Raw genomic sequence first — 50,939 nt, 5'->3', positions numbered from 1 at the left:
GGCCTGTTCCGTCGGGTGACCGGCCTGCTGCGGGAGGAGGAGCAGCCGCAGCCCGAGGCGCATCACGAGCCGACGCTGCGCCAGGAGCCGGCGCCGCGCGCCGCTGCCGAGCCGGCGCGGGCCCCGGAGGCGCCGCGCCCGGTGGCGCAGCAGCGCCTGGCGATCGATGCCGGCCGCGCGCCGCTGCCGCGCAGCGACGAGGACGCGCTCGACATCCCGGCCTTCCTCCGCCGCCAGGCGAACTGAGGCCGGACCTGCCGCTTCCGCCACCGGCCGCACGCTCCCCTCGCGGCCGGTGGGAATTTTCATGTGCCTCGGCCGCCCGCTCACTGCGGGCGGCTTTTTCTATGCTGTGGTCGCGGTCAGAGCGCCGGCACGCAGCAGTCCGTTACGGGACAGTCACCTCTGGAGTGGACCCCATTGGCGAGACATGGAAATAGGGACAGTTCTCTGAGAAGGAGAACCGATGTCCAAGCGGGAGAGCCAGACCTTCAGCCGGGACTTTCGAGCGAGGCCCGCTGCTTCTTGTCCCGTGTCTTGTTGGGATCTTCGATCGCCTCAACCGACTGGATGTATTGGGCAATATACTCCGGCGGCAGACCATGTTCATTGCCGCCTGCAAGGACAAAGTCCTTGTACCAGCCATAGGGTCTGAGGCTGTCGTCGATGTAGTCGGGGGCGGCGAGATATGTAAGGACCTTCCTCCGGCGACCTTTGTCATTGATGACCGTGACCATCACGTGCTCGTAGCCACTGCCAACGCCTTCGGCCTCATCTAGCTTGGCACGCTCGGCAGGATCGAAGCTGAACAGGACTCCGATCACGGTATTGTCGTTGCCACTGGCAAAAGCGTTGCACTTCCCGGACTTGTCCATGCCGCGCTTATGGAAGCGAAGCGCATAACCGGGCAAAGTAGCAATGCCGAGCGGCTTGCAACTCGGCATGCGCTTGCGCAGCCGGACGGTCGACATGTTGGACCCGTAGGCAAAATAGACGACGGGCTCTGGTGGCCCGGTCTCTATTTTCTTCAGGGGCTCGATCGGCGGATCGCCCGGCTTAAGGATCCTGCGCAGCGGTACTGTCATGATGCCGTGCTCGTCGGATTCCTCGCCTTCGCGCGTGATGATGGGCTGGCCATTCTCGATGTCGAGGACTGGAACGGGCCTGCCGGTCCATCCGCAGTCGGCGCAGCACGGTCGTTCCCAAAGTACGCTGGGTGCCGCGGTATTTTCGCCCTGTTCGGGTTCGAGATGCGGTGAGCCGCAGTTTGGGCATTCCTCGGGCACGCCGCGCAACTCGCGAAGGATCAGTGAGGACGCCATGCCGCTGGCGTGCTGGGTCAACGAGTGCGCCATATCGGCATCAATCCAGGTGGCCGACTTTGAGTGCGTCAGCCAGTTGGAAAACGTCCATGCGGACTCAAGCGCGCCCTTGAGAGCGCCGCGACGCTCCTTGTTGGTATCGCCCGGCAGAAGATTGTTGCAGATGACTTCCGTCCACGCGCGGAAGTTCGCACGTTGTGGCGGTGTCTCGGTCCACATTGCCGCGTCCTGCACGACGCTGATCAACTCGAGTAGCACCTCACGGCAGCGGACGCCGACGGCCTGATAGTCCGTGAGGTTATGTGACTGTGTCACGGCGATGCCGGCTTCTTCCATCTTATCGAAGACGGGACCGAACGGGAGGATGCGTAGATCGTCTTGCTGTTGTTCTTCTGTGCGCGGGATACGGAGGATCAGGCCAATATGGAAGGTTAGAGCAAGGTCCATATTTGGGAATTGCTCCTGAGAGTAGAGATTTGTGCCACCCGTGATCACCCACCAGCGATCCTTGTTGGTGTGGATATCCCATACATCGTGGCCGGTGTTCAGGATGGCCTCCGAGTAGACCTTTTGCATGAAGGTTACTTCGAGATCGGGTGCCTGCCATTCAAAGTATTCCCGGACTTTCTCGATTTCCTCTTCGGTAGCTTTCAACATGATCGGCTCCCGCGATGGGCTCATCGCACCGCGCTGAAGGGGCTTGTGAAAGCCTGAACAATAGACCGATGTCGCTGAGCTTCCAAAATCCGGTACGGCAACGCGAGATGTTCGCTTTTGGGGACAAACCGGCCGCGCCGTCCAGCCAAAGCCGCGTACACCCGTGCACTGCCCCGCCATCGCTGGCGCCCCCCGTCACACCCACTTCATCGAGCTGTCATAGCTGCCCCGCCGCAGCCCCTCGACGGCATAGCGCAGGGCGTCGACCACGTGGTTGTCGCGGTCCTCGACCTCCGACCGGGTCGCGCCGGTCTTCGGGTCGGTGCGATAGCTGTAGACGGCCAGCTCTTCGATCAGGTGCCGGCAGCGCGGGTGCACCAGGATGTCGTGCGCCTTCAGGAACTCGATTCCGTCCTCCACCGACCCCGCCCCCTTGGTCGACCCCTTGATGCCGCCGAAGCCGTGGCGCTGCATGTAGCTGATCGTCTCCGGCCGGGCGCTGTCGGCGATGATCTGGCCCTGCCGCGACCCCGGCACGGTGTCGAACAGCGCCGGCGTGCGGTCGATCTCGCAGCCCACGGCATGGGCTGCGTGGTCGACGAACAGCGTCCGATCCTGCACGAAGCAGCGCACCAGCACCGTCGGGTCCTGGGCGAAGCCCCAATCGGCGCCGAACAGGAACTGGGCGCCGGCCGGCGTCTCGAACGCCTCCACCTTCCAGTTCCTGAACACCCGGGCCTCGCTGTGGGTGCGATAGCCGCCGAGCCAGACATGCTGGTGCTTGTCGGCGTCGCGCTGCCGGTCCCACTCCATCTCCGCCCGCAGCACCGCCGGGAAATGCGGGTTGTCGGAATGTTTCACCGCCACCAGCACGGTGTCGGGCGGCGGCGGCCCGCCGCGGAACAGCGCGTCGACCGGGTCGGTCGCCCGGGTCGGATTCCATGAGAACCACAGCTCCGACCCCGGCTTGCGGAGGGTGGGGCGCAGCAGGTCGAGGCTGCGGATCGACAGCGCCTGCGCCTCCTCCACCCAGGCGACGTCGTAGCCCTCCAGCGACTTGATCGACTCCGCCGTATGGTTCTGCATGCCCTGGAAGATGATCCGCCCGCCGCCGGGCGCCAGGATGCGATCGGCCTGCACCCGGAAGTGGCTGCCCACGCCCAGCGCCTGGATCTTGTCCTCGAGCAGCCGCTTGACCGACTGGTCGAGCGAGCGCTGCACCTCGCGGATGCACACCGCCCGCACCGGCGCCGCCTCGATGCAGCGCCGCACCAGCAGCTCGGCGAAGACATGCGACTTGCCGGAGCCGCGGCCGCCATAGGCGCCCTTGTAGCGCGACCGCTCCAGCAGCGGCCGGAACGCGGGCGCCAGGTCGGGCCGGGGCAGGGTGGCCGCCGATTCGTCCAGGTTGCGGAACTCCCGATATGCCTGTTCCAGCTGTAGCAGGGCGGCTGCGGCGCGGCCGGTGGCGGCGCCCGGGGACAGCCGGGCCTCGGTCGCGCCGGTCAGCCGGCGCATCGGCTCCGGCAGGGGCTCTCCCCGTCGCCGCCGCCTGGCCGTTGTCTCGAAGCACAGGATCAGGGTTTCGGGCCGCTTCGGCATCTCGTGGGCCCGTCTCCTGCCGTTGCCGTGATCGAAGCGGGCGAAGAGGACCGCCGCCCCGGCGTCGCTGTGAAGCTGCCCGGCGATATCGCTCCAGCCCAGTCTGCTCCCCGTCACATTCCTCCGCATCCCGGCCTCGCATGAAAATGCCCGCCGCGGCGGGGCCGGGCGGGCATGACTCTTCGACACTGCCGGAATTGTGCGGCGTGACGCGGCATCGCGTCAAGAACAAAGAGGGAACATTGAATCGGACGATCCGGCCGGCGGCGCCGCCTCTCCCGGCATCGGGTGGAGCCTGTTAACACATCGTGGCCTTGTATTAATCTGCGATCTTGTTCATGCTATGTTCCATGGACAAGGCGGAGACCGATTCGAGTTCGGAGGCCCCATCCGCTCCGGCGGAAGCGGGGGCGTCGGATCTGCACGTGCTGGCGGAACTGGTCGAGATCCAGATGTCGATCGCCCGGGCGACGCAGCAGGAGGCGCTGCAGGCGCCGCAGCCCGGGGTCGACTATTGCTGGCGCATCGCCACCGTCGCGCGCTCGGTGCGGCTGACCCTGCTGATCAAGGACAAGCTGTCGCAACAAGTCGTCGAGCGTCGCAAGGCTGCGGCGAAGCGCGAGGCGGCGCAGGAGGACTTTCACGATCTGCGGGTGAAGCTGGCGATGCTGGCGGCCGCTTCCGAGGTGTCGAAGGACAATGAGGAGATCGCTCGCCGCGTCGCCGAGATGCGCGAGCGGCTGGAGCGGCCGGAGGTGGTGGAGCTGATCGAAGCCAGCCGGGCCCCGGTCGCGGTGGCGGCCTTGTGCCGGCGGTGGGGCTTCCCGGTGCGGGTGGAGCGCTGGCTCGAAATGGCCGACGAGGCCATGGAGCAACTGGGCTTCCTGCCGGACGAGGATGACGAGGACGATCCGCCTGCGCCCCGCTCGGCCACCGGCCGCAAACCGCCGGCCCCGGACACGGGGTAAGGGCGCGGTTCTTCGGTGAGGTGCCTTTGATTAAGAGAACCGAGTGTTTTGCCTCTCCCGTTTACGGGAGAGGTCGGAGGCGCTTGCGCCTCCGGGTGAGGGGGTTTTGTCGAGGCCTGAGCCCGCCCTCACCCGGTCTCGCTGCGCGAGCCCGACCTCTCCCGCCAGGCGGGAGAGGCAATCGGACATCGCCCGTGTGAATGCCGTAGCACGAGGCTGGAGGCGCTTGCTCCGTCCGGTCGCAATTCGAACACCGGCACGTAACAGTCCGAAACAAAGTGTGATTTTTTCTGGCGTGCCTGCCGGTCTAGGGTGCCTTCGTCCCGAAAGGGGCGCTCGATCAGCACTTTGCGCTGCGAAGTGCATGTTAAGCGAAGCGAAGGATACCCCCCATCGTGGCTCACCTCTCGGCGGAATCGGGTGCGGCAACGCAGAAGACGCTGAAGACCGCGATCAAGTGCACCGGCGTCGGCCTGCATGGTGGCCAGGACGTGACCATGGTGCTGCGCCCCGGTGAGATCAACACCGGCATCGTCTTCGTGCGCACCGACGCCCCCCAGGGCCGGCGCAGCATCACCGCGCGCTGGGACAAGGTCACGGACACGCGTCTGTGCACCGTCATCAGCAACGCCCAGGGCGTCGCGGTCGGCACCATCGAGCATCTGATGGCTGCGCTGCGCGGCTGCGGCGTCGACAACGCCGTGGTCGAGCTGAACGGCCCGGAAGTGCCGATCATGGACGGCAGCGCCGCCCCCTTCGTGTTCCTGATCGAATGCGCCGGGCTGGTCAGCCAGCCGGCGCTGCGCCGCAGCATCCGCGTGCTGCGCCCGGTCGAGGTCACGGCCGAGGACCGCTGGGCCCGGCTGACGCCGTCGGCCAGCACCACCTTCAGCTTCGAGATCGACTTCGCGAGCCGCGCCATCGCGCATCAGGAAGGCCTGATCCGGCTGGCGAACGGCAACTTCAAGACCGAGATCGCCCGCGCCCGCACCTTCGGCTTCGCCCAGGAGGTGGAGGCGCTGCGCCGCCACGGCCTCGCGCGCGGCGGGTCGCTGGAGAACGCGATCGTGGTCAATGGCGACCGGGTGATGAACGCCGAGGGCCTGCGCTACGAGGACGAGTTCGTGCGCCACAAGATCCTCGACTCGATCGGCGACCTGTACCTCGCCGGCGCCCCGATCCTCGGTCATTTCCATGGCTACAAGGCCGGCCACGCGCTGAACAACCAGCTGCTGCGGGCCCTGTTCGCCGACGACACCGCCTGGTGCTACGACACCAGCTTCGGCGCCGAGACCGCGGCTGAGCCCTGGGCCCGGCCCGCGGCCGCTGCCGCTTCGCTGCCCACCGCCAACGCGGCCTGATCCCGTTCCGCTTGCCGCCGCCGCCCTTCCCCGATTCTCGCGGAAGGGCGGCGTGCGTCCGTCTGCGGGAAGGCGTCTCGCCATTCGCGTTCGGGGTGGGTATATAGGGGCCCGGACAGAACCGAAGGCGATGATCGAGTGAACAAGCGTCTGCAGTTTCGCCACCTGGCGCGGGTCGGGCTCGTCCTGCCGGCCGTTCTTCTCGCCGCCTGCGGCGGTTCCTCCTCCGACAAGGACAAGCCCGCAGCGGACCAGCCGCCGGAGGCGCTCTATTCCCAGGCGCAGCAGGCGTTCGACGACAACGACTTCAAGACCGCCTCGTCCCGGTTCGACGAGGTCGAGCGGCAGCACCCCTATTCGAGCTGGGCGACCAAGGCCCAGCTGATGTCGGCCTATGCCAGCTACAAGCGCGGCGACTATGACGGCGCGACCGTGGCGCTGGACCGCTTCATCAGCCTGCATCCGGGCAGCGAGGAGCTGGCCTACGCCTATTACCTCAAGGCGCTCTGCTATTACGACCGGATCTCGGACGTCGAGCGCGACCAGCGCATCACCCAGCTGGCGACCAACGCGCTGAACGACGTCATCACCCGCTTCCCGAACAGCGACTACGCCCGCGACGCCAAGCTGAAGCTGGACCTGACCTACGACCAGCTCGCCGGCAAGGACATGTCGATCGGCCGTTTCTACCTGAAGCGGGGCGAGTACAACGCCGCGATCAACCGGTTCCGCAGCGTGATCAAGAACTGGCAGACCACCAGCCAGGTGCCGGAGGCGCTGGAGCGCCTGGTCGAGGCCTATGTCGCGCTCGGCCTGAAGGAGGAGGCGCGGCACGTGGCGGCTGTGCTGGGCCACAACTATCCGGGTGACCCCTGGTACCAGGACGCCTATGTGACGCTGACCGGGGCCGGCATCCGGCCGCCCGATGACGAGAAGGGCTTCTTCGACCGCACCCTCGAGTCGCTCTTCTGATCCCATGCTGGCCGGACTTTCGATCAGGAATGTCGTTCTGATCGAACAGCTCTCGCTCGGCTTTGCCGAAGGCCTGTCGGCGCTGACCGGTGAGACCGGCGCCGGCAAGTCGATCCTGCTCGACGCGCTCGGCCTCGCCCTCGGCGGCCGCAGCGAGTCCGGGCTGGTGCGGCATGGGGCGGACGCCGCGACCGTCAGCGCCGAGTTCCTGCTGCCCGACGATCATCCGGTGAAGCGGCTTCTCGCCGACCAGGATCTGCCGGTCGACGACGCGCTGGTGCTGCGCCGCAGCGTCGGCGCCGACGGCCGCAGCCGCGCCTTCGTCAACGACCAGCCGGTGTCGATCGGCCTGCTGCGCCAGATCGGCGCCGGGCTGGTCGAGGTGCATGGCCAGTTCGACACCCAGGGGCTGCTCGATCCCCGCACCCATCGCGAGGTGCTGGATGCCTATGCCGGCGCCGGGGCGCTCGCCGCCGCCAGCGCCAAGGCCTGGGAGGCCTGGCGCGGCGCCTTGCGGCGGCAGGAGGACGCCCTGGCCGAGGCCGAGCGGGCCCAGGCCGAGGAAGGCTTCCTGCGCCATTCGGTCGAGGAGATGGAGGCGCTGGCGCCGGAGTCGGGCGAGGAGGCGCAGCTGGCCGAGCGCCGGGCCCTGCTGCAGCACCGCGAGAAGGTGATGGAGGGCGTCACCGCCGCGCTCTCGGAGCTGTCCGGCGACCGCGGCGCCGAGCGGTCGCTGGTGGCGGCGCAGCGCGCGCTGCAGCGCATCGCCGACCGCGCCGCCGGCCGCCTGGACCCGGTGCTGGAGCAGCTGGGCCGCGCTCTGGACGAGGCGGCGGAGGCCGCGGCCGCGATCGAGCGCTTCTCCACCGACATCGATCTCGACGCCGGCGAGCTGGAACGGCTCGAGGACCGGCTCTACGCGCTGCGCTCCCTGGCCCGCAAGCACGGGGTGGAGACCGAGGCGCTGCCCGATCTGCGCCGCCAGTTCGCCGAGCGGCTGGCCCTGGTCGAGGACCGGGCGGCCGTCCTGGCGCACCTGGCCGCGGCCGCGGCCGAGAGCCGCGCCGCCTATGTCCAGGCCGGCGAGGCGCTGTCCAAGGCCCGGCGGAAGGCCGCGTCGAAGCTGGATGCGGGGGTGAAGGCCGAGCTGCCGCCCCTGAAGATGGAGCGGGCCCGCTTCGTCACCGAGGTCGAGCGGCTGGCGGAGGCGGAGTGGGGTCCGGCCGGGCTCGACCGCGTCACCTTCCTGGTCGCGGCCAATCCCGGCAGCCCGCCCGGTCCGATCGGCAAGATCGCCTCGGGCGGCGAGCTGGCCCGCTTCATGCTGGCGATCAAGGTGGTGCTGGTGCATCAGCGCGGCACGCCTGGCACCCTGCCGTCGATGATCTTCGACGAGGTCGATGCCGGCATCGGCGGCGCCGTGGCCGATGCGGTGGGCGAGCGGCTGAAGCGTCTCGGCCACCAGGTGCAGGTGCTGGTGGTGACCCACAGCCCGCAGGTGGCGGCCCGCGCCGACCACCACTGGCAGGTGCGCAAATCCGATCGCGCCGGCGGCGTCGTCACCCAGGTGGCGCCTCTGACGGCCGAGGAGCGGCGCGAGGAGATCGCCCGGATGCTGTCCGGCGCGAAGATCACGGCGGAGGCGCGCGCCGCGGCCGACAGCCTGCTGGCCGCCCGTTCGTAACCCGGTCGAACGGATCTCGCGTGACCGGGGCTGCAGCCATTAGGATTTCCGGATGAGTCGGCGGGCGGGAACGGCGCTGCGGCGCGCCCGGGCCGTGTGAGGGAGGCGGTGATGAGCGACCAGGATCTGCGCGGCCGGCCGGTGGACGCGCTGACGCCCGAGGAGGCGGCGACGGAGCTGGAGGCGCTGGCGAAGGAGATCGCCGGCCACGACATCGCCTATCATCAGCACGACGCGCCGACGGTTTCGGACGCGGAATACGACGCGCTGCGCCGGCGCAATGCCGAGCTGGAAACGCTGTACCCCGAGCTGATCCGGCCGGACAGCCCTTCGGCCAAGGTCGGCGCGGCGCCGGCAGGGGGCTTCAGGAAGATCCGCCACGCCATCCCGATGCTGTCGCTCGGCAACGCCTTCACGCCGGAGGATGTGCACGACTTCCTCAGCTCGGTCCGGTCCTTCATCAAGGAACTGCGCGACGATCCGGAGCGGCCGGTGGCGATCATGGCCGAGCCGAAGATCGACGGCCTGTCCTGCTCGCTGCGCTACGAGAAGGGCCGCTTCGTCCAGGCCGCGACCCGCGGCGACGGCAGCGAGGGCGAGGACGTCACCGCCAACGTCAAGACCATCAAGGACGTGCCGCAGCGCCTCAACGGCGACGCGCCGGATATCCTGGAGATCCGCGGCGAGGTCTATATGGACCGCAGCGATTTCGCGGCGCTGAATGCCCGCCGGGCCGAGGCGGGGGAGCCGATCTTCGCCAATCCGCGCAACTCCGCTGCCGGCAGCCTGCGCCAGCTCGACCCGTCGATCACCGCGTCGCGGCCGTTGCGCTTCTTCGGCTACACCTGGGGCGAGGTGTCGGAGCCGCTGGGCAAGACCATCGTCGACATCCGCAAGCGCTTTTCCGGCTGGGGTTTCCGGCTGAACGAGCCGTCGCGGCTGTGCCACAGCGCCGAGGAGCTGCTGGCCTATTACGACGAGATCGGAGCGATGCGGTCCAGCCTGCCCTTCGACATCGACGGCGTGGTCTACAAGGTCGACCGGCTGGACTGGCAGGAGCGGCTGGGCTTCGTCAGCCGGGCGCCGCGCTGGGCCACGGCGCACAAGTTCAAGGCCGAGCAGGCGCAGACGGTGCTGAAGGCGATCGACATCCAGGTCGGCCGCACCGGGTCGCTGACCCCGGTGGCGCGGCTGGAGCCGATCACCGTCGGCGGCGTCGTCGTCTCCAACGCCACGCTGCACAATGAGGACGAGATCAAGCGCAAGGACGTGCGGATCGGCGACACCGTGGTGGTGCAGCGCGCCGGCGACGTCATCCCGCAGATCGTCCAGGTGATCCTGGAGCGCCGCCCGGAAGGGACGGTCGAATACGTCTTCCCCGACCATTGCCCGGAATGCGGCAGCCTGGCGGTGCGGGAGGAGGGCGGGGCGATCCGCCGCTGCACCGGCGGCCTGATCTGCCCGGCCCAGGCGGTGGAGCGGCTGCGCCACTTCGTGTCGCGCAACGCCTTCGATATCGAGGGGCTGGGCGACAAGCACATCCGCGCCTTCCACGCCGATGGGCTGATCCGGACCCCCGGCGACATCTTCCGGCTGGAGGAGAAGGACAAGGCCAGCCTCACCCCGCTGCGCAACCGCGAGGGCTGGGGGCCGAAAAGCGCGCAGAAGCTGTTCGAGGCGATCGAGACCCGCCGGACCATCCCGCTGGACCGTGCCATCTACGCTCTCGGCATCCGCCAGGTGGGCGAGGCGACGGCCAAGCTGCTGGCCCGGCACTATGGCAGCTTCGCCGCCTGGCGGGCGGGCATGGAGGCGGCGCAGGACCGAGACAGCGAGGCCTGGCGCGACCTGACGGCGATCGACCAGATCGGCCCGTCGGTGGCCGACGACCTGCTGGCCTTCTTCGCCGAGGAGCACAACCGCACGGTGCTGGACGACCTGGCGGCGCAGCTGACGGTGCAGGATTTCGTGCGGTCGCGCGCCACCTCCAGCGCCGTGGCCGGCAAGACCGTGGTGTTCACCGGCACGCTGGAGACGATGACCCGGCCGGAGGCGAAGGCGCGGGCGGAAGCGCTCGGCGCCAAGGTCGCCGGCTCGGTCTCCGGCAAGACCGACTATCTGGTGGTCGGCGCCGATGCCGGATCCAAGGCCGCCAAGGCGCGTGAGCTCGGCGTCACCACCCTGACCGAGCCGGAATGGATCGAGCTGATCGGCGGGGCGGGGGCCTGACCGGCCCGGCACCCGGCGCGGCCGCGGGGAACGGAAAAGGGCCCGGAGGATGATCCCCGGGCCCTGCGAGTTTCCGATGTCCCCTAGGCTTCGTGTTTGAGCCGGCTCACAGCACGAAATCGGCGGCTACCAGGGCGATCGTGCCGGTGAGCTGGATGTGGAAGTCCGACACCTTGTCGCCGTTGACGTCGCCGGCCACGATGGTGACGCCGCCGCTCGAGCTGTAGCGCAGCTGGCCGGCGACGCCGGTGTAGAGGCCGGTACCGATGAAGGTGAAGGCCTGGTTGCCGGCGACGCTGGTGCTGGCGTCGATCGCGCTCAGGTCGATGCGGTCGGCCTGGGCGTGCCTGAAGTCGGTGATCAGGTCGGCATTCGCCCCGACCACGCTGTCGCTCAGGGCCATATAGTAGAAGCGGTCGGTCCCGGAGCCGCCGGTCAGGGTATCCTTGCCGCCGCCGCCCACGAGGCTATCGTTGCCGTTCCAGCCCTGCAGGGTGTTGGCGCCGGCATTCCCGGCCAGCCCGTCATTGCCCTGGCCGCCGGAGAGGTTCTCGATCGCGGTCAGGGTGTCGCCGGCGGCGTCGCCGCCGCTGCCCGTGCCGGTGAGGAGGCTGACCGAGATCGCGGCGGTGCTGTCGCCATAGTTGGCGGTATCGACACCGTTGCCGCCATTGAGGATGTCGGCCCCGGCCCCACCGCGCAGCACGTCGTCGCCGTTCCAGCCCTGCAGCGTATTGGCGCCGGAATTCCCGACCAGGGTGTCGTTGCCCTGGCTGCCCGAGAGGTTCTCGATCCCGATCAGCGTGTCGCCCTGGGCGTCGCCGCCGGTACCGGTGCCGGTCGCGAGGTTGACCGAGATGCCGGTCGAGCTCTCGTAGTAGCTGGCGGTGTCGATGCCGGCACCGCCGTTGAGAATGTCGGCCCCTGCGCCACCGCGCAGGACGTCGTTGCCGGCCTCACCCAGCAGGCTGTCATTGCCGCCCAACCCCCATGCGGTGTCGTTTCCGGCACCGAGGGTCAGGACGTTGTTCTCTCCGGAGCCGGTGACGGTGTCGTTCTCATCGGTGGCGATGGCATTCTCGACGCTCGACAGCCAGATCTCGTAGCCCGGGAAATTGCTGTCGGTGAAGATGCCATCCTGCAGGTTGATGGTGGCGGAGAAGCCGACGAAGATCACGGTCGACGCATCGAAGGTGTCGATGCCGGCACCGCCGAAGAAGGCCTCGCCGATGCCGGCATTCCACCCGGCCTCGATGTAGAAGCGGTCGTTGCCGTCATTGCCGTAGACTTGGTCCTTGCCGCCGCCGCCCGTCAGAACGTCGTCGCCGGCGCCGCCCTGAATCAGGTCGTCGCCGTTGCCGCCGCTGATGAAATCGGCTCCGGCGCCGCCCTGGATGCTGTCGTTGCCGCCATTGCCGTAGAGTGCATTGTTGGCGCCGTCGCCGACAATCGTGTCGACCAGCTGCGTGCCGTTGACGTTCTCGACCCCGGTGATGGTGTAGGGGCCGCCGAAGGTGGCCACGAAGTCGTAGGTCCCCGAGGCGAGGTTCACGGTCGACCCGCGCGACGAGTAGTTGCTGAGATCGAGCGTGTCGACCCCGGCACCGCCGGTGGTGTTGTCGCCGAACTCGCCGTCGCGGACATAGAAGGTGTCGTTGCCGTCGCCGCCATTGACGGTGTCGGTGGAGAAGCCGCCTTCGATCCAGTCGTTGCCGGCGCCGCCATTGACCACGTCGATGCCCAGGCCGCCGGTCAGGACGTCGTTCCCATCGCCGCCGTTGACGGTGTCGTTGCCGCTGTTGCCGTTGATGGTGTCGGCGCCGGCATTGCCGTTCAGCACGTTGTCGACGGCATTGCCCTGGATGGTGTCGTTGCCGCTGCCGCCATTGGCATTCTCGATGTAGGACCGGGAATCGCCGTTGAACAGCAGCGCGTTGAAGATGTTGCCGCGGGCATAGCCGCCGTTCGGGCCGCCGCCGAGATAGGCCAGCTGGGCCGAGGAGAAGACGGAATAGCCGCCGGGATTCAGGTCCAGGCTCAGATTGGTGGTGTAGTTCGACAGGTCATAGGTGTCGACGCCGCCGCCGTCCCAGATCGTCGCGAAGATGCGGTTGCCGCCCGGATCGATGGCGAGGGAGCCGTTGACGAAGGTGTCACCGCCGGTCGGGCTCCAGGTGTAGGTCGTGTTGCCGGAATTGGTGGTGAAGTCCGCGCCGTACATGTATTGCAGCGCGGCGATGTCCAGCATCATGAAGGTCTGGGGTGCCCCCCAGGTCTCGTAATTGTAGCCGCTGGTGTCGTCGCCGATGAAGGTACGGTACGTCATCACCGAGAATTCGAGCGAGTCGTGGTCGGCCGGCAGGGCGCCATAGACGCCGGTCTCCTGGCCGTGCTTGAGGCCCAGCGCGTGGCCGAGCTCATGGATCACGGTGTGCCAGTCGTAGTTGCCGGCGGTCGGCAGGTCGCCGCTGGGCCCGAAGAAAGCATCGCCGCCATAGACGGCCGTGTTCGGGTAGTAGGCGTAGGCCGTGCCCGGGTCGGTGGTGTTGACCACCCGGATCGTGCCGGCCCCCGAACCGCTGCCGGCATAGTCGATGCCGAGATTGGTGAAGCCTTCGACGCCGAAGCCGCTGGCCCCGATAGGCTGCGTGAAGATCGCGGAGTTGAGCGCGAAATGGACGGCGATCATCTGCTGCGCCGTCATCTGATGGAAGCCGGTGAAGGCCTCCGGATGGCCGGCCTGGTAGTCGGACACGGAGTCCGGGTCGCTGTAGGTGATGAAGCCGTCCGACCAGCGGATACCGGCCAGGATGCCGTCGATCAACTGGTTGCCGGACGCGGCCACGGCCACGGTGGGGTCGCCCGAGCCTTGCTCCTCCGGCTTCGGCGCGCCGGTCCCGGTGCTGGTGGTGGGGGCGGGGACGACGAACCCGTCGGACCGATCGCCAATCGCCGCGCGGATGGCATCGGCCATGGGGCCGCCGCCGGCGAGGATCGCGTCCAGCCGGGACGCGTCGAACATCGTGTTGTGGATCGTCAGGTCGTCCGACAGCTTCCAAAGCGGCGACCCGTTCAGGGGCGTATGGAAAAGATCGTCGTTCGATGTCAGCAGGTTTGAGTCAGAAAATGGCAAAGACGTCATATCGGGTCTCCCCTAACGTGGTGAAGATCCGCAACCCTTCAGTGATATCCGCAACATTTTTGATTGATCTATGATCGTTCGAGCTCCGAGCCGTTCCGCGATCGCAGATGCTCGGGCCCACATTCCTTGTGGCACGGAACCTTGTCGCGAAGATGTCGTGACTTTGTCCAGTTTCGGAAAAGGACGAGTCTCGATCCTACCTCATTGCAAGATGTCCCAATGGAAACGATCTTTTCCTATCTTTACTATTGTAGATAAAATTCTTTCCGATGTCAAGAAGTGGCAAGGGAATGGAATTGTATGATCAAATCAACAATTTGGGATGTGACTGATATTGACTGATTTCCTAAGGGTTTTCTCTGAAATGGGCTCATGGATTCGCCATATTCCAAGTCTAGCCTTCAGGGGCTTGCCTTTCGCATGCAGTCGAATTGACGGCGAGGCGCAGGATGCGTGCGGCCAGATCGACGGGAACAATGAGAGTCCTGGGCAGATTCACGATGCCGCCGGCATTGCTGACATTGTTCATATCCTTGTCCTGCCGGGCGGACAGCGGCGATGGCCGGAGTGATGGCGCTGTTCCGGTTCGCGAAGGCGGATGGGTGTCGGCGCAATCCGTCATGGCGCCCCCGCCGGATGAGGCGCTGGTGATCGCGCAGGAATTCCAAGGCGCCGTCGACGAGGGCTCGAATGCGGCGCTGATCCGCTTCATCGCCCGCCATCCCGACCGCGCCCTGGCGGATGAGGCGCGCCGGCGCCTGGCGCTGCGGACGGCGCCGGACCAGCGACCTCTCGCCGGCGATCCGGACGCGGCGGTCTATGCCGCCTTCGATGCCGCCCGCCGAGCCGGCACGGCCCAGGCCTATCGGGATTTCGCCCGGGCCTATGCCGGCCATCCGCTGGCGGCGGAGGCGGAGCGGCAGGCCGGCGACCTGCCATGACGGATCGGGCCTGGCTTCGCCGCGGTCAGAAGCATGCTGGGCCTTGCATTCCGTCCCAAACGGCGCACCATTGTCCCATGTGGCCAAGGAGGAGGCTGCTTTGGGAAACGCTCATCTGGAGAAGTGGCGGTCCCTGGTCGACGAGTTCAGGGACAGGGCCCGGCAACTCGAGCGGGACGAGCGGAATGCGTGCCCGGCCTGCACCGCGGAAGAACGCGCCAGGGTGTCCGAGGCACAGCATTTCATGGAGAGCAGCGGCATCGGCGACGCGCTGTCCGCCCTGGTATGGGATGTCCGCCGGTTCGTCGCCTGGTCCTGTCATGCCAAGGACCGCTCGGTGCCGCCCGAATACACCGATCTCGAGATGGTCGCCGACAACATGAAGGACTTCGCCGCGCGCTTCGCCTATCGGGGCCGTCGCTACGGTGTCACCTTCAAGGAGTTCACCTCGTCCCATCCGGATCCGCATGCCGACAGCCGTGGCGAGGCCTATCTGTTGGCGGACGGCGAGGTTGTGTTCGGGATGGCCATGGCCAGCCGGCCGGGTGCCGCCTATGACGACTGGCGGCCGACCACGATCGAGGCCTTCCGGCCCGGCAGTTGGATTCCCGATCTGCTGGAGATGCACCGGGAACACCAACGGGCCCTGCAGGCGTGCGAGGCGAAGGCGCGGGATGAGATCACCAGCCGGCGGGCCGCGATGATCTCGCTGGAGTGAGGCGGGAGGCGCTTCCAGGAGTGCCCGCCAAAGCGTCCGTTCGAACCGGTTCGGGGTGCCGTCCTACGGCCGGGTGATCCGCAGATGGGCGAACCGCGCCTCGTAGCCCGCGGCCTTGGGGCTGCAGGCGTACAGGCCGGCCAGCACCGGGCCGGCGCCGTCATCGGCGTGCAGCCGGGCGATGCGCAGCTGCACCCAGCGGTCATCGCCTTCCGGCGCGGCCTCGACGATGTAGTCGGCCCCCGTGCGGCGGATACGGAAGCCGATCGCACCGCCCGGCCGGGTCGGCACGTCCTGGGTCGACCAGTCGGACCAGCCGGCATTGGTGACCACGGCGCCGAGGCGGCTGTGCGCCGCCGTCTCGAACTCGACCGAGGTCTTGATCCAGCTCTCCGGCGACAGGCGGATGATCAGCCCGGCCTGGTCGTACTGGTGCAGGGGGCTGCCGCGCAGCACCGTCTCCATCACGAAGTCGCCGTCGACCGGCAGCGCCAGCACATGGCCGTTGTCGACCCGGAAGCCGTAATGCGTGCCCTGCCAGAAATCGGTTCCGGCCGCGGTGCGCAGCCGCAAGCCCTCCGGCCCGATCGACCAGTCGGGCGGCGGGTTGGTCCAGGCCAGGCGCGGGTCGAGGGCAGGGGACAGGAAGCTCTCGTTCAGGATGTCCACCGCGCCGCTCCCTCGCTCGTTGCCGCGCCATCAGACGCGAGGCCTGTCGGCGGGGCAAGAGGCATGATCTAGCGACGGAAGGGCCCTGAAATCCCCTGGATTGATGCTCGTGGCGCATCGATCGATGCCGTCTTGGACATGGAGTCGGATCGATGACCTCCGTACCGTCCGCATAAGCCCGCTTCAAGACGAGCGATCCAGACGATTCATCAGGGGGAGGACCAACCATGATCACCAGACGCAGCGCGCTCGCGCTCGCCGCCGGCTTCGCGATGCTCGGGGCCGCCGGGCAGGCATCCGCACAGAATTTCGAACGCACCGTCCGCATCATCGTCCCCTACGCGCCGGGCGGGACTTCCGACACGCTGGCGCGGATCATCGCGCCGAAGCTCTCCGAGGCGATCGGCCAGACCGTGGTGGTCGAGAACAAGCCGGGCGCCGCCGGCAATATCGGCGCCGACGCCGTGGCCAAGGCCGACCCGGACGCGCACACGCTGCTCCTGGCGGATGTCGGCTCGATCGCCACCGCGCCGGGCCTGTTCAAGGACCTGTCCTACGATCCGCTGAAGGATCTGGCGCCGGTCGGCATGATCATGTTCGTGCCCTATGTGCTGGCGGTGAACAAGGACCTGCCGGTGACCAATGCAGCCGAGCTGGTCGACTATGCCAAGGCCAATCCCGGCAAGCTGGCGGTGGCCAATTCCGGCATCGGCGGGGTCAACCACATCACCGCCGTCGCCATGGCCAAGGATCTCGGCATCCAGTGGAAGACCGTGCCCTATCGCGGCGGCTCCGCGGCCACCCAGGCCGTGGTGTCGGGCGAGAGCAAGGTGATCATCAACGGCGCCACCGCGACCCTGCCCTTCGTCGCCAACGGCCAGCTGCGCGGCATCGCGGTGACCGGCCAGGACCGGATCGCCAGCGCGCCGGACCTCCCGACCTTCGCCGAGGCCAAGCTGCCCTCCGCCGATGTCGGGTCCTGGCAGGGCCTGCTGACCACCGCCGGCTCGCCGCCGGCCCTGGTCGACAAGCTGAACCAGGCCCTCGGCGAGATCCTGAAGCAGCCGGAGGTGGCGGAGCGGGTTGCCCAGCAGGGCGGTCGGGTCGTCGCCGGCCCGCCGGCGGATCTCGGCTCCTGGCTCGCCACCAACACCGCGGCCTGGGGCAAGGTGATCGCCGACGCCGGCATCAAGGGCGAGTGACGGGGTGACGCGCATCAACTGGCCGGACCTGCTGTTCGGCCTCTTCCTTTGCGTCGTGGCGGCCGTCGTCCTGGTCGCCACCCGCAAGCTCAGCTTCGGCAGCCCGGCCGATATGGGGCCGGGCTTCATGCCGCGGGTGCTGTCGATCGGCGCCGCCGGCTTCGGCCTGGTCTTCGCCCTGCGCAGCCTGGCGATCGGCGGGGAGGGGATCGAGGCGCCGAAGCTGCGGCCGATCCTCGGCGTCCTCGCCGCCGTCGCAATCTTCGCCCTGCTCGCCGCCAAGGCCGGGCTGGCGGTCGCCGCTTTCGCCACGGTCGTTGTCGCCGGCCTCGCCAGCCGAGAGACGCGGCTGCGCGAGACCGCCGTCTTCGCCGTCGGGCTCAGCGCCGCCGCCGTCATCCTGTTCGTGCTGCTGCTGGACCTGCCGGTGCCGGTCTGGCCGCGCTTCTAGGCCGTATTCCAGGGACGCCATGGACCTGTTCGACAACCTGCTCCTCGGCCTGACCACGGCGCTGCAATTGCAGAACCTGCTGTACTGCCTGTTCGGCGTGCTGATCGGCACGGCGATCGGCGTGCTGCCCGGCATCGGGCCGATCCCGACCGTGGCGCTGCTGCTGCCCTTCACCTTCGGGCTGGATCCCTCCTCGGCCTTCATCATGCTCGCCGGCATCTTCTATGGCGCGCAGTACGGCGGCTCGACCACGGCGATCCTGGTCAATGTGCCGGGAGAGACCTCATCGGTCGTCACCTGCCTCGACGGCCACCAGATGGCACGCCAGGGCAAGGCCGGGCTGGCTCTCGCCATCGCCGCCATCTCCTCCTTCTTCGCCGGCACGGTGGCGACGGTGGTGATCGCGCTGCTGGCCCTGCCGCTCGCCGCCCTGGCGCTGCAGTTCACCGCGGTCGAGTATTTCAGCCTGCTGGTGCTGGGCCTGATCGCGGCGGTGATCCTGGCGCATGGCTCGGTGGCCAAGGCGCTGGCCATGGTGGTGCTGGGCCTGCTGCTCGGCATCGTCGGCATCGACGTCTCCTCCGGCGCCTCGCGCCTGACCTTCGGCATTCCGGAGCTGGGCGACGGGCTCGACTTCGTGCCGATCGCCATGGGCCTGTTCGGCCTCGGCGAGATCATGGCCAATCTCGACCGGCCGCAGCCGCGCCAGCTGGTCAGCAGCCGGGTGCGCGACCTGATGCCCCGCTGGGCCGAGCTGCGCCAGGCCTTCCCGGCGATGGTCCGCGGCACCGCCATCGGCTCCTTCCTCGGCGTGCTGCCGGGGGGCGGCGCCGCGCTGCCGCCCTTCACCGCCTATGCCATGGAGAAGAAGCTGGCGCGCGACCCCGGCCGCTTCGGCAAGGGCGCGATCGAGGGCGTGGCCGGGCCGGAGGCCGCGAACAATGCCGGGGCGCAGACCAGCTTCATCCCGCTGCTGACGCTGGGCATCCCGTCCAACGCCCTGATGGCGCTGATGATCGGGGCGCTGATGATGCACGGCATCCAGCCCGGGCCGCAGATCATGACCGAGCAGCCGCAGCTGGTCTGGGGCGTGGTCGCCAGCATGTGGGTCGGCAACCTGATGCTGCTGGTGATCAACCTGCCGCTGATCGGGATCTGGATCTCGATGCTGAAGATCCCCTATCGGCTGATGTTCCCGGCGATCGTGCTGTTCTGCTGCATCGGCACCTACGGCATCGCCAACAGCATGTTCAATGTCTGGCTGATGCTGGGCTTCGCATTGGTCGGCTATTTCTTCGTCAAGGTGAAGGCCGAGCCGGCGCCGCTGTTGCTCGGCCTGGTGCTGGGGCCGCAGCTGGAGGAGAATTTCCGCCGCGCCATGCTGCTGTCGGACGGCGACTTCACCGTGTTCCTGACCCACCCGATCAGCGCGGTGCTGCTGGCGGTCGTGGCGATCCTGTTGCTGGCGATGCTGGTGCCGGCGATCACGCGCAAGCGCGAGCAGGCGCTGGCGGAGTAAGCTTCCCATCGGTGCGGCGGGGCGGCATCGTGGCCCTCCCGCCCTCCGCCGCAGGTCCCGCATGCGCTTCGCCGTCCTCGCCGATATCCACGGCAACCTCCCGGCCCTCGAGGCCGTGCTGGCCGATCTCGGCCGCCGCGGCGCCGACGCCATCGTCAATCTCGGCGACTGCGTCTCCGGCCCGCTCTGGCCGCGCGAGACGCTGGACCTGCTGATGGCCAAGGGCTGGCCGACCGTGCGCGGCAACCATGACCGCTGGGTGTGGGAGGACGGAGACGACTCGCCGCGGAGCTCCGACGGCTACGCCCGCAGCGAGGTGGGCGCCGCCGGCCGGGCGTGGCTCGGCGCCCTGCCGGCGCGGCTGGAGCTGCCGGGCGGCATCACCGCCTTCCATGCCCGGCCGGGGGACGACAACGCCTATCTGCTGGAGGATGTCGAGGCCGGCCGGCTGGTCCACGCCCCGACCGACGCCATCGCCGCGCGGCTGGCCGGTGTCTCTGCCCGGGTGGTGCTGTGCGGCCACAGCCACCTGCCGTGGCTGCTGCGCCTGCCAGATGGCCGCTGGATCCTCAATCCCGGCAGCATCGGGGCCCCGGCCTATGACGACCCGACGCCGCCGGCCCATGTCTCCGAATCGGGGTCGCCCGCCGCCCGCTACGCGATGCTGGAGCTGGACGGGGACCGGGTGGCGGCGGAGCTGATCGCCATCCCCTACGACCACGAGCGCGCGGCCCGAAGGGCAGCGGAGAACGGCCGTCCCGAATGGGCGCACCAGCTGGCGACCGGCTTCTCCCATCCGCCCGGATCCTGACTCGTTTCGCTTCCGGCTGGACCGCCGCAGGGTCGGTCGTGCTATCCCGGCGGTAACGATGTCCTGATCAAGGTTGTGGAGCCGGGTGCCCATGTCGCGTGCAAATGTCGTGTCGTTCCGTCGTGCGGCGCCGTGGTGGACCGCGTCGGCGGCCGGACGGCTGGAGATCGACGGCGGCGTGCCCCTCAGGGGCGAGATCGCTGTCGCCGGCGCCAAGAACGCGGCGCTGCCGCTGATGGTCTGCGCCGCCCTGACCGACGAGCGGCTGACGCTGCGCAACCTGCCGCGGATCCTCGACGTCGCCATCCTGGCCGGCATCCTGGCCGAGCTCGGCGCCGAGGTGTCCTGGGACGAGAGCGGCCCGGCCCTGACCGGCACCCTGGGCGGCGCCGGCTTCGGCAGCGGCCGGGTCGATTCGGCCCTGGTGTCCCGCATGCGCGCCTCCTTCCTGATCGCCGGCGCGGCGCTGGCCCGGCTGGGCCGGATCGCCCTGCCGCTGCCGGGCGGCGACGCCATCGGCCTCAGGCCGGTCGACTTCCACCTCGCCGGCTTCCGCCAGATGGGCGCGACCGCCGAGATCGAGGGCGGCGAGGTGGTGCTGAGCGCGCCGGGCGGGCTGCGCGGCGCCGCCATCGTGCTGCCCTTCCCCTCGGTCGGCGCCACCCAGAACCTGATGCTGGCGGCGACGCTGGCCAAGGGCGAGACCAGCATCACCAACGCCGCGCGCGAGCCGGAGGTGACGGACCTGGCCCGCTGCCTGTCGGCGATGGGCGCCCGCATCGACGGCATCGGCACCGACACGCTGCACATCAGCGGCGTCGACCGGCTGCACGGCGCCACCTATGACGTGCTGCCGGACCGGATCGAGCTGGGCACGCTGATCTGCGCCGCCGCGGCCACGGGGGGGGAGCTGCGCCTGGCCGGCGCCTCGACCGAGCTGCTGAGCGCTGCGCTGCCGGTGTTCCAGGATGCGGGGATCGAGATCGCGGCGGCCGGTGGCGCGGTCACCGCCCGGCGCGGCGCCGGCGGGCTGGTCGGGGTCGACATCATGACCCAGCCCTATCCCGGCTTCGCCACCGACCTGCAGCCCCAGGCCATGGCCCTTTTGTCCTGCGCCGAGGGCGCGGCGATGATCACCGAGACGCTGTTCGAGAACCGCTTCCGCCATGTGCCGGAGCTGCAGCGCATGGGCGCCAACATCCGGGTGGTGCGCAACCACGCCGTGATCCGCGGCGTCCCGGCGCTGCACGGGGCGGAGGTGACGGCGACCGACATCCGCGCCGGCGCCGCCCTGCTGATCGCGGCGCTGGGCGCCGAGGGCACCAGCACGCTGCACGGGGTCGAGCATGTCGACCGCGGCTATGACAGCCTGGTCGACCGGCTGCGCCGCTGCGGTGCCCGGATCCGGCGGGTCGACGCCGCCGGCTGACGGCCGAGCGGAGGGCGCATGCATCAGGAATGCATGCTGTCCTCCCGGATATGGCTTTCGACGGTCTCGGGATCGTAGGGCTTCTGGATCACGGACCGGGCGCCCAGCGTCCGGGCTGCAGGCTCCGACGCTCCAAGGTCCGCCGAGGTGACGATCACCGTGATCCCCGGCCGCTCATCCCGCACCCAGCGGGCGAGGTCGAGGCCATTCAGGACGCCCGGCATCCTCGCATCCGTGAAGATGACATCGACCGGTGTCCCGGTCATCAGGATCCGGATCGCGTCCGAGGCACAGCCCGCCGCCGAGACCACGAAGCCGCGTTGTTCGAGAAAGGACGCGATCGAGGATCGCAGGAAGGCATCATCCTCGACCACCAGCACGGCGGTCGATGGGGCGGCGTGGTCCGTGTCCGGCCGTGCGTCCATCCGGCAGCTCCCTCCAGCGGTTCACTGACGATCGGCGGCCCGCCTAGCGGGTGACCGTGGCGGCGTCGGCCTTGTCGTTGGTCGCCTGCTGCTCCTTTGCCGGCAGCTTCGCGTCGCCGAGCTTCTTGACGCAGAGCGAGATCGCCTCGGTCGTCGGCTTGCCATCGGCACCGATCTTCGCCCAGCCGCCATCCTTGATGAAATCGTTGCGGCGCCAGCTGCTCGTGTCCTTGAACGAGGCCAGCTGCTTCTGGGCATCCGGGGCATCCAGGAAATTTGCGACGCAGACATCGGCCACCAGCTCCGCCCGCGCCTGCCGGGCCATGTCCTGGGCCGAGCCGCCCGTCACCCATCCGCCCCAGGTGAACCCGATCAGCATCGTCAGGGCGCTGACCGCGACCCATGACCAGAAAGCCGTCGCTTTCGACGGTCGATAGTTGCGCCAGCGGTCTCCCAACTTCGTCGTGTCCGCCATCTCCGAACCTCCTGTGCCGATGCGCGCATATTGGCTGCGCGGCGTTTGGGAACCATCGATTGCGCGCAGATGCCGCTATGACAAGCGAAATTGATTGACTGATGACTGCAATGTTTTTGCTATACGGACATGGATATCCGGCTCGCGCAGACCTTCCTCGAAATCGTGAATGCCGGCAGCTTTGTCCGCGCGGCGGAGCGGCTGAACGTGGCGCAGACGACCGTGGGGGCGCGCATCCGGCTGCTGGAAAGCCAGCTGGGACGGGCGCTGTTCGTGCGCAGCAAGTCCGGCGCGGCCCTGACTCCGGCGGGAGAGCAGTTCCTGCGCCACGCGCCCTCGCTGGTGCAGATGTGGCGGCATGCCTGCGAGCAGATGGCCCTGCTCGAAACGGGTCGGACGCTCCTGGCCTTCGGCGGCGAATTCAGCCTGTGGAATCCGCTGCTGCTGAACTGGCTGCTGGAGATGCGGCGCAGTGCGCCTCAGGTCGCGATCCGGACCGAGATCAGCATCGCCGGTGAGCTGATGCGGCAGATCGCGGAGGGGCTGCTGCACATCGCGGTCATGCATCAGCCCCAGCAGCTGCCCGGCCTGCGTATCGAGGAACTGCTGACGGAGAAGCTGATCTGCGTGACCACGCACCAGGAGACCGACCTGGACAATTCGGGCTATGTCTATGTCGATTGGGGGCCGCGCTTCTCCGCCAGCCACAACATGAACTTCCCGGACCTGGTGAATCCCGGCCTTCTGGTCGATCTCGGCCCGCTGGGGCTGAGCTTCATCCTCAGATGCGGTGGATCGGGATATTTCCGGGCCCGGGCGGCGCAGCCCTATCTGAAAGCCGGGCGGCTCCGCCTGGTGCCGCGGGCGCCCGAATTCTCCTACCCCGTCCATGTGGTCTACCAGGAAAGCGCCGACCGCACGGTGCTGGAGCCGGCTCTGGAGGCGCTGCGGACCGTGGCCGCCGAGGCGGAGGAATGGCCGATCCGATGGGGTGAAGACGGCACGGGCGACTGACGGCGAAGCACGCTGACGCATGGCCCGGGAGGAATGATCGATGACGAGGCCGCGGAGCTTCGGCGCGCTTTCGCCCGGCTGCTCGGCCGCGCGTGACGCGCCCTGCGGCAGCGTGCGGATATCAGGGCGGCCGGATTGTCCTGCAACTATCTGGGGAATATTAAGGCTTTACGAGATCATTTTCATATACTAGTCCAGCTTGGCTGCATCGCAGCGGGACCTGAAACATTCAAACAGATTGGATCATGTCGAAGCTTCGAAACGCATTCGCGCTCGCCGCCATTGTCACCGCATCCGCCGTCTGGGGGGCGGCGACCCCGCTGTCGGCTCGGGATGTCCGCTATATTGCCACGCACGGGGACTGGTCTTCCTTCCAGGCCGCCGATGCCGGCGGGACCGTGTGCTACGCCGCCAGCCGGCCGACGGAGCTGCGGCCGACCAATGTGCGGCACGGCGACATCTATCTTCTGGTCACCGACCGGCCGGCCGAGAACAGCAGCGACGTCGTCAGCCTGGTGGCCGGATACGCCTACAAGACCGGCAGCGAGGTCACGGCGATCATCGGCGATCAGCGCTTCCGGATGTTCACCAAGGGCGACACGGCCTGGTCGATCAGCACCCGGATGGATCACGCCCTGGTCGCGGCGATGAAGGCGGGCGCGACCATGCTGGTGAAGGCGGTCTCGGCCCGGGGCACCAAGACGGCCTACACCTTCTCCCTGGCGGGGGTGACCGCGGCGCTGAGGGACGTCGACACCGCCTGCGACGCCTGAGCCGTCCGTCCCGGCCGGAACGCATCGCTTCGGCGGCCCGTTGCCCTGAGGAGTGCGATGGGAGCGACGGATGAACGTCAAGCAGCTGCATGCGGCCGACGGCCAGCGGGTCTTCGCCGTCATCCTCGAGACCGGGGAGGCGGTGATGGAGAGCCTGCAGCGCTTCGCCGAGGCGGAGCGGCTGACCGCTGCCCAGATCACCGGCATCGGCGCCTTCAGCGAGGCCGGGCTGCGCTATTTCGACTGGGATCGGAAGGAATACCTTCCGATCCCGGTGCAGGAGCAGGTCGAGGTGGCGTCGCTGATCGGCGACGTCGCGGTGTCGCCCGACGGCAAGCCGGCGCTGCATGTGCATCTGGTGCTGGGCCGCCGCGACGGCACCGCCCTGGCCGGCCATCTGGCCGAGGCCCGGGTGCGGCCGACGCTGGAGCTGATCGTCACCGAATCCCCGGCGCATCTGCGGAAGGCGTTCGATCCGGAAAGCGGGCTCGCTTTGATTCGGGCCTGACACCTCGAGACAGGAGATCGCGATGAACTGGGACCAGATTTCCGGCCAGTGGAAGCAGATGAAGGGCAAGGCCAAGGTGCAGTGGGGCAAGCTGACCGACGACGACCTCGACGTGCTCGACGGCCGGCGCGACCAGCTGGTCGGCCGCGTCCAGGAGCGTTACGGCATCGCCAGGGAAGAGGCCGAGCGCCAGGTCGACGACTGGTCCCGCAACATGAACTGACCCTCGGGATGCGCTATCGCAGGACGGGCCGGCTCTTCCCGGCCCGTTTCTGTCTGTTGGATCACGTCAGCGCGCCCGGCCGAAGAACGGCGGGATGTCCCGCATCTTGGCGTGGCCTCTCCCGCAAGCGAGACCCTTTCCCAACACCATCATTGCGAGCGCAGCGAAGCAATCCAGGAGCCGGTGCGCACCGTCCCCTGGATTGCTTCGTCGGCTTCGCCTCCTCGCAATGACGGCAAGGGGAAGCGTTATGAAAAAGTCTCGCTTGCGGGAGAGGCAACGCCAATGTGGCCCTCCACATGATCTGCTCGTCATCACCCGCTCTACGCGATCGGCTTCGCCCGCTCCGGCCGTGCGGCGTTGATCCGCCGCAGCACCAGGTCGCGCTCCTCGCGCACCTGGATCTCGCGGCCACGGGCCAGCAGCACCGTGCGCGCCCTCGGGTGGTGCCAGCTCTGCGGCGCCCGCACGCCCTCGACCCGGGCCGCGACGATGTGCACCGGCGTGCCCGACGGCGTGGTCAGCCGGGCGACCACCACGCCGTTGCCCAGCTTCTTCAGCACCGTCGTCAGCGAATCGACCAGATAGGCCTCCTGCTCCGTCGCGGCGGTGCCGAAATCGATCTTGGTGCGGCCGGGGATCTCGCCCGACCGGTAGGATTCGCGGATGAAGACGATGTCGCCCTTCGGGATCGACACGGCACCGCCCTGGTCATCCGTCCCGGTCAACACGGCCTTGACCATGGGTCCCTCCCGGCTTGCGGTCGGTTCCTGGCGGAACCTGTTGCCGGCAAGGATGGGATGAAGCCGCGGCGGGATGCAAGCCCTTGTGGGTCCAGGCAAAACCGCGCGGCGGCCGGGACCGGCCCCGGTCAGCCCCGGAAACCGGCGAGGGCGGAGAGGTCGGCGGCCCCGAAGGCGTCCCGGCACCAGCCCCGCGCGGCCTCGGCCCGGTCGTCGTCCCAGCCGCCATAGCGCAGGTTGTCCAGGGCCTTGGCCTCCAGCTCCGCATCGCTCAATGGCTCGCGGGCGCCGCCGCGCAGATGCGGCTGCCGGATCTCCACCACCCGTCCGTCGGCCAGCGTGGCGGCGAGTTGGCCGGTGAAGTTCTTCGGGTATTCGTCCGCCGGGTCGATGCGGTAGCGGATCTTCGCGGCCAGGGCCAGCACCTGCGGGTCGCGGATCCGCGCCTCGGTGAACTGGCCGAAGCCGGCGCGCCCGTCGAAGAAGCCGACCGCCATGCAGAAGGGGGTGCTGAACTTGGCGGCATAGGGCGTGGGCGGCCGGTGTTTCACCGCCAGGTCCTCCCACAGCCGGTGCACCGTGCCCTCGCCGACATTGCAGGTGATCGCGACGATCTCCTCGGCCCGCACGCCCTGCCGCGCCAGCCGGATGGCGCAGTCGATGAAGGGCTGGGTCATGGTCCCGCAGGCATAGGGCTTGAAGGCGATGCCGGCCATCACCCAGTCGCGGCCCAGCCCGTCCAGCAGCGGCGCGAAGTCCGGCTGCCGCGACGGCGCGAAGGCCTTGTAGAAGCCGTGCACCCCCTCCAGCACCGTGCGCGGGCCGGCGAAGCTGCCGCGCGCCATCAGCGCCGCGCGCAGGCCGGACTGGGCGGCCCAGCCGGCATGCATGCGCTTGGTCGAGGTGCCCTCGGCCAGGTATTCGATGATGCCGGCGGCCATGCTGCCGGCGATGCCCAGCGCCGACGCCGCCTGGTCGGCCGGCAGCTCCAGGCTGGCCGCGACACCGCCGGCGGCGGCCAGGGCGCCCAGCACGGCGGTCGGGTGGAAGCCGGCGGTGTGGATCGCCTTCGGCGCCACCAGCGCCATCCGGCACATCAGCTCCGCCCCCACCGCGATGCCGCGCAGCAGCGCCTCGCCGCCGAGCCGCTCGCGCTCGCAGGCGGCCAGCACCGCCGGCACGATCACCGCGCCGGAATGGACCGGGCCGCCCTCGAAGGTGTCGTCGTAATCCTCGCCATGCGCCGCGGTGCCGTTGACCAGCGCCGCGTCGAAGGCGGTCAGCGGCCGGGCATGGCCCAGCGCGGTGCAGCCGCCGGTGCCGTCCGCCGCCTGCAGCGTGGCGGCGATGTAGTCCTCGCGCCGGCCGGCGACGCACAGCCCGGCGACGTCCAGCAGCAGCCGGCGGGCGGTGGCCACCGCCTCGTCCGGCAAAGCGCGCGCCTCGGTGCCGGCGATCCAGCGGCCGAGCTGCTCGGCCACCGCATGGCCGGCGGCGGGCAGGGTGTTGGCGGTCATGGGGTCTATGCCTTCCGGGCAGCGGGGCGGCGTCGCGGCGCCGGGCCGGCGACGATGGCGGGATCGTGGTCGGGATCGGCCGGGTCATGCGCCCGGGCCAGGATGTTGCGGGCGTAACCGCCCTCGACATGGCCGCGCATGGCGGCGCCGGCCGCCTCCGCATCGCCGGTCTGCAGCGCCTCCAGGATCCGGCGGTGCTCGTCATGCGAGGCGGCGCTGCTGCCGGCGGTGGCGAAGCTCTGCCGCCGCACCAGATGCATCCGGTTCACCACCTGGCGATACATCTCCAGCAGCGTCGCGTTGCCGGTCATCTCCACCAGCCGGTCGTGGAAGGCGATGTTCAGCGGGAAATAGCCGTTCACGCCGTCGCGGATCGACGCGCTCTCCAGCGCCGCCAGCATCCGCTTCAGCTCCAGCACCTCAGCCTGGCCGATCCGCGGCGCCAGCAGCCGGCCGGCCATCTCATCCAGCGTGGCGCGCAGGGCGTACAGCTCCGCCACCTCGGTGTCCGACAGCTCGCGCAGGAACACGCCGCGGTTCTTCTCCAGCCGCACCAGCCCGGCCTCCTGCAGCGCCCGCAGCGCCTCGCGCACCGGGGCGCGGCTGACCTGCAGGTGCTGCGACAGCTCCAGCTCGTTCAGGCGCGAGCCGGCGGCGATCTCCCCGGCCTTGATGCGGCGCAGGATCTCCTCCTGCACCAGGCCGGAGAGGGTGAGGGAGCGCAGCAGCTCCAGCGGGGAGGCGAGGGGCGGGGTCATGGCGCGCACCATAGATCAGCCCGCCGGATGTGTGAATGGAGATTGTCGATTGCAAGATTGTCGACAATATGTAATTGACCAGGAGCGACGCAGGGATCCTCAGGCGGCCCCGCCCGCGACGACCCCGAGCGACCCAGAGACGAGAGAGACCGAGAATGAGCACCGCCACGGCCGCGGCCCACGGCCCATCCGACCCTGCCTCCGTCGAGCTGCCGCCGGCGGTGACGCGCATCCTGGCGCGGCATCTCGCCGCCGCCCGGTATGAGGACCTGCCGGCCGATGTCCGGCATGAGGGGTTGCGCACCTTCCTGAACTGGCTCGGCTGCGCCGTCGGCTCAGCCCGGCATGAGGCGGTGTCGATCGCGATCGACGCGCTGTCGCCGTTCAGCGGGCCGGCCCAGGCCGGCATCCTCGGCCGGGCCGAGCGGATGGACGTGCTGCACGCGGCGCTGATCAACGGCATCAGCTCGCATGTCTTCGATTTCGACGACACCCATCTGAAGACGGTGATCCATCCGGCCGGCCCGGTGGCCTCGGCGATCCTGGCGCTGGCCGAACTGCGGCCGGTCAGCGGCCGCGACTTTCTCAACGCCCTGGTGCTGGGCGTCGATGTCGAATGCCGCATCGGCAACGCGGTCTATCCCGACCACTACCATGTCGGCTGGCACATCACCGGCACCACCGGCGTGTTCGGCGCGGCGGCGGCCGCCGGCAAGCTGCTGGGGCTGGACGAGCAGCGCATGGTCTGGGCGCTCGGCCTGGCCGCGACCCAGCCGGTCGGGCTGCGCGAGATGTTCGGCACCATGACCAAGAGCTTCCATCCCGGCCGGGCGGCGCAGAACGGCCTGACCGCGGCGCTGCTGGCCCAGCGCGGCTACACCAGCTCGGAGCAGGGGATCGAGGCCAAGCGCGGCTGGGCCAACGTCACCAGCACGCATCGCAACTACGATGAGATCACCGGTGACCTCGGCCGCCGCAACGAGATCCTGCTGAACAGCTACAAGCCCTTCGCCTGCGGCATCGTCATCCACCCGGCGATCGACGGCTGCGTGCAGCTGCGCAACGAGCACGGGCTGGTGGCGGCGGAGATCGAGCGCATCGACCTCAAGGTCCACCCGCTGGTGCTGGAGCTGACCGGCAAGACGGCGCCGAAGACCGGGCTGGACGGCAAGTTCAGCGTCTACCATTCGGCCGCGGTCGCGATCATCGATGGCCGGGCGGGCGAGCCGCAATACAGCGACGAGCGGGTGCGGGATCCGGAGGTGGTGGGCCTGCGCGACCGGGTGACGGCCGTGATCGACCCGGCGATGCCGGCGGATGCCGTGGCCGTCACCGTGACGCTGAAGGGCGGGCGGGTGCTGCAGAAGCGGGTCGACCATGCCATCGGCAGCGTCGCCCGGCCGATGACCGACCGCGACCTCGAGGCGAAGTTCACCGACCTGGTGCAGCCGGTGCATGGCGAGGCCGGAACGGCGGCGCTGCTGCGGGCGTGCTGGGACCTCGAAGCCCTCGCCGATGCCGGCGACATCGCCCGGATGGCCCAGACCCGCTGATCCCGAGCGGCGCCAGGCCTCCGGCGCCGCCACTCCTTCGCCATGCCGGCCAAGACCAAGGACAAGAACGGCCGGGCAATCCCCTAGGGAGGGCAAGCCATGATCTTCCGGGCCTTCAAGGGCGCCACGGGCAGGGTCTTCATCCTGCTCTGCCTGATGTATTTCATCATGTATGTCGACCGCGTGAACCTGTCGATCGCGGCACCGCTGATCAAGGGCGAGCTGGGCCTCAGCAACACCGAGCTCGGCCTGGCGCTCGGCGCATTCGGCTATTGCTACGCGCTGTTCCAGATCGTCTCCGGCTATCTCGGCGACCGCATCGGCGCCCGGCGCATGCTGTCGATCAGCGGCCTGTTCTGGGCCGCCGGCACCGTGGCGGCCGGCTTCGCCAGCGGGCTGTGGACGCTGATCGCCGCCCGCCTCGTGGTCGGCATCGGCGAGGCCGGGACGATCCCGACTGCGACCGGCGCGATCGGCCGCTGGGTGCCGAAGGCCCGGCGCGGCTTCGCCCAGGGCTTCACCCACACCTCCGCCCGCTTTGCCGCCGCGGTGACGCCGCCGGTGGTGGTGGCGATGATCCCGCTGCTGGGCTGGCGCGGCGCCTTCATCGTGCTCGGCGTCGTCAGCTTCCTGTGGGTCGCGGTGTGGTGGAACTACTTCCGTGACGACCCGGCCGATCACGAGGATGTGACCCGGGAGGAACTGGCCGAGCTGCCGGTGCATGACCGCGAGGTCGGCAGCCGCGTCGAGGTGCCCTGGCGGCGGCTGATCCCGCGGGTGGCGCCGGTGACGCTGGCCTTCTTCTGCCATGCCTGGACGCTGTGGCTGTACCTGTCCTGGCTGCCCAGCTTCTTCGTCGGGGAGTACGGTTTCGACCTGAAGGATTCGGCCGTTCTCTCCAGCATCATCTTCATCGCCGGCATGGTCGGCGACACCGTCGGCGGCCTGGTCACCGACCGGATCTACCATCGCACCGGCGACGTCAACCGCGCCCGGCGCAACACCATGCTGCTGGGCTTCACCTGCTCGCTGGTCTGCCTCAGCGGCGTGCTGTTCATCCACAGCGAGACCCTGATCACCGGCTGCCTCGCCCTCGGCCTGTTCTTCCTGGAGATGACCGAGGCGCCAATCTGGGCCGTGCCGCTGGACATCGCGCCGCGCTTCGCCGGCATCGCCAGCGGCTTCGTCAGCACCGCCGCCGGCGTCGCCGCGCTGGTCTCGCCGGTCGCCTTCGGCGCCATCCTCGACGCCACCGGCAGCTACCGCCCGCCCTTCCTGGTGTCGATCGCGCTGCTCGGCCTCGGCATCGTCCTGGCCTTCTTCGTCCGCCCCGACCGGCCGGTGGAAGCGGCGGACCGGCCGGCCGACACCGTCCATCCCCACGCCCTGAGGACCTCGCCATGACCCGGGAATTGGAGGGCCGCGTCGCCCTCGTCACCGGCGCCGCCCGCAACATCGGCCGCGCCATCGCGCTGGACCTCGCCGCCGCCGGTGCGGCGGTGCTGGTCCATGCCAGGAGCTCCGCCGACCTCGCCGCCGGGGTGGTGCGGGAGATCGAGGCCAAGGACGGCCGCGCCCGGCTGCACCTGGCCGACGTGACGGTGCCGGACCAGGCGGCGGCCACGGTGGCCGCGGCGGTCGAGGCGTTCGGCCGGCTCGACATCCTGGTCAGCAACGCCGCGCTCAGGAAGGAGACGGCGTTCGAGACGATGAGCTTCGCCGAATGGCACGAGGTGCTGGCCGTGATCCTGGACGGCGCCTTCCTGACCGCGCAGGCGGCGGTGCCGCATCTCAAGGCATCGGATGCCGCCAGCATCATCACCATCGGCGGCCTGTCGGCCCATACCGGCTCGGCCGGGCGGGTGCATGTCACCACCGCCAAGGCCGGCATCGTCGGCTTCACCCGCGGCCTGGCGCACGATCTGGGTCCGGACGGCATCACGGTGAACTGCGTCGTGCCCGGGCTGATCGGCACCCAGCGCGCCCATCTCGGCGGCGGCGAGCCGGCGCACCATTCCCGGCACGCCACGCTGGTGGGCCGCCGCGGCACGCCGGAGGAGGTGGCGGGGCTGGTGCGCTACCTCGCCGGCCCGTCGGCCCGCTACATCACCGGCCAGGCCCTGCACGTCAATGGCGGCGCGTTCCTGTCGTAGGGAGAAGGTGGGCTAGCGTTTTCGCAACGCTTCTCCCTCGCCGTCATTGCGAGGAGGCGAAGCCGACGAAGCAATCCAGGGGCCGGTGCGCACCGGCCCCTGGATTGCTTCGCTGCGCTCGCAATGACGGTATTTAGATTTCGGGGTTATGACCTGATCCGGCTGAAGCCCTCCACCTAAGCAAACCCCCGCACCGGCATCTCCGGGCCGCGGCGCAGCCAGTTGCGCGGGGAATAGGCGGTGCGGCCGTCGGTGACGTGCAGCGTGTAGGCGTGGCGCGACACCGGCGACCGGTTCGGGGCGCTGTAATGCGGCAGCCGGCCGTGGAAGCAGACCAGCGCACCGGCCTTGACCTCGACCGGCACCGCGGTGGCGTCGGTCGGCCAGGGCGTGGCGTCCAGCTTTTCCATCCGCGTCGCGCCGTCCTCCAGCAGGAAGCGCTCGCGCAGCGGGCCGCGGTGCCCGCCGGGCTCGACCCACAGGCAGCCATTCGACCGGTCGGCATCCTCCAGCGCGAACCAGAAGGTGGTGACGCTGATCGGCGTGGTCTCGAAGAAGCTGGCGTCCTGGTGCCAGCGCACCTCGCCGCCGATGCCGGGCTGCTTGAAGATGTACATCGACTGCCAGATCTGCGGCTCGGCCAGGCCGAGATCGGCGGCCAGCGCCGCCAGCTTCGGGTCGCGTGAGAAGCGGTCGAACACCGGGTCCAGGTCGTGCAGCGCGTGGCCGATCTTGTTGATCGACAGCGCCTTGGCCTGGCGCAGCCGGCCTTCGGCGTCGAACGCCTCCTCCTCGAAGAAGCAGCGCACCTTGTCGCCGGAGGTCAGGAAGTACTCGTCCGACTTCCGTTCCTGCTCCCTGGTGGTGAAGATCGACACCGACTCGCCGGGGTCGAAGGCCTCGACGATCGCCTCGGCCCGGGCGCGGACGGCGCGGATCTCCTCGATCGGCTTGAAGCCGTCCAGAACCAGATAGCCGTCGCGTTCGTAGTGCGCCTTCTGCGTCTCGCTCAGCATCGCCCGCCCTCGCCAGTCGTTGTGCCGAACTCTAGCGGCTCGCAACCAAATCGTCATCGCGAGGAGCGCAGCGACGTGGCGATCCAGCGGCACGATCTCTGGATCGCCACGCCCCTTCGGGGCTCGCGATGACGGGATATGGTGCGGCCACGCATGGAATGGCACCGCTCTTGCTTGCAATCGAACTGAAACAATGCTGGGACAGCGGCAGAACCGGGGCAGGGGGCGGGGCGATGGCGACGACGGAATTCGGCATGACCACGGGCGGGGTACAGGCGGACCGGCCGGATGCGACGGCGCGGCGGGCGCTGGTCGCTTCCGCGGTCGGCTATGCCATGGACGGGTTCGACCTGCTGATCCTGGGCTTCATGCTGTCGGCGGTGGCCGCCGGGCTGGCGCTGACCCCGGCCGAATCGGGGTCGCTGGTGACCGCGACGCTGATCGGCGCCGTGGCCGGCGGCATCCTGTTCGGCATGCTCAGCGATCGTCTTGGCCGGGTGCGGGTGCTGACTTGGACCATCCTGCTCTTCGCCGTCTTCACCGGCCTCTGCGCCCTGGCCCAGGGCTATTGGGACCTGCTGGCCTACCGCACCATCGCCGGCCTCGGCCTGGGCGGCGAGTTCGGCATCGGCATGGCCCTGGTGGCGGAGACCTGGCCGGCCAAGTACCGCGCCCGCGCCTCCTCCTATGTCGGGCTCGGCTGGCAGGCCGGCGTGCTGGCCGCGGCCCTGGCCACGCCGCTGCTGCTGCCGGTGATCGGCTGGCGCGGCATGTTCGCGATCGGCCTGCTGCCGGCGATCGTGTCCTTCATCGTCCGCCGCACGATCGGCGAGCCGGCGCTATTCCTCGACCGTGCCGCCCAGATACGTCAAGGACAGGCGCGCCAGGGCAATGCGCTCGGCCTCCTGGTCAAGGACGCGCGCACCACCCGGATCAGCGTCGCCGTCTTCATCCTCTGCTCGGTGCAGAACTTCGGCTATTACGGGCTGATGATCTGGCTGCCGACCTATCTGTCGACAGCCATGGGCTATTCCCTGACCAAGTCGGCGCTGTGGACGGTGGTGACCATCCTCGGCATGTGCGTCGGCATCGGCGCCTTCGGCCATCTCGCCGACCGCATCGGCCGGCGCCCAACCTTCATCCTGTTCCAGGCCGGCGCCGCGATCATGGTCGTGGTCTACGCCCAGCTCGACTCGCCGGCGGCGCTGCTGGTCGGCGGCGCGGTGATGGGGCTGTTCGTCAACGGCATGATCGGCGGCTACGGCGCACTGATCTCCGAGCTGTACCCGACCGAGGCGCGAGCGACGGCGCAGAGCGTGCTGTTCAACCTCGGCCGCGGCGTCGGCGGCTTCGGCCCGCTGGTGGTCGGGGCCTTGGCCTCCCAGTATTCCTTCAGCCTGGCGATCGGGCTGCTGGCGGTGATCTACGTGCTCGACATCGGCGCCACGCTGATGCTGCCGGAAACGCGGGGCGTGGAGCTGGAATAGGGGCACGCTGCCGGCGCCCCACCCTCATCTGTCATTTGCCGGGCTTGACCCGGCAACCCAGGGGCCACCCAGAGCGGCATCGACATTCCCTGGATGCCCGGGTCAAGCCCGGGCATGACAGGAAGGGGAGGAGCCTTACCCCACCGGCCGGGTCGCCTGCTCCAGCCAGGCGCGGTCCTCGCCCTCCAGCTGCGGGCCGACGATGTCCCACACCTTGGCGTGGTAGGCGTCCAGCCAAGCGCGCTCGACCGGGGTCAGCAGCGCCGCGTCGACCAGGGCCAGGTCGATCGGCGCGAAGGTGATGGTCTCGAACTCGTAGAAGCTGCGGCTGTCGTCGCTGAGCGCGGCGCAGGGCTGCACCACCACCAGCGTCTCGGTGCGGATGCCGTAGCGGCCGGCGGCGTAGTAGCCGGGCTCGTTCGAAAGGATCATGCCGGGCTCCAGCGCGATCGTGTTCGGCGTCTTGGAGATCCGCGCCGGCCCCTCATGCACGCTGAGATAGCTGCCGACGCCGTGGCCGGTGCCGTGGTCGAAGTCCAGCCCGTGCTCCCACAGCGGCCGGCGGGCGAAGGCGTCGATCTGCGAGCCGGTGGTGCCCTTGGGGAAGCGCAGGGTCGAGATCGCGATATGGCCCTTCAGCACCAGGGTGAAGTTCCGCCGCATCTCCTCGGTCGGCGTGCCGACGGCGATGGTGCGGGTGATGTCGGTGGTGCCGTCGCGGTACTGCCCGCCGCTGTCGACCAGATAGACATTGCCCGGCTCGATCCGCCGGTTGCTCTCGGCGCTGAAGCGGTAGTGGGGCAGGGCGGCGTTCGGGCCGGCGGCGGAGATGGTGTCGAAGCTGAGGTCGCGCAGCGCGCCGGTGGCGACGCGGAACTCCAGCAGCTTGGCGGCAGCGCCGGCCTCGTCGAGCTTGCCGGACGGCGCCTCGCGCGACAGCCAGGCCAGGAAGCGGCTCATGGCGGCGGCGTCGCGGCGATGGGCGGCGCGGGTGCCCTCCAGCTCCACCGCATTCTTACGGGCGCGGGGCAGGGCGCAGGAGTCGGCGCCGATATCGACCCTGGCGCCCTTCAGCCGGTCCTGCACCCAGGCGCTGGCCGAGGCCACGTCGATCCGCACCGCCTTGCCGGCGCGGCCCAGGGCCTCCAGCGCCTGGCCCAGGCTGGCGGGCGGCTGGATCGCCACCTCGTTGCCGAGATGGGTGTCGACGCCCGGCACCAGCTTGCGCCGGTCGATGAACAGGTCGACCAGCCCGTCGGCATGCAGCACGGCGAAGGACAGCGGCAGCGGGGTATGCGGCACGTCGGCGCCGCGCAGGTTCAACAGCCAGGCCACGCTCTCCGGCGCGCTCAGCACCACCGCGTCCAGCCGGTCGCGGCGCAACGCCTCGGCCAGCCCGGCCCGCTTGTCCCGCGCATCCTGGCCGGCGACGTCCAGCGCCTGGACGATGGTGGGAGAGATCGGGGCCGGCGGCTGGTCGGTCCACAGCGTGTCGATAGGGTTCTCCTCGACCGCCACCAGCGTGCCGCCCGCGGCCTCGACCGCCTTGCGGGCCTTATCGACCCAGGACACCGTGACCAGGCGCGGGTCGTAGCCGGCGCGGCCGCCCTTGGGCATGGCCTCCGCCAGCCAGGCCTCGTGCGGCTCCTGGTGCAGGTGCCGTCGCTCCCACAGCGCCGGGTCGGTCTGCTGCTGCGCCTGGATGGTGTAGCGGCCGTCGATGAAGATCGCGGCCCGATCGGCGGTGACCACGGCGAGGCCGGCCGATCCGGTGAAGCCGGTCAGCCAGGCCAGCCGCTCGGCCCGGGCCGGCAGGTACTCGCCCTGATGCTCGTCGGCATGCGGCACGACATAGGCGTCGAGNCCGCCAGCCAGGCCTCGTGCGGCTCCTGGGTGCAGGTGCCGTCGCTCCCACAGCGCCGGGTCGGTCTGCTGCTGCGCCTGGATGGTGTAGCGGCCGTCGATGAAGATCGCGGCCCGATCGGCGGTGACCACGGCGAGGCCGGCCGATCCGGTGAAGCCGGTCAGCCAGGCCAGCCGCTCGGCCCGGGCCGGCAGGTACTCGCCCTGATGCTCGTCGGCATGCGGCACGACATAGGCGTCGAGGCCGAGGCGGGCGAGGGCGCCGCGCAGCGCGGCCAGCCGGTCCGCCGGCTTCGGCCCGGCCGGGCGGCGGGCGGCGGCGACGGCGGCCCTGGCGGCGCGCAGCCGCTTGGCCTGGGCCTCGGTCGCGCCCGGCACCGCCAGCTCCATCCACTCCCGGTCGTCCAGCGCCGCGGGGGCGGCGACCACGCCCTCCAGCAGCTCCTGCAGCCCGGCGGCGTCATAGCGGCCGCCGGTGTCGGCGGACGCGGCGGCGAGGGCATCGGCGAGATCGGTGGTCATCGGCAGCGCGTCCGTCAGCGGGGCGGCCCGGGCTGGGCGCCGGGCGGGATGACTCCTTATCGCGCATCGGCCGGGGCGGGGGAAGCGGCCGGCATCGCCCCGCTCAACCGCCGGGAGGCCGCGTAAACCGATATGTTGCTATGCACAAATTCGATATTGCGCTGCACAAACAAGCGCGCATTCTATCAATGCGGGATCGCTATCCTGGTGATCCCTCCATCAACGACAATCTCGGAAACGTCTCCCGGAAGCTGCGTTCCTCCAGCCCGCCACGGCACCCCGTGGCGGATGTTGCAACGCAATAACCTGCACCAGCAGGAAGCGGAAACACGGGACACGATCATGGGATACCAGCTTCTCGCCACCCTCATCCGCGGCTTCTTCCGGATCCGCGGCGGCATCGACCGCAGCATGACCTATCACGAGCTGATGGAGCTGACCGACCGGCAGCTCGAGGATATCGGCCTGACCCGCAACCTGATCGAGACGGTGCTGGTCCAGGGCGACGAGGATGTCGCCGCCATGCTGCCGGAGGGCGCGGTGCGCGCCTCGCTGCAGCGCGCCGCCAACACCAACCGGCTGGCCGGCGCCGCCTGATCGGCCTGATCAGCGTTCGGCAGTCTCGGCGGCGGGCGTCTCGGGCGCCCGCGGGTCGAGGCCGATGGCGCCCTGCGTCGCCGGCTGCACCGACACGAAGCCCGGCCGCGACTCGGCCGGGGCGTGGGCCCGCCGGCTCATCCGGTAAAGGGTGAAGGCGACCAGCACCAAGTTCACCGCGCCGACGAAGGCGAACAGCGTCGGGCTGCCCAGCCGCACCATCAGCAGGCTGGCCGGTACCGGCCCGACCACAGCGCCAATGGCGTAGATCAGCAGCAGGCCGCTGGAGGTCTCGACGAACTCCCCGGCCCGGACCTGGTCGAAGGTGTGCGCCAGCGCCAGCGGATACAGCGGCAGCGAGAAGGCGCCGTAGAAGAAGGCGAGGCCGATCACCGCCGTCCCCGGCAGCCAGTCGACCGCCAGCAGGGCGATGCCGGCCGCCGCGGTGCCGATGCCGGAGATCGCGATGGTCCAGCGCCGGTCGACCCGGTCGGACAGCCGGCCCAGCGGCCATTGCCCGGCAGCGCCACCCAGCACCGCCACGCTCATGAACAGCGCCACGGTCGCGGCGTCGAAGCCGCGGGCCTGGGCGAAGACCGGCCCCAGCGACCAGAAGGCGGCGTTGCTGATGCCGACCACCAGGCAGGCCGCGGCGCCGACCGGCGAGGTCGCGACCAGCCGGGCCAGCCGCAGCCGCACAGCCTCCGGCACCGGCGGGGCGGCGATGCGGGTCATCGCGACCGGCAGCACGGCCAGGCAGATCATGATCGCGATCCAGGTGAAGGCGGCCATCGGATTGCCGGTCTCCACCCCCAGCAGCATCTGGCCGATGGTGATCGCGAGCAGGGTGACGATGGTGTAGAGCGACAGCACGGTGCCGCGGGTCCGGCTGGTGGCCTGCTCGTTCAGCCAGCTCTCGATCACCATGAACACGATGGCGAAGCAGAAGCCGGTGCCGCCGCGCAGCACGATCCAGGGCGCTGGGTGGACCAACTGCGGAAAGGACAGGGCGACCGCCGCGGCCAGCGCCGCCACCGCCGCGAAGGTGCGGACATGGCCGGCGCGGCGGACCAGATGCGGACCCAGCAGGCAGCCCAGCACGAAGCCGGCATAGTAGCCGGAGCCGAGCAGGCCGGTGACCACCGTGCCGAAGCCGGCATCGGTCGCCCGCACCGCCACCAGCACCGCCTGCAGGCCGTTGCCGCACAGCATCAGCCCGACCCCGGCCAGGAGCGCGGCGACGGAAGAGAGCACGGCGGACATGGGATCGACCTCGGCGGCACCGGCGACGGAGAATCCCGCCGCCGGAGACTCAGCCTAGGCCGGGCAATCGCCCGGATTTTGTCCGAAAGCGACAGCCGCTGCGCCGCGCCGTCGCTCCAAGGCGATAGGCGCTGAGATAAGGGGATGGGCCGGCGCCGCCCCCTCACCCGAAATCGCGGGTCGCGATTTCGACCTCTCCCCAGGGGAGAGGTAAACCTTCCCTCTCCTTGGGGAGAGGGAGGGGCCCATTCGCGTTGGCGAATGGGAGGGTGAGGGGGGATTCGGACCGTGCCGTCGAGCCTCAGCGCCCCAGCTCGTGCAGATATGCGGCCCGGGCGGCCACGCCGGCATTGGTGAAGTCGGTGAACACGCCGTCGATGCCCAGGCGGAAGAACTTCAGGTATTCGGCCTGCGGGTCGCCCTTGTAGTCGCCGGCCAGGTACTTGCCCTCGTTGCGGAAGGTGAAGACATGGACGAACAGCCCCGCCTTGTGGGCATCGGCCACCAGGCTGGTCGGCGGCTGGGTCGTGGCCTGCGGGGTCGACCCGGTGAAGGCGGTGCCGTCCGCATTCTTGTCCTGCCAGGGCACGACCTTCAGCGGCACGATCTGCGGCTTCCACGGGCCGATGCCGTCGGCATAGGTCTTGATCTCGGCCAGGCCTTCCGGCGTCAGCATCGCGTCGAACCAGCGCGGGTCGCCGGCCACGGTCCAGTCATAGGGCCGGCTGTCGACCACCTCGTTGTAGACCACGGCGCCGGTCCTGTAGTCGATGTCGTAGCCGTCGATCAGCTGCACCACCTTGGTCTTCAGCCCGTGGGCGCGCAGGTATTTCAGGCTGCCGGGCTCGAAGCTCTGCACGAAGATCGGCGCGTCCTTGGCGTTCAGCCCGTTGGCGTCGAGGATCTTCAGCAGCGCATCCTCCAGCGGCCGGCTGCCCGGCGCGCCGCAGCCATTGGCGATCGCCTGCTCGTTGTTCCAGGTCGGGTTCTTGGTCTCGGGATAGACCGAGATCGTCCGGCCGGTCTCCTGGCTCTTCGCCTTGGCGATGTCGATGATCTCCTGGAAGGTCAGGATCGGGAACTTGCCGTTGAACTCCGCCGGGCGCAGGGCGGCGGCGTCGAAGGTGGTGCCGCCCAGCCACTGCTTCAGCTCGGCCGCGGTGAAGTCGGTGATGGCCCAGTCGCGGGTGTGGTCCTCGCCGTCGACGATCAGCGACTTCAGCACCGACTTGGGATCCTTCGGGTCGGTCAGGTCGGTCAGATATTCCGATGGACCGCTGGTCGGGGTCTGGGCCCAGGCGACCTTGACCATGACGCCCGGCACGGTGCGCTTGCGCGCCGCGACCTCCGGGTTGGTCTTCGCCACCTCGGCGATGTTGGTGTTGTCGCTCAGCCAGGGGTTGTGCCGCGCCACCAGGACGCAGTCCCGGGTCAGGTGCAAATCCTCCTCCAGCGCGTCGGTGCCCAGCGCCGCCGCCATGTCGTAGGAGGGCTGGGTCTCCTCCGGCATCAGGCCGGGCAGGCCGCGATGGCCGATCACCAGCGGCGGCTTGCCGTCGAGGGTCTGGAAGGGCTGCGGATCGGCAGCGAGGATCGTGCGGCCGCCGGCGGCCAGGGCGACGGCGGCGAGGGCGATCAGCGAGACGGGGCGGAGGCTTCCCATGCGGGGCGACCTTTGGCTGGGGCAGGGTGAACGCGCCCCAGGCTAGAGCGCCGGCCATGACGCATCCGTGACTCCGCCGGTGGAATCCGCGGCGCCGAAGATGAAGTTTTGGCAATGTTCGGGCAGCGAACCGTCGCCGGCGGAGCGCAGTCCTCAGCCCAGGATCAGCGTCGGCCAGCCGCGGATCGGGATCTTGTCCTGCAGCGTCAGGCGCTGCAGCCGGTGCGCGGCCTGCACCTGCGGCGCCTGGCGCTCCAGCAGCCCGGCCAGGATCGCGACGCCGCCCGGCGCCAGGTGGCGGCGCAGATCGTCCGCCATCGCCATCAGCGGCCGGGCCAGGATGTTGGCGATGATCAGGTCGTAGGGCCCGTGCTCGGCCACCACCCGGCTGGCATAGCCGTTCGAGACCACGGCGGTGATCCGGTCCGACAGCCTGTTGATCCGGGCGTTGATGCGGGTGACCCGGATCGATTCCGGGTCGATGTCGGCGGCCAGCACCGGGGCGTGGAACAGCCGCGCGGCGGCGAAGGACAGGATGCCGGTGCCGCAGCCCATGTCCAGGATGCGGTGGAAGCGGCGGCGGCGTGACAGCCGGTCCAGCGCCCGCAGGCAGCCCTCGGTGGTCGGGTGCTCGCCGGAGCCGAAGGCGGTGGCGGCGTCGATGCACAGCGGGATGGTGCCGGGCGGCGGCGCATCCTCGATATGCGAGCCATGGATGAAGAAGCGGCCGATGCGCAGCGGCGGGAAGGCCTGGTAGGTGGCGGCCAGCCAGTCGGTCGGCGGCACCTTCTCCACCACCGGCGCCGGCAGGGCGACGCCCAGCATGCTCTCGACCAGGGCCAGCCGCGCGGCCAGCATCGTCTCGTCCGGCGGGGCGCGGTCGATCCCCTCGATCACCCAGTCGCCGCCCTCCTCGATCTCGAAAGCCGCGACCGAGGCGAAGATATCGTCGAAGGCGGTCTGCACGTCGTCGCCGATCTCGGCGCTGACGACGATGCTGGTGCGCCAGGCGGCGGCGGCTTCGGAGGGGACGGTGCGGCTCATCAAGGGTCCAGAGGGCAGGGGTCTGTGCTCGGCCGCACAGTATCGGGCCGGCCGCCGGATTGCATCCGCGTTGTCGCCCCCGTCCGTTCTAGCGAGTTTGGTGGTATTTTGCGCAACTTATAGGTGTTGACGCCGACGGGGCCGCGAGCGGTCATGGTTGCGACCGGCCCGCCTCGCCGCGCAGGCGCAGGACCGGCCTGCCAAGATCCGCGCGGAATGGAGGCGTCATGACACCGGACCAGATCAGGCAGGGGGCCACCGGCCAGGCCGGCACCTCGCCCACGCCCTTCGCGATCAGCTATCTGCAGCTGTGCCAGATCTCGTATTTCTCGACCGACCAGATCGCCGAGGCGGTCCCCGGCATGCCGCCGCCGGGGGAGAACGCGCCGGACTCCTCGATCGGCAGTTGGAGCGTCGTCTGGGGCCCGGCCAAGGACTGGGACGACAGCAACCTCGCCTATGCCGCGGCCTACACCGACGCGGCGTCGAACGTGCCGGTGCTGCTGGTGGTCTGCCTGCGCGGCACCGACGTCCATGTCGACGACCCCTGGGGCATCCTCAAGCAGTTGTTCGAGGATCTGCGGGTGCCCGACCAGGTGGCGCTGCCCTGGGCGCCCTCCACCGAGACGGCGCGGATCGCCAAGGGCACCCTCTCGGCGCTCGAGGTCATCCAGAAGCTCAGCTCGAACGGCCAGACGCTGGCGGAGTTCGTGCCCGGCTATCTGAACGCCAACCAGCAGCCGGTGCTGGTCGTCACCGGCCACAGCCTGGGCGGGGCGCTGACCACCGTCGTGGCGCCCTGGCTGCAGAGCCTCGGCACCATCACCACCCAGATCGTCCCCGCCACCTTCGCCGCGCCGACCGCCGGCAATGCCGACTTCGCCACGCTGTTCGCCCAGGACTTCACCTATTCGATGCGCTACTGGAACGACTACGACATCGTCCCGAATGCGTGGTGGAACCTGCCGGGGATCGCGACGATCTACCAGCCCTGCGACCTGACGCCGCCCGGCTTCGTCACCGACGGGCTGACCCGTTTCGAGAACGAGCTGAAGGGCGTCAGCTATGTCCAGCCCGCCTTGAACACCCAGCTCTCCGGCGCCTGCAGCAGCCTTGGCACCAGCTGGGTCGACCAGGCCGGCGTGCAGCACAGCACCCACACCTACATGGCGCCGCTGGGCGGCACCAACATCATGCCGCCGGGCGGGACGGCGGTGCCGTCGATCGTCGACTACAGGCCCAGTTGACCAAGCGTCTTGTTGCCTCTCCCGCTTGCGAGACCTTTTCAGAATCCCTCAATCCGTCATCCCCGCGAAAGCGGGGATCTCGTAACGCTCTGACTGGAAAGAGATTCCCGCTTTCGCGGGAATGACAGCAAAGGGATGGATTGCTGTTCTGAAAAGGTCCCGCTTGCGGGAGAGGTCGGAGACGCGAAGCGGCTCCGGGTGAGGGGATTTCGTCGAGGCCTGGGCCAGCCCTCACCCGGTCTCGCTACGCGAGCCCGACCTCTCCCGCGTCCGGCGGGAGAGGCAATTCGACCATCTCGATGTCGTCTGCTCCAGGATCCGCCGACAGCGGCCCGAACGCCTCGTCGAAGAAGGCGACCAGCCGCTCATACAGCACGCGGCAATTGCCCGGCTTGACGATGCCGTGGCCCTCATCCGGGAACAGCAGCGTCTCATAGGGGATGCCGCGGGCATCCAGCTCGGCCCGCATGATCTCGACATGCTCCGGCGTCACATTGGGGTCGGTCAGGCCCTGGACGATCAGCAGGGCTCCCTCGATCCGGTCGACGGCATGGATCGGCGACCGCTCGCGGTACTTCTGCGGCAGCTCGTCCGGCGTGCCGCCCATCATCGCCTCGGAATAGGGGCGCAGGTCGGGCCGGGTGGTCCAGTAGTCGGTGACCAGGTCGGTCATGCCGCAGATCGGGGCCGAGGCGGCGATCACCTCGCGCGGGAAATGCGTGATCGCCCACCAGGCGGAATAGCCGCCATAGGACAGGCCGGTGATGCCGACCCGGCCCGGCCGGGCCAGACCGGCATTCATCAGCGCCAGGATGCCGGTGCGGATGTCCTCCTGCTCGCGGCCGCCCCAGCCATCCGCCTTGATCGCCTCCTGGAAGGCCAGGCCCAGCCCGGTGCTGCCGCGGTAGTTCGGCTGCAGCACATGGAAGCCGGCACGGCACAGCGCCTGCGGGATCGGATCGAAGCGGCCGTCGTAATGCGCGGTCGGCCCGCCATGGACATGGATCACGGCGCCGCGCGCCTCGCCCTTGGCGCGGTACAGCCAGCCCTGGATTCGCAGCCCGTCGACCGAATGCCACCAGAAGGGCTCGGCCGGGCTCAGCTCCGCCGGGTCGGGCAGGGAGCCTTCGGGCAGCGGCGTCAGCTCATGCGCGGTCAGCAGGTCCGGCGCCTCGGCCGCCAGGGTGACGACCGACGTCGGCGCCGTGGCCCGGCCGCGCTCCAGTACCCAGCGGCCATCCGGCAGCGGCGCGATCGGGCGCAGGATGTCGCCGCCGCGGAACACCGGGGCGTAGGCGCCGGTGCCGATGTCCAGAAAGCCGGCCTCGTCCCGCGCCGCGCTGGATTCGATCACCACCAGCCGGTCGCTATCGGCCTGAGACGGCCAGCGCACATGCTCGACCGGGATCGCCGGGTCATCGACCAGCCAGCGCAGCTCGTCTTTGGCGACATCGATCAGCCCCAGCCGCTTGTGCGACGGCCCCTCGGCGACGAAGGCGATGCGGCTACCGTCCGGCGACCACACGCCCTCGGCCTTGGCCGGGCCGCCGGGGTTGTACAGCTCGCGGTCCGTGCCGGTCTCCAGCTCGTACACCCACAGCGCCCGGCCGCTGGGGTGGTGATCGTTGCGCAGATACAGGATGCGGCGGCCGGTCGGGTCCAGCTTCGGCATCAGCTTGCAGGAGCGCAGCGGCGAGGCGAGGACGCGCTGCGTACCGGTGGCGATGTCGTGCTCGTACAGATGCAGGATGTCGCCGCCCAGCCCGGTGGCCGGGTCGCGGCTGGCGGCATAGATCAGCCGGCGCCCGTCCGGATGCTGCTGGGCGGTGTAGACGTAGTAGCCCGGCCGGTCCGGCAGCAGCGCCTCGGCCGGCCGCGCGGGGTCGAGCCAGACCCGCTGCAGTCCGACTTGCTCCTCGCCGTCGCGGCGGCGGGCGACGATCAGGGCCTGGCTGTCCGGCGCCCAACTGAAGCTGTCGCAATCCCAGCCGGAGAACGGCTCCAGCAGCAGGCGTGGCGCCACGTCGCCGGCGGTCGGGGCGACCCAGGGGCCGTTGCCCTCGGCCTTGCCGTTCCACAGCCAGGCCACCCAGCGCCCGTCCGGCGACACGGCCGGGAACAGCAGCCGTGGTGCTGCGATCAGGCGGTCCAGGAAGCCGGGATCGATGCTCATGACGGAAATGCTACTCCAGCGGCGGCAGGTCGGGATATGGCGCCGGACGCATGGCGGGCGCGGCGCGGTCAGGCCGGGACGCCGGCCAGCTCCTCGACCCGGTGGCAGGCCGCGCGGTGGCCGGGGTCGAAATCGCGCAGCACCGGCGCGGCCCGGGCGCAGAGGTCCACGGCATGCGGGCAGCGGGTGCGGAAGGCGCAGCCGGAGGGCGGGTTGATCGGCGACGGCGTGTCGCCCTGCAGCACCACCCGCCGGCGCTGCCGCGCCCGCACCGGGTCCGGCACCGGCACGGCGGAGAGCAGCGCCTGGGCATAGGGGTGCAGGGGCCGGGCGAAGAAGGCGTCGCGGCCGGCGATCTCGGCCTCCCGCCCCAGATACAGCACCATCACCCGGTCGCTGATGTGCCGCACCACGCTCATATTGTGCGAGATGAAGATCAGCGCCATGCCCATCTCCCGCCGCAGCCGCATCAGCAGGTTGACGATCTGGGCCTGGATCGAGACGTCCAGCGCCGACACCGGCTCGTCGCAGACGATCAGCTTCGGCCGCAGGATGATGGCGCGGGCGATGCCGATGCGCTGGCACTGGCCGCCGGAGAATTCATGCGGATAGCGGTGGGCCAGGGCGGGAGACAGGCCGACCTGGCGCATCGCCTCGTTGACCCGGGCCGCGACCTCGGCCCGCTTCAGCTCGGGGTGGAAGGTGCGCAGCGGCCGGCCGATGATCTGGGCCACGGTCATGCGCGGGTCCAGCGAGGCCAGCGGGTCCTGGAAGATGATCTGCATGTCCCGCCGCCGCGGCCGCAGCGCATCCTCCGGCAGGCCGGTCACGTCGCTGCCGTTCCAGGCAATGGTGCCGGCGGTGGGCGGGATCAGCTTCAGCACCGCCCGGCCCAAGGTGGACTTGCCGCAGCCGGATTCGCCGACCACCGCCAGCACCTCGCCCGGCGCCAGGTCGAAGGACACGTCGTCCACCGCCTTCACCACCAGCGGCGGCCCGCCCAGCAGCCCGGCCGAGAGCGGGAAATGGACCTTCAGGTTGCGGACCGACAGCACCGGGGTCATGGCACCAGCTCCGGCACGGCGGCGGGTTGCGGCAGCGGCCGGTGGCAGGCGACGACGCGGCCGTCTCCGTCCCGGGCCGGCAGCAGCGGCGGCATGGTGGCGGTGCAGGCGTCGACCCTTCGGTCGCAGCGCGGGGCGAAGGGGCAGCCCGGCAGGTCGCCGGATGCCGCGCGCGGCTGGCCCGGGATTACCCGCAGCTCGCCCTCCGTCCCCTCCAGGTCCGGCGTCGAATCCAAAAGGCCGCGCGTGTAGGGATGGGCCGGGTCGGCGAAGAGCGGCTCGACCGGCGCAGCCTCCATCACCTTGCCGCCGTAGAGCACCAGCACCCGGTCGCACATCTCGGCGACGACGCCGAGGTCGTGAGTCACCAGGATCACCGCCGTCCCCAGCTCGCGCACCAGGCCGCGCAGCAGATCCAGCACCTGGGCCTGGACGGTGACGTCCAGCGCCGTGGTCGGCTCGTCGGCCAAGAGGATGCGCGGGTTGCACAAGAGGGCCATGGCGATCATCACCCGCTGGCGCATGCCGCCCGACAGCTCATGCGGGTACTGCCGCATCCGTTTCGCCGGATCGGGGATCTTCACCCGGTCCAGCATCCGGGTGGCCGTCTCCCAGGCCTGCTTCTTCTTCATGCCCTGGTGGCGGATCAGCACCTCGGTCAGCTGCGCCCCGACGCGGTGATAGGGGTTCAGCGAGGTCATCGGGTCCTGGAAGATCATGGTCATGGCCGACCCGCGCAGGCGGTCCAGCCCACGCCGGTCCAGCGCCAGCAGGTCCTGCCCCTCGAAGCGGATCCGGCCGGTGGCGGCGCCGTTGCCGGCCAAGAGGCCCATGATCGACAGCAGGATCTGGCTCTTGCCCGATCCGCTCTCGCCGACGATGCCCAGCACCTCGCCGCGGCGGACCGTGAAGTCGACGCCATCCACCGCCACGGCCTCGCCCCGGCGGGTCCGGAAACGGATGCCGAGGCCCTCGACGGAGAGCAGGGGATCAGCGCTCATTGGGGTCGAAGGCATCGCGCAGCCCGTCGGCGACGAAGTTCATGCAGAACAGGGTCAGGGCCAAGGCCAGGCCCGGCAGGATCAGCATATGCGGATCGGTCTCGATCTTGGCCTGGCCCTCGCTGATCAGCACGCCCCAGCTGGTCTCCGGCGCCTGCACGCCGAGGCCGAGGAAGCTGAGCAGGGATTCGCTCAGGATCACGTCGGGGATCAGCAGGCTGGAATAGACGATCACCACGCCGACGCAGTTCGGCATGATGTGCTTCAGCACGATCTGCCGCTTGGTCATGCCGCCGGCGCGCGCCGCCTCGATGAACTCGCGGTTGCGCAGCGCGATGGCCTGGGCGCGGACGATGCGCGACGGCGTCAGCCACAGCGACAGCACCACGGCGATGATCACGGCGGTGCTGCCGCGGCCCAGCGCCATGCTGATCAGGATGACCTGGAAGATATAGGGGATGCCGTACAGCACATCGACGATGCGCATCATCACCTGGTCGACCACGCCTCCGAGGAAGCCGGCGACCGACCCCCAGGTGACGCCGATGGCCACCGCGATCAGCGTCGCCACCAGGCCGATGATCAGCGACACTTGGCCGCCGGCCATGATCCGCAGCAGCAGGTCGCGGCCCAGGTCGTCGGTGCCGAAGGGATAGGCCGAGAACAGGTCCAAGGGCGCGTTCATCGCCTCGAAATTGGCGTCGTCCGGCTCGTAGCTGTACAAGAGCGGCCCGCCGAAGCAGAAGATCACGATCAGGATCAGGATGGCCAGGCTGGCCACGGCGGCCCGGTTGGCGCGGAACCGGCGCAGCGCCTCGCGCAGCGGGCTGACGCCCTCGGCGCCCTCTGTCGGCAAGGCGAGATCGGCAGGGACGTCGGTCATGTGCGCGACCTTGGGTCCAGCAGCATCTGCGCCACGTCGGTCACCATGTTGAATAGGATGATGCAGCTGCCATAGACCAGCGTGACCCCCATCACCATGGTGTAGTCGCGGCTGATCGCGCTCTCGACGAAGTAGCGGCCGATGCCGGGCACGGCGAAGATGGTCTCGATCACCATCGACCCGGTGATCAGCCCGGCGGTGGCGGGGCCGAGATACGCGATCACCGGGATCATGGCGCCGCGGATGGCGTGGTGGGTCAGCACCCGCCATTCGCCCACGCCCTTGGCCCGGGCGGTGCGTATGTAGTTGCTGCGCAGCGTCTCGATCATGGCGCCGCGGGTCAGCCGGGCGACATAGGCGATGTTGGGCAGCGCCATCGCCACCACCGGCAGCACCATCGACCGCCAGCCATTGTCCCAGCCCGCCACCGGCACCAGGCTCAGCATCAGGGCGAAGACGATCTGCAGGATCGGCGCCATGACGAAGGTCGGCACCACGATGCCGCCCATGGCGACGGCGCTGACCAGGTTGTCCAGCGGGCCGTTGCGCCGCAGCGCCGCGACCACGCCCAGGGTGACGCCGGCGACGGCGTAGAGCAGCGTGGCCCACAGCCCGATCTGCAGCGAGATCGGCAGGCCGTGGCCGATCAGCTGCGTCACCGTGTATTCGCGGTAGTACATCGACTGGCCGAAATCGAGCCGCAGGATGTCGCCCAGGAAGCGGAGGTACTGCTGCCACAGCGGCTCGTTCAGGTGGAACTGCGCCTCCATCCGGGCGATCAGCGCCGGCGGCAGCTTCTTCTCGCCGTCGAAGGGCCCGCCCGGCGCGAACCGGATGACGAAGAAGGTGATCGTCGCCAGCGCGAACAGCGTCGGCACGCTGCCCAGCATGCGGCGAAGGACGGACAAGACCATCGGCCCTGGTGGCTCCCTGTCTCTGCTCTGGCGGAGGGAACCCCCTCCCCCTAGCCCCCTCCCGCGAGGGGAGGGGGGACTCAAGATAACTGCTCCCTCGGAGGGAACGACCCCAACAGAACCGTCATGTCCCCCCTCCCCCTGCGGGAGGGGGACAGGGGGAGGGGGGTGTCGATCGAAGGACTCCGGAGCCTACTTCTCGATGCTCAGGAACTTCGACATCGGATGGCCGATCGGGTTGGCGCCCCAGCCCTTGACGTAGGTCTGGACCAGCAGGTTGTCGCTCGACACCGTGATCGGGATGAACACGTACTGGTCCAGCATCCGCTGCTCGGCCTGGCCCAGCGTCTCGTAGAACTTGGCCTTGTCGGCGGCGACGGCGTTGGCCTGGTCCATCAGCTTCTCGTACTCGTCGTCCTTCCAGTGATAGCTCGCCGTGCCGCTGTAGCGCAGCGCGTCCAGCCAGGTCTTGGCCTGCGGATAGTCGCCGCCATAGCTGTCCATGCAGACCTGCCAATTGCCGGTGTGCAGCTTCTCCAGCCAGGTCTTCACCTCGGTCAGGTCCAGCTTGGTGCGGACGCCCAGATTCTGCTTCCACATCGCGACGATACCCTCGACCCGCCGCTTGCTGGCGGCGCTGGACGGGCCGATGATCTCGATCTCCAGCGGCTTGTCCGGGCCGTAGCCGGCCTCGGCCAGCAGCTTTTTGGCCTCGGCCAGGCGTTCTTCCTTGCTCAGCCCGGCCTCCTGCACGCGGCCGGGCTTGTAGCTGGGATCCTGGTTGATCGAGAAGGTGACCATCGGCACGTTGCCGGCCTTCTCGATCTTCTCCTGCAGGAAGTCGCGGTCGATGGCATAGGCCAGCGCCTTGCGCACGCGGATGTCGGACAGCGGGCCGGCATCGGGCTGGAAGCTCAGATACTTCATGCCCAGCGTCGGGTTCTGGTGCAGCTCCTGCGGCCGCTCCGCCTTCAGCTTCTCGATCTGGTCGGACGGCACCGTCATGGTGCTGTCCAGCTCGCCGGCCAGGTAGCGCTTCAGCTCGGTCGAGGCGTCCTCGGTGACGTGGTAGACGACCGTGTCGATCTTGACGTTGGCCGCATCCCAGTAGTTCGGGTTCTTGACCAGCACCACCTTCGACTGCGGCACGTATTCCTTCAGCATGTAGGCGCCGTTGCTGACGAACAGCTCCGGCCGGGTGTAGTCCAGCTTGTTGCCGGCGGCCTTGAGGCTCGGCTCATGCACCGGCGCGGTGGTGTGGAAATCCAGGATGTAGGGCGCGTCCGGCATCGGGTAGTCGAGCGTCAGCACCACCGTGCGGTCGTCCGGCGCCGCAGCGCCCAGCTGGCTCGCATCCGTCAGCTTGCCCTCGTTGAACGGCTTGCTGTTCTTGATCGGCAGCACGGCGGTCAGATAGTAGGCGTGCTCCGACGCCGTCGCGGGGTCGATGGCGCGGATGATGCCGCGCACGAAATCCGCCGCCACCATCGGGTCGCCATTCGACCATTTCAGCCCGGGCCGCAGATGGAAGGTCCAGGTCAGGCCGTCGGCGCTGGTCTCCCACTTCTCCGCCGCGCCCGGCTGCGGGTTGCCCTGTGGGTCCAGGATCAGCAGCGCCTCGAACAGGTCGGCGATGATGTAGTTCTCGCGCGCGCCGTTGTTCAGCTGCGGGTCCAGGGTCGACGGCGCGCTGCCGAAGCCGCGGTTCAGCACCGTCTCCGCCGCCGCCGGGCCGGCCAGGGCCCCGGCGGATACCGCCAGGCACAAGGCCAGCGCCATGGCCGATTTGTTCAGAAAGCTCATGCAAACCCCCAGTGTCGTGATCCCCCGCGCCGAGGCGGCGCCGCGGTCCCGGTCCTGCCGGGCTTCTCTTGCCTTCCTGCCTCAGCGTCTTGCGGGGATGGTCCGCCCCGCCGGTCGCGATTTGGGCAGGCGGCCGTCGCTCCTGACAAGGCCCGAAAGCGACGGAGGCCTGAACTTCAGGTTATCGGGGCGGGAGCCGCGGCATGTCGGGCCTGGGACTGGGCCGACCTGTCCGCTAGGGTTTCGCCGGACGATTCGCGAGGAGCCGGGAAGATGAAGACGCGTGCCGCAGTGGCTGTCGCCGCAGGGAAGCCGCTGGAGATCCTGGAGGTGGACCTGGAGGGTCCGAAGTTCGGCGAGGTTCTGGTCGAGATCAAGGCGACCGGGATCTGCCACACGGACGAGTTCACGCTGTCGGGGGCGGATCCGGAGGGGCTGTTCCCGTCGATCCTGGGGCATGAGGGCGCGGGCGTGGTGGTCGATGTGGGGCTGGGGGTGACCAGCCTGCAGAAGGGCGACCATGTGATCCCCTTGTACACGCCGGAATGCCGGCAATGCCCGTCCTGCCTGTCGCGCAAGA

44 protein-coding genes and 1 pseudogene are annotated in these 50,939 nt (G+C 69.4%); 24 read left to right on the top strand and 21 right to left on the bottom strand.

Going from position 1 to position 50,939, the window contains the following annotated elements; all coding sequences use genetic code 11:
• Positions 1-246, top strand: a pseudogene (locus BWR60_RS37165) (cell division protein FtsZ); the annotation flags it as partial.
• A gap of 245 nt (positions 247-491) precedes the next feature.
• Here the strand turns inward: BWR60_RS37165 and BWR60_RS21100 are convergent.
• Together BWR60_RS21100 and BWR60_RS21095 are read right to left on the bottom strand one after the other, a co-directional pair.
• Positions 492-1,979 (bottom strand): gamma-glutamylcyclotransferase family protein, encoded by a 1,488-nt coding sequence (locus BWR60_RS21100; protein ID WP_088152986.1) that lies wholly within the window; start codon positions 1,977-1,979, stop codon positions 492-494.
• A 195-nt stretch (positions 1,980-2,174) separates the two neighbouring features.
• Complete coding sequence (locus tag BWR60_RS21095) at positions 2,175-3,698, bottom strand: PBSX family phage terminase large subunit (protein ID WP_144445685.1); 1,524 nt, start codon at positions 3,696-3,698, stop codon at positions 2,175-2,177.
• Between the two features lie 308 nt (positions 3,699-4,006).
• Between BWR60_RS21095 and BWR60_RS21090 the strand changes: the two genes are divergently transcribed.
• The 5 genes from BWR60_RS21090 (at position 4,007) to ligA (ending at position 10,795) form a co-directional block, all read left to right on the top strand.
• On the top strand, positions 4,007-4,549 hold the full coding sequence (locus BWR60_RS21090; RefSeq protein ID WP_088152984.1) for a hypothetical protein: 543 nt from the start codon (positions 4,007-4,009) through the stop codon (positions 4,547-4,549).
• A gap of 395 nt (positions 4,550-4,944) precedes the next feature.
• Positions 4,945-5,910, top strand: coding sequence for a UDP-3-O-acyl-N-acetylglucosamine deacetylase (lpxC, locus tag BWR60_RS21085; protein ID WP_088152983.1), 966 nt, complete (start codon positions 4,945-4,947; stop codon positions 5,908-5,910).
• 138 nt (positions 5,911-6,048) lie between these two features.
• On the top strand, positions 6,049-6,882 hold the full coding sequence (locus BWR60_RS21080; protein ID WP_230983129.1) for an outer membrane protein assembly factor BamD: 834 nt from the start codon (positions 6,049-6,051) through the stop codon (positions 6,880-6,882).
• 4 nt (positions 6,883-6,886) lie between these two features.
• On the top strand, positions 6,887-8,566 hold the full coding sequence (gene recN / locus BWR60_RS21075) for a DNA repair protein RecN (protein WP_088152982.1): 1,680 nt from the start codon (positions 6,887-6,889) through the stop codon (positions 8,564-8,566).
• Positions 8,567-8,677: 111 nt separating this feature from the next.
• The gene (gene ligA / locus BWR60_RS21070) at positions 8,678-10,795 is read left to right on the top strand and encodes an NAD-dependent DNA ligase LigA (RefSeq protein WP_088152981.1); all 2,118 of its coding nucleotides are present in this window, start codon (positions 8,678-8,680) and stop codon (positions 10,793-10,795) included.
• 106 nt (positions 10,796-10,901) lie between these two features.
• Here ligA and BWR60_RS21065 read toward each other — a convergent pair whose 3' ends face one another.
• Positions 10,902-13,817 (bottom strand): M10 family metallopeptidase, encoded by a 2,916-nt coding sequence (locus BWR60_RS21065; RefSeq protein WP_179221873.1) that lies wholly within the window; start codon positions 13,815-13,817, stop codon positions 10,902-10,904.
• Between the two features lie 514 nt (positions 13,818-14,331).
• The gene (locus tag BWR60_RS38715) at positions 14,332-14,466 is read right to left on the bottom strand and encodes a hypothetical protein (protein ID WP_275542395.1); all 135 of its coding nucleotides are present in this window, start codon (positions 14,464-14,466) and stop codon (positions 14,332-14,334) included.
• Positions 14,467-14,557: 91 nt separating this feature from the next.
• On the opposite strand from BWR60_RS38715, the gene BWR60_RS21060 reads away from it, so the two are divergent.
• Both BWR60_RS21060 and BWR60_RS21055 read left to right on the top strand, forming a co-directional pair.
• Entirely contained in the window at positions 14,558-14,878 is a 321-nt protein-coding gene (locus BWR60_RS21060) for a hypothetical protein (RefSeq protein WP_088152979.1), read from the top strand.
• 79 nt (positions 14,879-14,957) lie between these two features.
• Positions 14,958-15,596, top strand: a complete 639-nt coding sequence (locus BWR60_RS21055) for a hypothetical protein (RefSeq protein WP_144445684.1) — start codon at positions 14,958-14,960, stop codon at positions 15,594-15,596.
• Positions 15,597-15,659: 63 nt separating this feature from the next.
• Here the strand turns inward: BWR60_RS21055 and BWR60_RS21050 are convergent, their stop codons facing one another.
• Positions 15,660-16,265: a DUF1349 domain-containing protein gene (locus BWR60_RS21050; protein ID WP_088152977.1), complete on the bottom strand. Its 606-nt coding sequence runs from the start codon at positions 16,263-16,265 to the stop codon at positions 15,660-15,662.
• 227 nt (positions 16,266-16,492) lie between these two features.
• Here BWR60_RS21050 and BWR60_RS21045 point away from each other — a divergent pair, with 227 nt between their 5' ends.
• The 5 genes from BWR60_RS21045 to murA all read left to right on the top strand — a co-directional run bounded on the left by BWR60_RS21045 (position 16,493) and on the right by murA (position 21,677).
• A complete protein-coding gene (locus BWR60_RS21045; RefSeq protein WP_088152976.1) occupies positions 16,493-17,467 on the top strand; it encodes a Bug family tripartite tricarboxylate transporter substrate binding protein in 975 nt (324 codons plus the stop codon).
• A 4-nt stretch (positions 17,468-17,471) separates the two neighbouring features.
• Complete coding sequence (locus BWR60_RS21040) at positions 17,472-17,918, top strand: tripartite tricarboxylate transporter TctB family protein (RefSeq protein ID WP_088152975.1); 447 nt, start codon at positions 17,472-17,474, stop codon at positions 17,916-17,918.
• 19 nt (positions 17,919-17,937) lie between these two features.
• Complete coding sequence (locus BWR60_RS21035; RefSeq protein WP_088152974.1) at positions 17,938-19,437, top strand: tripartite tricarboxylate transporter permease; 1,500 nt, start codon at positions 17,938-17,940, stop codon at positions 19,435-19,437.
• A 61-nt stretch (positions 19,438-19,498) separates the two neighbouring features.
• Positions 19,499-20,248, top strand: coding sequence for a metallophosphoesterase family protein (locus BWR60_RS21030; RefSeq protein ID WP_088152973.1), 750 nt, complete (start codon positions 19,499-19,501; stop codon positions 20,246-20,248).
• A 91-nt stretch (positions 20,249-20,339) separates the two neighbouring features.
• Positions 20,340-21,677, top strand: coding sequence for a UDP-N-acetylglucosamine 1-carboxyvinyltransferase (gene murA, locus BWR60_RS21025; protein WP_088152972.1), 1,338 nt, complete (start codon positions 20,340-20,342; stop codon positions 21,675-21,677).
• A 23-nt stretch (positions 21,678-21,700) separates the two neighbouring features.
• Here the strand turns inward: murA and BWR60_RS21020 are convergent, their stop codons facing one another.
• Together BWR60_RS21020 and BWR60_RS21015 are read right to left on the bottom strand one after the other, a co-directional pair.
• The gene (locus tag BWR60_RS21020) at positions 21,701-22,102 is read right to left on the bottom strand and encodes a response regulator (protein WP_088152971.1); all 402 of its coding nucleotides are present in this window, start codon (positions 22,100-22,102) and stop codon (positions 21,701-21,703) included.
• Between the two features lie 43 nt (positions 22,103-22,145).
• Entirely contained in the window at positions 22,146-22,577 is a 432-nt protein-coding gene (locus tag BWR60_RS21015; RefSeq protein WP_088152970.1) for a hypothetical protein, read from the bottom strand.
• 129 nt (positions 22,578-22,706) lie between these two features.
• Here BWR60_RS21015 and BWR60_RS21010 point away from each other — a divergent pair, with 129 nt between their 5' ends.
• From BWR60_RS21010 to BWR60_RS20995, 4 genes are all read left to right on the top strand, one after another.
• The gene (locus tag BWR60_RS21010) at positions 22,707-23,591 is read left to right on the top strand and encodes a LysR family transcriptional regulator (RefSeq protein WP_088152969.1); all 885 of its coding nucleotides are present in this window, start codon (positions 22,707-22,709) and stop codon (positions 23,589-23,591) included.
• A 245-nt stretch (positions 23,592-23,836) separates the two neighbouring features.
• Positions 23,837-24,364 carry an invasion associated locus B family protein gene (locus BWR60_RS21005; RefSeq protein ID WP_088152968.1) on the top strand — a complete coding sequence of 176 codons (528 nt, stop codon included), beginning with the start codon at positions 23,837-23,839 and terminating at the stop codon, positions 24,362-24,364.
• A 70-nt stretch (positions 24,365-24,434) separates the two neighbouring features.
• On the top strand, positions 24,435-24,872 hold the full coding sequence (locus tag BWR60_RS21000; RefSeq protein WP_088152967.1) for a PPC domain-containing DNA-binding protein: 438 nt from the start codon (positions 24,435-24,437) through the stop codon (positions 24,870-24,872).
• A 22-nt stretch (positions 24,873-24,894) separates the two neighbouring features.
• Positions 24,895-25,095 carry a CsbD family protein gene (locus tag BWR60_RS20995; protein WP_088152966.1) on the top strand — a complete coding sequence of 67 codons (201 nt, stop codon included), beginning with the start codon at positions 24,895-24,897 and terminating at the stop codon, positions 25,093-25,095.
• A gap of 323 nt (positions 25,096-25,418) precedes the next feature.
• On the opposite strand, the gene BWR60_RS20990 is transcribed toward BWR60_RS20995, so the two are convergent.
• The 3 genes from BWR60_RS20990 to BWR60_RS20980 all read right to left on the bottom strand — a co-directional run bounded on the left by BWR60_RS20990 (position 25,419) and on the right by BWR60_RS20980 (position 28,113).
• A complete protein-coding gene (locus BWR60_RS20990) occupies positions 25,419-25,838 on the bottom strand; it encodes a hypothetical protein (RefSeq protein ID WP_088152965.1) in 420 nt (139 codons plus the stop codon).
• Between the two features lie 128 nt (positions 25,839-25,966).
• Positions 25,967-27,355, bottom strand: coding sequence for an MmgE/PrpD family protein (locus tag BWR60_RS20985; RefSeq protein ID WP_088152964.1), 1,389 nt, complete (start codon positions 27,353-27,355; stop codon positions 25,967-25,969).
• A gap of 5 nt (positions 27,356-27,360) precedes the next feature.
• The gene (locus BWR60_RS20980; RefSeq protein ID WP_088152989.1) at positions 27,361-28,113 is read right to left on the bottom strand and encodes an FCD domain-containing protein; all 753 of its coding nucleotides are present in this window, start codon (positions 28,111-28,113) and stop codon (positions 27,361-27,363) included.
• A 155-nt stretch (positions 28,114-28,268) separates the two neighbouring features.
• Between BWR60_RS20980 and BWR60_RS20975 the strand changes: the two genes are divergently transcribed.
• From BWR60_RS20975 to BWR60_RS20965, 3 genes are all read left to right on the top strand, one after another.
• A complete protein-coding gene (locus BWR60_RS20975; protein WP_088152963.1) occupies positions 28,269-29,666 on the top strand; it encodes an MmgE/PrpD family protein in 1,398 nt (465 codons plus the stop codon).
• 99 nt (positions 29,667-29,765) lie between these two features.
• Entirely contained in the window at positions 29,766-31,070 is a 1,305-nt protein-coding gene (locus BWR60_RS20970) for an MFS transporter (RefSeq protein WP_088152962.1), read from the top strand.
• Entirely contained in the window at positions 31,067-31,819 is a 753-nt protein-coding gene (locus tag BWR60_RS20965; protein WP_088152961.1) for an SDR family NAD(P)-dependent oxidoreductase, read from the top strand. Before BWR60_RS20970 ends, BWR60_RS20965 begins: the two co-directional genes overlap by 4 nt.
• 176 nt (positions 31,820-31,995) lie before the next feature.
• Here the strand turns inward: BWR60_RS20965 and BWR60_RS20960 are convergent, their stop codons facing one another.
• Complete coding sequence (locus BWR60_RS20960) at positions 31,996-32,835, bottom strand: phytanoyl-CoA dioxygenase family protein (RefSeq protein ID WP_088152960.1); 840 nt, start codon at positions 32,833-32,835, stop codon at positions 31,996-31,998.
• A gap of 233 nt (positions 32,836-33,068) precedes the next feature.
• Here BWR60_RS20960 and BWR60_RS20955 point away from each other — a divergent pair, with 233 nt between their 5' ends.
• Positions 33,069-34,322 carry an MFS transporter gene (locus tag BWR60_RS20955; RefSeq protein WP_230983128.1) on the top strand — a complete coding sequence of 418 codons (1,254 nt, stop codon included), beginning with the start codon at positions 33,069-33,071 and terminating at the stop codon, positions 34,320-34,322.
• A 135-nt stretch (positions 34,323-34,457) separates the two neighbouring features.
• Here the strand turns inward: BWR60_RS20955 and BWR60_RS20950 are convergent, their stop codons facing one another.
• Positions 34,458-36,575: an aminopeptidase P family protein gene (locus tag BWR60_RS20950; RefSeq protein WP_429913033.1), complete on the bottom strand. Its 2,118-nt coding sequence runs from the start codon at positions 36,573-36,575 to the stop codon at positions 34,458-34,460.
• 474 nt (positions 36,576-37,049) lie between these two features.
• Between BWR60_RS20950 and BWR60_RS37155 the strand changes: the two genes are divergently transcribed.
• A complete protein-coding gene (locus BWR60_RS37155; protein WP_179221872.1) occupies positions 37,050-37,304 on the top strand; it encodes a DUF1127 domain-containing protein in 255 nt (84 codons plus the stop codon).
• Positions 37,305-37,313: 9 nt separating this feature from the next.
• On the opposite strand, the gene BWR60_RS20940 is transcribed toward BWR60_RS37155, so the two are convergent.
• From BWR60_RS20940 to BWR60_RS20930, 3 genes are all read right to left on the bottom strand, one after another.
• Positions 37,314-38,567, bottom strand: a complete 1,254-nt coding sequence (locus BWR60_RS20940) for an MFS transporter (RefSeq protein ID WP_088152957.1) — start codon at positions 38,565-38,567, stop codon at positions 37,314-37,316.
• A gap of 301 nt (positions 38,568-38,868) precedes the next feature.
• Positions 38,869-40,230, bottom strand: a complete 1,362-nt coding sequence (locus BWR60_RS20935) for a glycerophosphodiester phosphodiesterase family protein (RefSeq protein WP_088152956.1) — start codon at positions 40,228-40,230, stop codon at positions 38,869-38,871.
• A gap of 153 nt (positions 40,231-40,383) precedes the next feature.
• Positions 40,384-41,274, bottom strand: a complete 891-nt coding sequence (locus BWR60_RS20930) for a 50S ribosomal protein L11 methyltransferase (RefSeq protein ID WP_088152955.1) — start codon at positions 41,272-41,274, stop codon at positions 40,384-40,386.
• A gap of 227 nt (positions 41,275-41,501) precedes the next feature.
• Between BWR60_RS20930 and BWR60_RS20925 the strand changes: the two genes are divergently transcribed.
• Positions 41,502-42,521, top strand: coding sequence for a lipase family protein (locus BWR60_RS20925; RefSeq protein WP_088152954.1), 1,020 nt, complete (start codon positions 41,502-41,504; stop codon positions 42,519-42,521).
• A gap of 244 nt (positions 42,522-42,765) precedes the next feature.
• Here the strand turns inward: BWR60_RS20925 and BWR60_RS20920 are convergent, their stop codons facing one another.
• The 6 genes from BWR60_RS20920 to BWR60_RS20895 all read right to left on the bottom strand — a co-directional run bounded on the left by BWR60_RS20920 (position 42,766) and on the right by BWR60_RS20895 (position 50,359).
• Positions 42,766-44,694, bottom strand: a complete 1,929-nt coding sequence (locus tag BWR60_RS20920; RefSeq protein ID WP_088152953.1) for a S9 family peptidase — start codon at positions 44,692-44,694, stop codon at positions 42,766-42,768.
• Between the two features lie 68 nt (positions 44,695-44,762).
• The gene (locus tag BWR60_RS20915; protein ID WP_088152952.1) at positions 44,763-45,758 is read right to left on the bottom strand and encodes an ABC transporter ATP-binding protein; all 996 of its coding nucleotides are present in this window, start codon (positions 45,756-45,758) and stop codon (positions 44,763-44,765) included.
• Positions 45,755-46,759 carry an ABC transporter ATP-binding protein gene (locus tag BWR60_RS20910; RefSeq protein ID WP_088152951.1) on the bottom strand — a complete coding sequence of 335 codons (1,005 nt, stop codon included), beginning with the start codon at positions 46,757-46,759 and terminating at the stop codon, positions 45,755-45,757. Before BWR60_RS20910 ends, BWR60_RS20915 begins: the two co-directional genes overlap by 4 nt.
• Positions 46,749-47,642 (bottom strand): ABC transporter permease, encoded by an 894-nt coding sequence (locus BWR60_RS20905; RefSeq protein ID WP_088152950.1) that lies wholly within the window; start codon positions 47,640-47,642, stop codon positions 46,749-46,751. Before BWR60_RS20905 ends, BWR60_RS20910 begins: the two co-directional genes overlap by 11 nt.
• Positions 47,639-48,556, bottom strand: a complete 918-nt coding sequence (locus tag BWR60_RS20900; RefSeq protein WP_088152949.1) for an ABC transporter permease — start codon at positions 48,554-48,556, stop codon at positions 47,639-47,641. The genes BWR60_RS20905 and BWR60_RS20900 overlap by 4 nt, the downstream gene beginning before the upstream one ends.
• A 192-nt stretch (positions 48,557-48,748) precedes the next feature.
• Positions 48,749-50,359, bottom strand: coding sequence for a peptide ABC transporter substrate-binding protein (locus BWR60_RS20895; RefSeq protein ID WP_088152948.1), 1,611 nt, complete (start codon positions 50,357-50,359; stop codon positions 48,749-48,751).
• A gap of 273 nt (positions 50,360-50,632) precedes the next feature.
• Between BWR60_RS20895 and BWR60_RS20890 the strand changes: the two genes are divergently transcribed.
• A partial coding sequence (locus BWR60_RS20890) for an alcohol dehydrogenase catalytic domain-containing protein (protein WP_179221871.1) occupies positions 50,633-50,939 on the top strand: 307 nt, incomplete at its 3' end.

It is taken from the genome of Inquilinus limosus (assembly GCF_002195995.1).
GTDB classification, from domain to species: domain Bacteria; phylum Pseudomonadota; class Alphaproteobacteria; order DSM-16000; family Inquilinaceae; genus Inquilinus; species Inquilinus limosus_C.
Note: the sequence above shows the minus strand (reverse complement) of the source record. Positions and strands in the feature narration are given on the sequence as shown.

Excerpts from the sequence above, each read along its gene's own strand:
- BWR60_RS21100 (WP_088152986.1), bottom strand. The coding sequence starts at position 1,979 with ATGTTGAAAGCTACCGAAGAGGAAATCGAGAAAGTCCGGGAATACTTT.
- recN (WP_088152982.1), top strand. The coding sequence starts at position 6,887 with ATGCTGGCCGGACTTTCGATCAGGAATGTCGTTCTGATCGAACAGCTC.
- ligA (WP_088152981.1), top strand. The coding sequence starts at position 8,678 with ATGAGCGACCAGGATCTGCGCGGCCGGCCGGTGGACGCGCTGACGCCC.
- BWR60_RS21065 (WP_179221873.1), bottom strand. The coding sequence starts at position 13,817 with ATGTTCGACGCGTCCCGGCTGGACGCGATCCTCGCCGGCGGCGGCCCC.
- BWR60_RS38715 (WP_275542395.1), bottom strand. The coding sequence starts at position 14,466 with ATGAACAATGTCAGCAATGCCGGCGGCATCGTGAATCTGCCCAGGACT.
- BWR60_RS21060 (WP_088152979.1), top strand. The coding sequence starts at position 14,558 with ATGGCGCCCCCGCCGGATGAGGCGCTGGTGATCGCGCAGGAATTCCAA.
- BWR60_RS21045 (WP_088152976.1), top strand. The coding sequence starts at position 16,493 with ATGATCACCAGACGCAGCGCGCTCGCGCTCGCCGCCGGCTTCGCGATG.
- BWR60_RS21035 (WP_088152974.1), top strand. The coding sequence starts at position 17,938 with ATGGACCTGTTCGACAACCTGCTCCTCGGCCTGACCACGGCGCTGCAA.
- BWR60_RS21030 (WP_088152973.1), top strand. The coding sequence starts at position 19,499 with ATGCGCTTCGCCGTCCTCGCCGATATCCACGGCAACCTCCCGGCCCTC.
- murA (WP_088152972.1), top strand. The coding sequence starts at position 20,340 with ATGTCGCGTGCAAATGTCGTGTCGTTCCGTCGTGCGGCGCCGTGGTGG.
- BWR60_RS21020 (WP_088152971.1), bottom strand. The coding sequence starts at position 22,102 with ATGGACGCACGGCCGGACACGGACCACGCCGCCCCATCGACCGCCGTG.
- BWR60_RS21015 (WP_088152970.1), bottom strand. The coding sequence starts at position 22,577 with ATGGCGGACACGACGAAGTTGGGAGACCGCTGGCGCAACTATCGACCG.
- BWR60_RS21010 (WP_088152969.1), top strand. The coding sequence starts at position 22,707 with ATGGATATCCGGCTCGCGCAGACCTTCCTCGAAATCGTGAATGCCGGC.
- BWR60_RS21005 (WP_088152968.1), top strand. The coding sequence starts at position 23,837 with ATGTCGAAGCTTCGAAACGCATTCGCGCTCGCCGCCATTGTCACCGCA.
- BWR60_RS21000 (WP_088152967.1), top strand. The coding sequence starts at position 24,435 with ATGAACGTCAAGCAGCTGCATGCGGCCGACGGCCAGCGGGTCTTCGCC.
- BWR60_RS20995 (WP_088152966.1), top strand. The coding sequence starts at position 24,895 with ATGAACTGGGACCAGATTTCCGGCCAGTGGAAGCAGATGAAGGGCAAG.
- BWR60_RS20990 (WP_088152965.1), bottom strand. The coding sequence starts at position 25,838 with ATGGTCAAGGCCGTGTTGACCGGGACGGATGACCAGGGCGGTGCCGTG.
- BWR60_RS20985 (WP_088152964.1), bottom strand. The coding sequence starts at position 27,355 with ATGACCGCCAACACCCTGCCCGCCGCCGGCCATGCGGTGGCCGAGCAG.
- BWR60_RS20980 (WP_088152989.1), bottom strand. The coding sequence starts at position 28,113 with ATGACCCCGCCCCTCGCCTCCCCGCTGGAGCTGCTGCGCTCCCTCACC.
- BWR60_RS20975 (WP_088152963.1), top strand. The coding sequence starts at position 28,269 with ATGAGCACCGCCACGGCCGCGGCCCACGGCCCATCCGACCCTGCCTCC.
- BWR60_RS20970 (WP_088152962.1), top strand. The coding sequence starts at position 29,766 with ATGATCTTCCGGGCCTTCAAGGGCGCCACGGGCAGGGTCTTCATCCTG.
- BWR60_RS20965 (WP_088152961.1), top strand. The coding sequence starts at position 31,067 with ATGACCCGGGAATTGGAGGGCCGCGTCGCCCTCGTCACCGGCGCCGCC.
- BWR60_RS20960 (WP_088152960.1), bottom strand. The coding sequence starts at position 32,835 with ATGCTGAGCGAGACGCAGAAGGCGCACTACGAACGCGACGGCTATCTG.
- BWR60_RS20955 (WP_230983128.1), top strand. The coding sequence starts at position 33,069 with ATGGCGACGACGGAATTCGGCATGACCACGGGCGGGGTACAGGCGGAC.
- BWR60_RS37155 (WP_179221872.1), top strand. The coding sequence starts at position 37,050 with ATGGGATACCAGCTTCTCGCCACCCTCATCCGCGGCTTCTTCCGGATC.
- BWR60_RS20940 (WP_088152957.1), bottom strand. The coding sequence starts at position 38,567 with ATGTCCGCCGTGCTCTCTTCCGTCGCCGCGCTCCTGGCCGGGGTCGGG.
- BWR60_RS20935 (WP_088152956.1), bottom strand. The coding sequence starts at position 40,230 with ATGGGAAGCCTCCGCCCCGTCTCGCTGATCGCCCTCGCCGCCGTCGCC.
- BWR60_RS20930 (WP_088152955.1), bottom strand. The coding sequence starts at position 41,274 with ATGAGCCGCACCGTCCCCTCCGAAGCCGCCGCCGCCTGGCGCACCAGC.
- BWR60_RS20925 (WP_088152954.1), top strand. The coding sequence starts at position 41,502 with ATGACACCGGACCAGATCAGGCAGGGGGCCACCGGCCAGGCCGGCACC.
- BWR60_RS20920 (WP_088152953.1), bottom strand. The coding sequence starts at position 44,694 with ATGAGCATCGATCCCGGCTTCCTGGACCGCCTGATCGCAGCACCACGG.
- BWR60_RS20915 (WP_088152952.1), bottom strand. The coding sequence starts at position 45,758 with ATGACCCCGGTGCTGTCGGTCCGCAACCTGAAGGTCCATTTCCCGCTC.
- BWR60_RS20910 (WP_088152951.1), bottom strand. The coding sequence starts at position 46,759 with ATGAGCGCTGATCCCCTGCTCTCCGTCGAGGGCCTCGGCATCCGTTTC.
- BWR60_RS20905 (WP_088152950.1), bottom strand. The coding sequence starts at position 47,642 with ATGACCGACGTCCCTGCCGATCTCGCCTTGCCGACAGAGGGCGCCGAG.
- BWR60_RS20900 (WP_088152949.1), bottom strand. The coding sequence starts at position 48,556 with ATGGTCTTGTCCGTCCTTCGCCGCATGCTGGGCAGCGTGCCGACGCTG.
- BWR60_RS20895 (WP_088152948.1), bottom strand. The coding sequence starts at position 50,359 with ATGAGCTTTCTGAACAAATCGGCCATGGCGCTGGCCTTGTGCCTGGCG.